Annotated in this window: 53 protein-coding genes and 4 tRNA genes; 26 read left to right on the top strand and 31 right to left on the bottom strand. The window is 60.0% G+C overall.

What is annotated here, in order from left to right; all coding sequences use genetic code 11:
* Positions 1-24 precede the first annotated feature (24 nt).
* From EQV97_RS19845 to EQV97_RS19830, 4 genes are all read left to right on the top strand, one after another.
* Positions 25-100 (top strand) — tRNA-Asn (locus tag EQV97_RS19845).
* Between the two features lie 9 nt (positions 101-109).
* Positions 110-186, top strand: a tRNA-Pro gene (locus EQV97_RS19840).
* Positions 187-191: 5 nt separating this feature from the next.
* Positions 192-267, top strand: a tRNA-Lys gene (locus EQV97_RS19835).
* Between the two features lie 97 nt (positions 268-364).
* Positions 365-441 (top strand) — tRNA-Pro (locus EQV97_RS19830).
* A gap of 134 nt (positions 442-575) precedes the next feature.
* Here the strand turns inward: EQV97_RS19830 and EQV97_RS19825 are convergent.
* The 4 genes from EQV97_RS19825 to EQV97_RS19810 form a co-directional block, all read right to left on the bottom strand.
* Positions 576-965, bottom strand: coding sequence for an EF-hand domain-containing protein (locus tag EQV97_RS19825; RefSeq protein WP_201148854.1), 390 nt, complete (start codon positions 963-965; stop codon positions 576-578).
* Between the two features lie 325 nt (positions 966-1290).
* A complete protein-coding gene (locus EQV97_RS19820) occupies positions 1291-2589 on the bottom strand; it encodes an NAD(P)/FAD-dependent oxidoreductase (RefSeq protein ID WP_122839018.1) in 1299 nt (432 codons plus the stop codon).
* Between the two features lie 60 nt (positions 2590-2649).
* Entirely contained in the window at positions 2650-2823 is a 174-nt protein-coding gene (locus tag EQV97_RS19815; protein ID WP_045059374.1) for a DUF3094 domain-containing protein, read from the bottom strand.
* 93 nt (positions 2824-2916) lie between these two features.
* Entirely contained in the window at positions 2917-3543 is a 627-nt protein-coding gene (locus EQV97_RS19810; protein WP_045059375.1) for a DUF1780 domain-containing protein, read from the bottom strand.
* A gap of 234 nt (positions 3544-3777) precedes the next feature.
* On the opposite strand from EQV97_RS19810, the gene EQV97_RS19805 reads away from it, so the two are divergent.
* Genes EQV97_RS19805 through EQV97_RS19795 form a run of 3 tightly spaced genes read left to right on the top strand, consistent with a single transcriptional unit; the run spans position 3778 to position 7630 of the window.
* Entirely contained in the window at positions 3778-5142 is a 1365-nt protein-coding gene (locus tag EQV97_RS19805; RefSeq protein ID WP_122839019.1) for an aromatic acid/H+ symport family MFS transporter, read from the top strand.
* On the top strand, positions 5139-6344 hold the full coding sequence (locus EQV97_RS19800) for a benzoate/H(+) symporter BenE family transporter (RefSeq protein ID WP_122839020.1): 1206 nt from the start codon (positions 5139-5141) through the stop codon (positions 6342-6344). The genes EQV97_RS19805 and EQV97_RS19800 overlap by 4 nt, the downstream gene beginning before the upstream one ends.
* Positions 6345-6361: 17 nt before the next feature.
* Complete coding sequence (locus tag EQV97_RS19795; protein WP_122839021.1) at positions 6362-7630, top strand: OprD family porin; 1269 nt, start codon at positions 6362-6364, stop codon at positions 7628-7630.
* 8 nt (positions 7631-7638) lie between these two features.
* On the opposite strand, the gene EQV97_RS19790 is transcribed toward EQV97_RS19795, so the two are convergent.
* A complete protein-coding gene (locus EQV97_RS19790) occupies positions 7639-7875 on the bottom strand; it encodes a DUF2790 domain-containing protein (protein WP_122839022.1) in 237 nt (78 codons plus the stop codon).
* A gap of 187 nt (positions 7876-8062) precedes the next feature.
* On the opposite strand from EQV97_RS19790, the gene EQV97_RS19785 reads away from it, so the two are divergent.
* On the top strand, positions 8063-8752 hold the full coding sequence (locus EQV97_RS19785; RefSeq protein ID WP_122839023.1) for an energy-coupling factor ABC transporter permease: 690 nt from the start codon (positions 8063-8065) through the stop codon (positions 8750-8752).
* Positions 8753-8788: 36 nt separating this feature from the next.
* On the opposite strand, the gene yacG is transcribed toward EQV97_RS19785, so the two are convergent.
* Genes yacG through pilB form a run of 5 tightly spaced genes read right to left on the bottom strand, consistent with a single transcriptional unit; the run spans position 8789 to position 13397 of the window.
* A complete protein-coding gene (gene yacG / locus EQV97_RS19780; protein WP_122839024.1) occupies positions 8789-8989 on the bottom strand; it encodes a DNA gyrase inhibitor YacG in 201 nt (66 codons plus the stop codon).
* Positions 8986-9609: a dephospho-CoA kinase gene (coaE, locus tag EQV97_RS19775; RefSeq protein WP_225569588.1), complete on the bottom strand. Its 624-nt coding sequence runs from the start codon at positions 9607-9609 to the stop codon at positions 8986-8988. Before coaE ends, yacG begins: the two co-directional genes overlap by 4 nt.
* Positions 9606-10478, bottom strand: a complete 873-nt coding sequence (locus EQV97_RS19770) for an A24 family peptidase (RefSeq protein ID WP_045059383.1) — start codon at positions 10476-10478, stop codon at positions 9606-9608. The genes coaE and EQV97_RS19770 overlap by 4 nt, the downstream gene beginning before the upstream one ends.
* Position 10479: 1 nt before the next feature.
* Entirely contained in the window at positions 10480-11697 is a 1218-nt protein-coding gene (locus EQV97_RS19765) for a type II secretion system F family protein (RefSeq protein ID WP_240889594.1), read from the bottom strand.
* Between the two features lie 2 nt (positions 11698-11699).
* A complete protein-coding gene (gene pilB, locus EQV97_RS19760) occupies positions 11700-13397 on the bottom strand; it encodes a type IV-A pilus assembly ATPase PilB (protein WP_122839028.1) in 1698 nt (565 codons plus the stop codon).
* A 224-nt stretch (positions 13398-13621) separates the two neighbouring features.
* Here pilB and EQV97_RS19755 point away from each other — a divergent pair, with 224 nt between their 5' ends.
* The 3 genes from EQV97_RS19755 to EQV97_RS19745 all read left to right on the top strand — a co-directional run bounded on the left by EQV97_RS19755 (position 13622) and on the right by EQV97_RS19745 (position 15154).
* Positions 13622-14035: a pilin gene (locus EQV97_RS19755; RefSeq protein WP_122839029.1), complete on the top strand. Its 414-nt coding sequence runs from the start codon at positions 13622-13624 to the stop codon at positions 14033-14035.
* Between the two features lie 34 nt (positions 14036-14069).
* A complete protein-coding gene (locus tag EQV97_RS19750; protein ID WP_122839030.1) occupies positions 14070-14477 on the top strand; it encodes a pilin in 408 nt (135 codons plus the stop codon).
* A gap of 320 nt (positions 14478-14797) precedes the next feature.
* Positions 14798-15154 carry a BON domain-containing protein gene (locus EQV97_RS19745; RefSeq protein WP_045059387.1) on the top strand — a complete coding sequence of 119 codons (357 nt, stop codon included), beginning with the start codon at positions 14798-14800 and terminating at the stop codon, positions 15152-15154.
* 240 nt (positions 15155-15394) lie between these two features.
* Here EQV97_RS19745 and EQV97_RS19740 read toward each other — a convergent pair whose 3' ends face one another.
* The 16 genes from EQV97_RS19740 to dksA form a co-directional block, all read right to left on the bottom strand.
* Positions 15395-15694: a DUF2845 domain-containing protein gene (locus EQV97_RS19740; protein WP_163019398.1), complete on the bottom strand. Its 300-nt coding sequence runs from the start codon at positions 15692-15694 to the stop codon at positions 15395-15397.
* A complete protein-coding gene (locus tag EQV97_RS19735; protein WP_122839031.1) occupies positions 15691-18642 on the bottom strand; it encodes a DUF748 domain-containing protein in 2952 nt (983 codons plus the stop codon). The genes EQV97_RS19740 and EQV97_RS19735 overlap by 4 nt, the downstream gene beginning before the upstream one ends.
* Positions 18643-18735: 93 nt before the next feature.
* Entirely contained in the window at positions 18736-19752 is a 1017-nt protein-coding gene (locus EQV97_RS19730; RefSeq protein ID WP_122839032.1) for a class I SAM-dependent methyltransferase, read from the bottom strand.
* A 143-nt stretch (positions 19753-19895) separates the two neighbouring features.
* The gene (locus tag EQV97_RS19725) at positions 19896-20768 is read right to left on the bottom strand and encodes an oxygenase MpaB family protein (RefSeq protein ID WP_122839033.1); all 873 of its coding nucleotides are present in this window, start codon (positions 20766-20768) and stop codon (positions 19896-19898) included.
* 99 nt (positions 20769-20867) lie between these two features.
* A complete protein-coding gene (gene acs, locus EQV97_RS19720) occupies positions 20868-22805 on the bottom strand; it encodes an acetate--CoA ligase (protein ID WP_122839034.1) in 1938 nt (645 codons plus the stop codon).
* Between the two features lie 160 nt (positions 22806-22965).
* On the bottom strand, positions 22966-24630 hold the full coding sequence (gene pgi, locus EQV97_RS19715; RefSeq protein ID WP_122839035.1) for a glucose-6-phosphate isomerase: 1665 nt from the start codon (positions 24628-24630) through the stop codon (positions 22966-22968).
* 230 nt (positions 24631-24860) lie between these two features.
* A complete protein-coding gene (gene panD / locus EQV97_RS19710) occupies positions 24861-25241 on the bottom strand; it encodes an aspartate 1-decarboxylase (protein ID WP_003228271.1) in 381 nt (126 codons plus the stop codon).
* A 93-nt stretch (positions 25242-25334) separates the two neighbouring features.
* Positions 25335-26195, bottom strand: a complete 861-nt coding sequence (gene panC, locus EQV97_RS19705) for a pantoate--beta-alanine ligase (protein ID WP_240889591.1) — start codon at positions 26193-26195, stop codon at positions 25335-25337.
* Positions 26192-26992: a 3-methyl-2-oxobutanoate hydroxymethyltransferase gene (gene panB, locus EQV97_RS19700; RefSeq protein WP_045059395.1), complete on the bottom strand. Its 801-nt coding sequence runs from the start codon at positions 26990-26992 to the stop codon at positions 26192-26194. Before panB ends, panC begins: the two co-directional genes overlap by 4 nt.
* A 375-nt stretch (positions 26993-27367) precedes the next feature.
* A complete protein-coding gene (gene folK, locus EQV97_RS19695) occupies positions 27368-27853 on the bottom strand; it encodes a 2-amino-4-hydroxy-6-hydroxymethyldihydropteridine diphosphokinase (protein ID WP_240889589.1) in 486 nt (161 codons plus the stop codon).
* Between the two features lie 3 nt (positions 27854-27856).
* The gene (locus EQV97_RS19690; protein ID WP_045059397.1) at positions 27857-29257 is read right to left on the bottom strand and encodes a polynucleotide adenylyltransferase PcnB; all 1401 of its coding nucleotides are present in this window, start codon (positions 29255-29257) and stop codon (positions 27857-27859) included.
* A gap of 794 nt (positions 29258-30051) precedes the next feature.
* Entirely contained in the window at positions 30052-31491 is a 1440-nt protein-coding gene (locus tag EQV97_RS19685) for a sigma-54 dependent transcriptional regulator (protein WP_122839038.1), read from the bottom strand.
* Positions 31492-31513: 22 nt separating this feature from the next.
* Entirely contained in the window at positions 31514-34468 is a 2955-nt protein-coding gene (locus tag EQV97_RS19680; RefSeq protein ID WP_240889586.1) for a sensor histidine kinase, read from the bottom strand.
* Positions 34452-34628, bottom strand: coding sequence for a hypothetical protein (locus EQV97_RS19675; protein ID WP_003176118.1), 177 nt, complete (start codon positions 34626-34628; stop codon positions 34452-34454). Before EQV97_RS19675 ends, EQV97_RS19680 begins: the two co-directional genes overlap by 17 nt.
* Positions 34629-34705: 77 nt before the next feature.
* Positions 34706-35602 carry a tRNA glutamyl-Q(34) synthetase GluQRS gene (gene gluQRS, locus EQV97_RS19670; RefSeq protein ID WP_122839040.1) on the bottom strand — a complete coding sequence of 299 codons (897 nt, stop codon included), beginning with the start codon at positions 35600-35602 and terminating at the stop codon, positions 34706-34708.
* Positions 35603-35828: 226 nt separating this feature from the next.
* On the bottom strand, positions 35829-36269 hold the full coding sequence (gene dksA, locus EQV97_RS19665; RefSeq protein ID WP_045059401.1) for an RNA polymerase-binding protein DksA: 441 nt from the start codon (positions 36267-36269) through the stop codon (positions 35829-35831).
* 332 nt (positions 36270-36601) lie between these two features.
* Between dksA and EQV97_RS19660 the strand changes: the two genes are divergently transcribed.
* Both EQV97_RS19660 and sfsA read left to right on the top strand, forming a co-directional pair.
* Entirely contained in the window at positions 36602-37774 is a 1173-nt protein-coding gene (locus tag EQV97_RS19660) for a pyridoxal phosphate-dependent aminotransferase (protein WP_122839041.1), read from the top strand.
* Positions 37774-38487: a DNA/RNA nuclease SfsA gene (gene sfsA / locus EQV97_RS19655; RefSeq protein WP_122839042.1), complete on the top strand. Its 714-nt coding sequence runs from the start codon at positions 37774-37776 to the stop codon at positions 38485-38487. The genes EQV97_RS19660 and sfsA overlap by 1 nt, the downstream gene beginning before the upstream one ends.
* Here the strand turns inward: sfsA and EQV97_RS19650 are convergent.
* The gene (locus EQV97_RS19650; RefSeq protein ID WP_045059404.1) at positions 38484-38801 is read right to left on the bottom strand and encodes a Rieske (2Fe-2S) protein; all 318 of its coding nucleotides are present in this window, start codon (positions 38799-38801) and stop codon (positions 38484-38486) included. The two genes, sfsA and EQV97_RS19650, sit on opposite strands and share 4 nt — an antisense overlap.
* A 159-nt stretch (positions 38802-38960) precedes the next feature.
* On the opposite strand from EQV97_RS19650, the gene EQV97_RS19645 reads away from it, so the two are divergent.
* Genes EQV97_RS19645 through EQV97_RS19630 form a run of 4 tightly spaced genes read left to right on the top strand, consistent with a single transcriptional unit; the run spans position 38961 to position 42540 of the window.
* Complete coding sequence (locus EQV97_RS19645; protein WP_240889584.1) at positions 38961-39833, top strand: ABC transporter substrate-binding protein; 873 nt, start codon at positions 38961-38963, stop codon at positions 39831-39833.
* Positions 39834-39883: 50 nt separating this feature from the next.
* Positions 39884-40867 (top strand): iron chelate uptake ABC transporter family permease subunit, encoded by a 984-nt coding sequence (locus tag EQV97_RS19640; protein ID WP_240889730.1) that lies wholly within the window; start codon positions 39884-39886, stop codon positions 40865-40867.
* Positions 40867-41634 carry a heme ABC transporter ATP-binding protein gene (locus EQV97_RS19635; protein WP_122839045.1) on the top strand — a complete coding sequence of 256 codons (768 nt, stop codon included), beginning with the start codon at positions 40867-40869 and terminating at the stop codon, positions 41632-41634. Before EQV97_RS19640 ends, EQV97_RS19635 begins: the two co-directional genes overlap by 1 nt.
* A gap of 21 nt (positions 41635-41655) precedes the next feature.
* The gene (locus EQV97_RS19630) at positions 41656-42540 is read left to right on the top strand and encodes a ChaN family lipoprotein (RefSeq protein WP_201147310.1); all 885 of its coding nucleotides are present in this window, start codon (positions 41656-41658) and stop codon (positions 42538-42540) included.
* 246 nt (positions 42541-42786) lie between these two features.
* Here the strand turns inward: EQV97_RS19630 and EQV97_RS19625 are convergent, their stop codons facing one another.
* The 3 genes from EQV97_RS19625 to EQV97_RS19615 all read right to left on the bottom strand — a co-directional run bounded on the left by EQV97_RS19625 (position 42787) and on the right by EQV97_RS19615 (position 45260).
* Positions 42787-43059: a TfoX/Sxy family protein gene (locus EQV97_RS19625; protein ID WP_007971093.1), complete on the bottom strand. Its 273-nt coding sequence runs from the start codon at positions 43057-43059 to the stop codon at positions 42787-42789.
* Positions 43060-43268: 209 nt separating this feature from the next.
* Complete coding sequence (locus EQV97_RS19620) at positions 43269-43613, bottom strand: pentapeptide repeat-containing protein (protein WP_122839047.1); 345 nt, start codon at positions 43611-43613, stop codon at positions 43269-43271.
* A 90-nt stretch (positions 43614-43703) separates the two neighbouring features.
* The gene (locus EQV97_RS19615; RefSeq protein ID WP_225569575.1) at positions 43704-45260 is read right to left on the bottom strand and encodes a bifunctional aminoglycoside phosphotransferase/ATP-binding protein; all 1557 of its coding nucleotides are present in this window, start codon (positions 45258-45260) and stop codon (positions 43704-43706) included.
* A 117-nt stretch (positions 45261-45377) separates the two neighbouring features.
* Here EQV97_RS19615 and mrcB point away from each other — a divergent pair, with 117 nt between their 5' ends.
* Genes mrcB through EQV97_RS19600 form a run of 3 tightly spaced genes read left to right on the top strand, consistent with a single transcriptional unit; the run spans position 45378 to position 48791 of the window.
* Positions 45378-47702, top strand: coding sequence for a penicillin-binding protein 1B (gene mrcB / locus EQV97_RS19610; RefSeq protein ID WP_122839049.1), 2325 nt, complete (start codon positions 45378-45380; stop codon positions 47700-47702).
* Between the two features lie 16 nt (positions 47703-47718).
* Positions 47719-48456 (top strand): hypothetical protein, encoded by a 738-nt coding sequence (locus EQV97_RS19605; RefSeq protein ID WP_122839050.1) that lies wholly within the window; start codon positions 47719-47721, stop codon positions 48454-48456.
* The gene (locus EQV97_RS19600) at positions 48456-48791 is read left to right on the top strand and encodes a YqcC family protein (protein WP_045059413.1); all 336 of its coding nucleotides are present in this window, start codon (positions 48456-48458) and stop codon (positions 48789-48791) included. Before EQV97_RS19605 ends, EQV97_RS19600 begins: the two co-directional genes overlap by 1 nt.
* A 122-nt stretch (positions 48792-48913) precedes the next feature.
* On the opposite strand, the gene EQV97_RS19595 is transcribed toward EQV97_RS19600, so the two are convergent.
* On the bottom strand, positions 48914-49327 hold the full coding sequence (locus tag EQV97_RS19595; protein ID WP_225569573.1) for a DUF4124 domain-containing protein: 414 nt from the start codon (positions 49325-49327) through the stop codon (positions 48914-48916).
* Between the two features lie 400 nt (positions 49328-49727).
* Between EQV97_RS19595 and EQV97_RS19590 the strand changes: the two genes are divergently transcribed.
* From EQV97_RS19590 to msrQ, 6 genes are all read left to right on the top strand, one after another.
* Complete coding sequence (locus EQV97_RS19590) at positions 49728-51452, top strand: acetolactate synthase 3 large subunit (RefSeq protein WP_045059421.1); 1725 nt, start codon at positions 49728-49730, stop codon at positions 51450-51452.
* Between the two features lie 2 nt (positions 51453-51454).
* The gene (ilvN, locus tag EQV97_RS19585) at positions 51455-51946 is read left to right on the top strand and encodes an acetolactate synthase small subunit (protein ID WP_003176102.1); all 492 of its coding nucleotides are present in this window, start codon (positions 51455-51457) and stop codon (positions 51944-51946) included.
* A 48-nt stretch (positions 51947-51994) separates the two neighbouring features.
* A complete protein-coding gene (gene ilvC / locus EQV97_RS19580) occupies positions 51995-53011 on the top strand; it encodes a ketol-acid reductoisomerase (protein ID WP_007948647.1) in 1017 nt (338 codons plus the stop codon).
* Positions 53012-53156: 145 nt separating this feature from the next.
* Positions 53157-54011: a CDP-diacylglycerol--serine O-phosphatidyltransferase gene (gene pssA / locus EQV97_RS19575; RefSeq protein WP_045059415.1), complete on the top strand. Its 855-nt coding sequence runs from the start codon at positions 53157-53159 to the stop codon at positions 54009-54011.
* Between the two features lie 60 nt (positions 54012-54071).
* Positions 54072-55085 carry a protein-methionine-sulfoxide reductase catalytic subunit MsrP gene (gene msrP / locus EQV97_RS19570; protein WP_122839052.1) on the top strand — a complete coding sequence of 338 codons (1014 nt, stop codon included), beginning with the start codon at positions 54072-54074 and terminating at the stop codon, positions 55083-55085.
* A complete protein-coding gene (gene msrQ / locus EQV97_RS19565; protein WP_122839053.1) occupies positions 55085-55705 on the top strand; it encodes a protein-methionine-sulfoxide reductase heme-binding subunit MsrQ in 621 nt (206 codons plus the stop codon). Before msrP ends, msrQ begins: the two co-directional genes overlap by 1 nt.
* Positions 55706-55913: the final 208 nt, after the last annotated feature.

Raw genomic sequence — 55913 nt, 5'->3', positions numbered from 1 at the left:
AATGTTGTCATTGAAATATGTAGTTCCGTGATAGCTCAGTCGGTAGAGCAAATGACTGTTAATCATTGGGTCCCAGGTTCGAGTCCTGGTCACGGAGCCAATTTCAAACCGGGGTATAGCGCAGTCCGGTAGCGCGCCTGCTTTGGGAGCAGGATGTCAGGAGTTCGAATCCCCTTACCCCGACCATTTTTGGGTCGTTAGCTCAGTTGGTAGAGCAGTTGGCTTTTAACCAATTGGTCGTAGGTTCGAATCCCACACGACCCACCATTTTTGAAACCAGTTAACGCTGGGATCGAATCTTAAGATCAGAGGCCAAAAGCCCTGATCGAAGAAGGCGATCCTTGAAAGGTCGCCTTTTTTTTACCGGGGTATAGCGCAGTCCGGTAGCGCGCCTGCTTTGGGAGCAGGATGTCAGGAGTTCGAATCCCCTTACCCCGACCATATTAAAAATCCTCGTATCGAAAGATACGGGGATTTTTTTTGTCTGCTGATAATTGCCGGTCAAAAAGCGCCTGCAAAAAAGGCCCCGCTTTTGCGCTGGGGAGAAGCGGGGCGCAGGTTCGATGCTTCAGGACTCAGCTGTTGTCCTTGAGATGTTCGAACAATCCCTTGGGCATTTTCTTGCCATTGGCTTCGTAGTTGGCCTTTACGTTATCAAAGGCTTCCTGCTCGTCGATCTGGCCGTCATGGTTGGTGTCGATCTTGTCGAAATCAGCCTTGGGAGCCACTTTCAGGAATTCCGCACGGGACACTTTGCCGTCCCCATCGGTATCAGTCTGGGCCATGGACTCATCACCGCATTTGCCTTCGCCACATTTGCCTTCCGGGGTTTTCACCACCTGGTCAGCCGAGGCCAGCAAATAGCCCTGGGCCAGGGGCTGGGAGGCAAACACGGAGCCAGACAACGCCATGCCACCGGCCAGAACCGCGCCGAGCAAGCCAAAGGTGTTAGCAGTACGGGACATTTCAATTCTCCTGGGTTGCACGACACAACCGCTCGTTAAGGGGTCTGATCACCGGAGCAGGCAGGATGCCTTGCCCGGGTGTGGCCATTTAGCGGGTTGGGTGTATCGCTACTGTGTCGTGCAAGGGGGAGTTTGTATGCGAAGGGGCTGAATCGGGGAGGGGGATACAATGGGACACGGAAGTTTTCGCAGGTTTTACCGAGGCACCTGTATCGCGGGCAAGCCACGCTCCCACAAGTTGAGTGTCGAACCCGGATTCCAGGGGCGACACAATAACCAGTGGGAGCGGGCTTGCTCCCGATCAGGCCCTGACGGGACCGAATACTTAATGCAGTTTCAGGCGTGGCTCGGTGCCGCGGCCGATCTTGCTGCCCAGCATCAGCATCGCAGTACGAAACGCGCCGTACAGCGCCATCTGGTGCATGCGATACAGCGACACATAGAACATCCGCGCCAGCCAGCCTTCCAGCATCACGCTACCGGTCAGGTTGCCCATCAGGTTACCCACAGCCGAAAACCGCGACAGCGAAATCAGTGAGCCATAGTCGGTGTACTTGTACGCCGGCAAGGCCTTGCCTTCGATGCGCAATTTCAGGGATTTTGCCAGCAAGGATGCCTGCTGGTGCGCTGCCTGGGCCCGTGGCGGAACGTTGCGATCAGTGCCCGGTTGCGGGCAGGCGGCGCAGTCACCGAAGGCGAAGATATTTTCGTCGCGGGTGGTCTGCAGCGTAGGCAGTACTTGCAGCTGATTGATGCGGTTGGTTTCCAGGCCGTCGATGTCCTTGAGGAACCCCGGCGCGCGAATCCCGGCGGCCCAGACTTTCAGGCTGGCGTTGATGACTTTGCCGTCGGCAGTAATCAGGCTGTCGGCCGTCACTTCGCTCACCGCAGCATTGGTCATGACGTTGACCCCAAGCTTCTCCAGGGTTTTATGCACAGGCCCGCCAATGCGCTCCGGCAGGGCTGGCAAGACGCGTGGCCCGGCTTCGATCAGGGTGATGTGCATGTTTTCCGGTTTGATCCGGTCCAGGCCGTAAGCCGCCAGTTCATGCGCGGCGTTGTGCAACTCTGCTGCCAGCTCGACCCCGGTGGCCCCGGCGCCGACGATGGCCACGCTGATCTGCTCGACTTTGTCAGTCTGCCCGGCATGGGCTCGCAGGTAGTGATTGAGCAGTTGCTGGTGAAAGCGCTCCGCCTGTTTGCGGGTGTCGAGAAACAGGCAATGTTGCGCCGCACCCTGGGTGCCGAAATCGTTGGTGGTGCTGCCGACCGCGATCACCAGCGAGTCGTAACCCAGTTCCCGTGCGGGCACCAGTTCGATGCCGGCTTCGTCGTAAGTGGCGGCCAGCTGGATTTTCTGCTGGGCGCGGTCGAGCCCGCTCATGCGCCCCAGCTGAAACTCGAAATGGTTCCATTTCGCCTGGGCAACATAGTTGAGTTCGTCTTCGGAGGAGTTCAGGGAGCCGGCTGCCACTTCATGCAGCAAAGGTTTCCAGATGTGGGTCAGGTTCGCGTCGACCAGCATCACACTGGCCGTGCCGCGCTTGCCCAGAGTCTTACCCAGACGGGTAGCCAACTCCAGACCGCCGGCGCCGCCGCCAACGATGACAATACGATGAGTCATGGGGATATCTCGCAAGGCTAAAAGAAATCGGTGCAGTCACCCTCGCGAGCGCAACGCTGCTCATAGCGCCAGGTAACTGATAAATCGGCTCAACAGGCCCAAACCAATGGTCACTGCCAATACCATCACCAGGAGCATCCACGGCCGGAATGGCCGGCGCTCGACTCGGTGCTGGGACAAGTGCAGGTACTCTTCGACATGCTTTTGGTCGTCGGGGTTCAGGCGGCTGGTCATAAAGCCCTCGTCAGATAGACGTTGGTGAATGTATGAAAGCTACAGCTGATTCAATAAAGGTTGCACGCAGCATAGCCGATGGGGGCAGGCGACTCACAGGCTGATGCCGACATCGAAGACGATGCTGCGCCCCAGGTTGCTGCGCAGGAAGTCGGGAGCATCCGGATGGGCGAACAGCACCCTGGCGAAGGTCGGCCCCACCAGTGATAACGAGCGCCAGCCCTGGCGCAAGTATTCGGTGGGGGGTGGAAAATGGCTGTTGAGGTCCAGCACTTCGCGCTTGAGGCTGGCGAAGGCGATGATATCGAGCTCCCCAAGGTCCATGCCCCGCTCTTTGTAGTTGTGCGCTTTCTTGCGCAAGGTCGGTGCGAGCCTGAGCAGGAACTCGTTGGCGGGAATGCGCTTGGGCTTCGCCTCCCGACGCACCAGCGAGCTCAGGGAAAACGCACTGCGCCGACGCTGCAATTCATCGCGCCACTCATCGTTGAGGCGCCGACCTTCGTCCAGCACAAAGAACACCTCGAAACTGGCGTCCCGAAACAGCACATCAGGCGGCTCCCCGGCAGGCGCAAACTCGTCCACTCGGTAGGGAATGTTCAGCCCTTGCAGCAGGCGCTGGCACACCCAACGCTCGCGCTCCCATTTGCGGGCATTGGACAGGAACGCGTTGGCTTGCTCGGCCGCAATGGTCAGCAGGCGTAAGTAATCAGAGTCATCCATAAGCCCAAGCTTAGCGTTCAAATGCGCTGGCAAAGAAGACAATTTGTTGTACGGGGGCAACGGCCATCGGCAAGACAGCCTCTTTTCGCGCCCGCTCCAGGGCCCTGCACAAAACGGATAGTGATCTGCGCGCAGCGGATATTTCCACGCGTCCGCCAGCTTTACCCTCGGCTTTACGGGACGTTAGCCGCTTTTGCGACGCTCTGAAATAACAACAACAAGAGAAAAAACGCCATGCGCAAAATTGACGTACATGAGGTTATCGACAACGCACGCTTCAATCGCTTCCACTGGATGGTGCTGTTCTGGTGTGCCCTGATCATCATCTTCGACGGTTACGATTTGGTGATATACGGCGTGGTGCTGCCGATGCTGATGAAAGAGTGGGGGTTGACGCCCCTGCAGGCTGGAGCGCTGGGCAGTTACGCTTTGTTTGGAATGATGTTCGGCGCGCTGTTTTTCGGACCGCTGTCGGACCGCATCGGCCGCAAGAAAGCCATCACGATCTGCGTGATGCTATTCAGCGGGTTTACCGTACTCAATGGGTTTGCCCGTAATCCCACCGAGTTCGGTGTGTGCCGCTTCATCGCCGGCCTCGGCATCGGCGGGGTCATGCCCAACGTCGTGGCGCTGATGAACGAGTACGCGCCGAAGAAAATCCGCAGCACGCTGGTGGCGATCATGTTCAGCGGTTACTCCGTGGGCGGCATGCTCTCGGCGGGGCTGGGTATTGTGTTGATCCCCAGCTTCGGTTGGCAGTCAGTGTTCTACGTCGCGGTACTGCCGTTACTGCTGTTGCCGCTGATCATGTACTTCCTGCCTGAATCGGTGGGTTTCATGCTGCGCCAGGGACGCAATCAAGAAGCACGCAACATTCTTCAGCGGGTCGATCCGGCCTACGTCGCGCACATCGACGATCAACTCGACATGAGCGAAGTGAAGGGCACCGGCACTCCGGTGTTGCAATTGTTTCGCGAGGGCCGGGCACTGCGCACGCTGATGCTGTGGCTGGCATTCTTCTGTTGCCTGCTGATGGTGTACGCCTTGAGTTCGTGGCTGCCGAAGCTGATGGCCAACGCCGGTTACAGTCTGGGTTCGAGCCTGTCTTTCCTGCTGGTGCTCAACTTCGGGGCGATTTTCGGCGCGGTCGGAGGCGGTGTGCTGGGTGACAAACTGAACCTGCCACGGGTGTTGGCGGTGTTCTTTGCCATGGCGGCCGTGTCAATCACCTTGCTTGGCTTCAACAGCCCGATGCCGTTGTTGTACCTGCTGATCGCCATCGCCGGCGCCACCACCATCGGCTCGCAGATTCTGTTGTACGCCTGCGCGGCGCAATTCTATTCGATGACGATTCGCTCCACCGGTCTGGGCTGGGCCTCGGGTATCGGGCGCAATGGCGCGATCGTGGGCCCACTGCTGGGGGGTGCCTTGCTTGGCATCAACCTGCCACTGCAGCTCAACTTCATGGCGTTTGCCTTGCCCGGTGCGGTGGCGGCGATTGCCATGACCGTGTTTGCCATCAGCAGTCAGCGCAGCGCCAGGCACGCCCAGTCCATGCGCGCCGTTGAGCCTGCCGGGGCCGTCGGCGAAGCGTCATGAAATCATTGCTACGGGACTTCTCCCTGTCGGCCGCCGTCGCCGGTTTTATCGCCACGGTTATTTCCTACGCGGGCCCACTGGTGATTATTTTCCAGGCCGCCGACAGCGCACAGCTTTCGCGAGAAGTGCTGTCGTCGTGGGTCTGGGCAATTTCCATCGGCAGTGCGGTGCTGGGGATTGGCTTGAGCCTGCGTTACCGCGTGCCGGTGATCATTGCGTGGTCGGCGCCGGGTTCGGCGTTGCTGGTGGCGCTGCTGCCGGGTATTTCCATGCCGGAGGCGGTGGGCGCGTATCTGGTCAGCAGCCTGATTATATTTCTGGTCGGGGTGTCGGGGGCGTTTGACCGGATCATCAGCAAACTGCCGGCGGCGATTGCCGCAGCGATGCTGGCGGGGATTTTGTTCAGCTTCGGCACCGGGTTGTTCGTCTCGTTGCAGGGCAAGCCGCTGCTGGTATTGGCGATGTTCGTTACTTATCTGGTCTGCAAGCGTCTGCTGCCGCGGTATGCGGTGTTGATGGTGCTGCTGGTGGGCTGCTCGATAGCCTTTGTCGCTGGCGATCTGCGCAGCGAAGCACTGGTCATTGGCTTGGCGACACCGGTCTGGATCACGCCCGAGTTTACCTTGAGCGCGACCCTGAACATCGCCTTGCCCCTGGTGATGGTGGCACTGACCGGCCAATTTGTGCCCGGCATGGCGGTCTTGCGCGCCAGTGGGTACTCCACGCCTGCCGGGCCGATCATCGCCAGCAGCGCGTTGGGCACGGCGTTGTTGGCACCGTTCGGTTGCCATGGGCTGAACCTGGCGGCGATTACGGCGGCCATCTGCACCGGTCGCGATGCCCATGAAGATCCGCACAAGCGCTACGTGGCCGGAGTGGTCGGCGGCCTGTGTTACCTGGTGCTGGGGATCTTCGGTGCCACCCTGGTTTCGTTGTTCTCGGCGTTTCCCAAGGAGCTGATTGCGGCGCTCGCAGGCCTGGCGTTGTTCGCTGCGATTGCCGGGGCTTTGGCCGGCGCAATGGCCGTGCCGGGTGATCGCGAGGCGGCGTTGGTCACCTTTCTTGCTACGGCTTCGGGCATGTCGCTGTTCGGACTGTCTGCGGCATTCTGGGGCCTGATTTTCGGCATGGCCACCCACCTTCTGTTAAACGCCCGCCGCGAAAACGCAACGGCTGAAGCACTCCCGACTGTCGATCAATAAAAACAAGAGAAAAGACGATGAAACAGATTGTTCCAACAACCGGTTCGGTGTTGTCCATGGCGCTCGTCTCGAGTTTCTCCGTCGGTGCGCTGGCGGCAGAGGCTGGCTTTATCGAAGGCACCACGGCCACCTTGCAAGCGCGCAATTACTACTTCAGCCGGGACTTCTCCGACATCGTCGGCGCAAACCGGCAGTCGAAGGCTGAAGAGTGGGCGCAGGGCTTCATGCTCAACGTCAAATCGGGCTACACCCAGGGGACCGTGGGATTTGGCGTGGACGTGATCGGCCTGCTCGGCCTCAAGCTCGACAGCAGTCCCGACCGGGTCAATACCGGTTTGCTGCCGGTGAAAGATGATGGGCGCGCGGCCAACGATTACAGCCGACTCGAAGCAGCCTTGAAGGTCCGCTACTCGAAAACCGAAATCAAGGTGGGGGAGTTGCAACCTAATGTGCCGGTGCTGGCGTTCAGTGATATCCGCCTCCTGCCGCCGAGCTATCAGGGTGCGAGCATCAGTTCGAGTGAGATCAACGGCCTGACATTGCAGGGCGGTCACTTGAACTCCACCAGTCTGCGCAACGAAGCGGGCGACGAAAAAATGCAGGCCATGCTGGGTCACGTGCCGCAGCGTCAGGTCAGCAGCGACGGTTTCAATTTTGCCGGTGGCGATTACGCCTTCAACGATAAACGCAGTTCCGTCAGCGCCTGGTACGGGCAGTTGGAAGATATCTACAACCAGCGTTTTCTGGGCCTCAAACACAGTCAGCCGACGGGTGACTGGATTCTGGGCGCCAACATTGGTTATTACGATTCACGCGAAGATGGCAAAAAACTGCTGGGTAATATCGACAACCAGGCGTTCTTTTCGCTGTTGTCGGCCAAGCGTGGTGGCCATACGTTCTATGTCGGTTACCAGGGGATGTTCGGTGACAGCGCCTTTCCACGGGTGTTTGCCAACATATCGCCGTTGGGCAACGAGGTGCCAACCTATGAGTTTGCCTACACTGACGAGCGCTCGTGGCAAGCGCGTTACGACTACGACTTCGCCGCTTTAGGCGTGCCGGGTTTGACGAGTACCGTGCGTTACATTTCCGGTAATAACGTCGACACCGGGCAAGGGTTCGAGGGCAAGGACCGCGAGCGTGATCTTGACCTTGGCTATGTCGTGCAAAGTGGTAGCCTCAAAGGCGTTGGGGTTCGTGTGCGCAATGTAATGGCGCGCTCAAACTACCGCAGTGACATTGACGAGAATCGCCTGATCCTCAGCTACACATGGACCTTGCTGTGATGCGTTGATTACAGGTCGCAATTGCCCATGACTTGATAGGTGACTCGCTGAGTCTGGCCCTGATGATCGATGTAGACCATGGTGGCCGGTACGACATCGCAGCCGGTCGGGGTGTCGCTGACGGAGACTACCTTGGCGATGTCCAGCGGGTGTGCCGGGTCGTAGGGAGTGGCAGCGGGTTCGTTGTTGGCGGCCATGGCCGAGGTGGCGACGAAGGCCAAAAGCAGGGCAGTGAGGGTTTTCATCTGGATTCTCCTGGTTGATTCTGTTGGTTGAATTTTAGTCTTTGCCTCCATTGGATAAAGGGGGGCTGGGCCGATTCAGCGTTGCGCAATGCGTAACAATCGATCGTGTCCACTTCGATCGGTGCGGTGCAACCAGCACGGTGTAGACTGAAAATCCTCCCGGTACGGAAAAGGAGCAAGCACAGCCATGATCGGCGCCGAGCTACTGTCAGCCGAAACCCTGACCATCGGATGGGTGATCTACGTTCCGATTCTGCTCTGGGCCATTGCGCGCTCGCCCTGGGTCGAACTGTTCAGCGATCGCCGCCGCCAGCACCTGTTGTTTGGTACCGTGTTCGCCCTGTTCATGCTCTGGCTGGTCAGGCGGGATTTTGATACGGGCGTGTCCTATCACTTTCTCGGCATGACTGCGGTGACCCTATTGCTCGACTGGCCACTGGCAATAGTCGGCGGGTTTGTTGCGCAAGCGGGGTTGGTCATGCTCGGGCGCCAGGACCTGGCGGCGATGGGGGTGAACGGTGCGTTGCTGATCATGCTGCCGGTGTTGATTACCGAGTGCTGCGCCATCCTGGTCGAGCGCGCACAACCGCGTAATCCCTTCGTCTACATCTTCGTATCCGGGTTTTTCGCCGCAGCGCTTTCGGCCCTGCTGTGCCTGCTGCTGGCGCTGTGGTTGCTGTGGTTCGACGAGCGCTTCGTGATGCCTTACTGGCTGGAGGATTTCATCGGTTACCTGTGGCTGATCATTTTCCCCGAGGCGTTTATCAACGGCATGATCGTCAGCGCACTGGTGGTGTTCAGCCCCGAGTGGCTTGAAACCTTCAATCGCACGCGCTACCTGTCCGCGCCATGGAAAGACGACGACCCCAAGGCCTGAACCTCGCCTGGCGGCCGACGTCGTGCAGGCCGCCCATCAATGACGAGGTTCAAAGTCCTCGCTGAACAGGTCATCTTCGGCATCCGGGCTCACCGGAATCTTGTGTTCTTCCGACGCCCAGGCGCCCAGGTCGATCAGTTTGCAGCGGTCCGAACAGAACGGCCGGAAGGTGCTGTCAGCACTCCATTCGACCGGGGCGCCGCAGGTGGGGCAGTTGACGGTTGGGGTTTGGCTCATGACTGGCCTCCACGCAATGTTAGGTAAAAGTGATGCAGGCGCTCGACCTCGCTGTGCAGCCAGGCGAGGTCGCGGTCGTTGACCACCACATCGTCGGCATGGCTCAAGCGGTCCTGGCGACTGGACTGTGCCTTGAGGATCGCCTGGACTTGCTGTTCGCTGGTCTGGTCGCGCTGCAAGGTGCGTTCTATCTGCAGCTGCTCGGGCGCATCGATCACCAGCACCCGCTGGGTCATGGCGTACTGGCCGGACTCGATCAGCAATGGCGAAACCAGAATCGCATAGCGCGATTGTGCCTTGGCCAGGTGATCGCTGATTTCCCTGGCGATCAGCGGATGCAGCAGCGCCTCGAGCCAGCGACGTTCTTCGGGAACTTCGAAGATCAGTTTACGCAACGCCGCGCGGTCGAGTTGGCCGTCGGCTTGCAGCACGCCGGCACCGAAGTGCCCGGCGATCTGCGCCAGCGCCGGGCGACCGGGTTCAACCACCCAGCGCGCGGCATGGTCGGCATCGATCACGTGCACGCCCAGGTCAATGAAGTGCTGGGCGGCCGCGCTTTTGCCGCTGCCGATGCCGCCGGTCAGGCCAAGAATCCAGGGTTTTTCCACAGGGGTACTCATTTCAAACCGACAAACTGCCAATAGAAGTCGGTTATTTGACCACCCCAGAGCAAGGCAATCCAGCCGGCAATTGCCAGATAGGGCCCAAAGGGCATCGGCGTCGAGGTTTTTGCGTTACGCATACGCAGCATGGCCACGCCAATGATGGCGCCGACCAGGGAAGACAGGAGGAGCGTCAGGGGCAGGATTTGCCAGCCGCCCCAGGCGCCGAGCATCGCCAGCAGCTTGAAATCACCGTGGCCCATGCCGTCCTTGCCGGTCACCAGCTTGAACACCCAGAACACCGACCACAGCACCATGTAACCGGCGATCGCGCCCCACAGCGCTTCGTGGAGCGGCACGAACAGGGTAAAACTGTTGGCGATCAAACCCAGCCACATCAGCGGCAATACCAGGACATCCGGGAGCAATTGATGCTCCGCGTCGATCAGGCTCATGGCCAGCAGGCCCCAGGTCAGGAAGAGCACCAGGCAGGCCGGCCAACCGAAGCCAAAATGCCAGGCGATGAACCCTGACAGCAGGCCACAGGCCAGCTCGGTCAACGGGTAGCGCTTGCTGATCGGCGCAGCGCAGCCGGAGCAGCGGCCGCGCAAAAACACGTAACTGAAGACCGGGATGTTCTCCCACGCCCGGATCGAATGGCCACAGTGCGGGCACTGGGAGTGAGGCAGCATCAGGTTGTAAGTCGGCAGTGGCGCAGGAGCGGGATGGCCGAGCATGTCTTGTGCTTGCAGGCGCCATTCACGCTCGAGCATTTTGGGCAGCCGCCAGACCAGCACATTCAGGAAGCTGCCCACCAGCAAGCCAAGCACCAGGGCCAGAGCGACGAAGCCCAGTGGGGAGTGCTGCAGAATTTCATTCAAGGGCATGTCAGATCGCTGCGCCGAGTTGGAAGATAGGCAGGTACATCGCAACCACCAGGCCGCCGACGACAACCCCCAGCACCACCATGATAAACGGCTCCATCAAGCTGGTGAGGTTATCGACCATGTTGTCGACCTCGTCCTCGTAGAAGCTCGCGACTTTGTCGAGCATGTCGTCGAGGGCGCCCGACTCTTCGCCGATGGCTGCCATCTGGATGGCCATGTTGGGGAAAACCCCGGAAGTACGCATGGCGAAGTTCAGCTGCATCCCGGTCGATACGTCCTGCTTGATCCGCAGCACCGCACGCTTGAACACGATGTTGCCGGTGGCGCCGGCCACCGATTCCAGGGCCTCCACCAGCGGCACACCGGCGGCGAAGGTGGTGGAGAGGGTGCGGGCGTATCGGGCCACGGCCGATTTATACAGCAGGGTGCCGACCAGGGGCAGCTTCAACAGCCAGACGTCGGTGCGATCACGGAATGCCTCGGAAGTCTTGAAGGCGCGGCGCACCCCGAAGAACCCCGCAATCAGGACGCCGAGCAACAGCCACCACCATTGCTGGAGGAATTCGGAGAGACCGATGACCATCACGGTGAACGCCGGCAACTCGGCGCCAAAGCCCTTGAACACCGATTCGAACTGCGGCACGACCTTGACCAGCAGAATTCCGGTGACGATGATCGCGACGAACACCACGGCCAGCGGATAGGTCATGGCCTTCTTGATCTTGGCCTTGAGGCTCTCGCTTTTTTCCTTGTAGGTCGCCACCCGTTCCAGCAGGGTGTCCAGGGCGCCGGCCTGTTCGCCCGCGTCCACCAGGTTGCAGTAGAGCTCGTCAAAATATTGCGGCTTTTTGCGCAGGGACGCGGCAAAGCTGTTACCCGCCGCGACCTCCTGTTTGACCTCGTCCACCAGCTTGCGCATGGCCGGGTTCTCGAAGCCCTCGCCGATGATGTCGAACGATTGCAGCAGCGGTACGCCGGCTTTCATCATCGTCGCCATCTGCCGGGTGAACAGGGCGATGTCCTGAGCCTTGATGCGTTTACCCAGGTTGAGAATCGACACCGACTTCTTGCGTACCTTGCCCGGGTTGATGCCTTGCTTGCGCAACTGCGCCTTGACCAGCGCCGGGCTCTGACCGTTCAGTTCGCCGGTCATCTTCGTGCCTTTCCTGTCCGTGCCTTCCCAGGCATAGACGCTGACTTTCGCTGCTTTGACCGCCATGTTCAGTCCTTGGTGACCCGGTTGATTTCTTCAAGGCTGGTAATACCCTGCATGGCCTTGTGCAGCCCGGAAGTACGCAGGTCATCAAAACCGTCCTTGCGCATCTGGATATCGATTTGCAGCGAGTTGCCTTCGGCCATGATCAGGTGTTGCAGCGCCGGGGTGTTTTTGACCACTTCGTAAATCCCCACCCGGCCCTTGTAGCCGCCATTGCACAGATCGCAGCCAACCGGCTCATAGATGGTGAAGGAGCCGATGCGCGCCTCGGGAAACCCTTCCTTGATCAAGGCCTCCCGCGGAATATCAATGGGTTTCTTGCAATGGCTGCACAGTTTGCGTGCCAGGCGTTGGGCGATGATCAGGCTGACCGAGGTCGCAATATTGAAACCCTGTACGCCCATGTTCTGCAGGCGGGTAAGGGTTTCTGCCGCGCTGTTGGTGTGCAGGGTCGACAACACCAGGTGTCCGGTCTGGGCCGCCTTGATGGCAATTTCTGCGGTTTCCAGGTCGCGAATCTCGCCGACCATGATCACGTCCGGGTCCTGGCGCAGGAACGAACGCAAGGCCTGGGCGAAGTCCAGGCCTTGCCGGGGATTGACGTTCACCTGGTTGATACCTTCCATGTTGATCTCCACCGGGTCCTCGGCGGTGGAGATATTGATGTCCACCGTGTTGAGGATGTTCAGCCCGGTGTAGAGCGACACGGTCTTGCCCGAGCCCGTAGGCCCGGTGACCAGGATCATGCCCTGTGGCTGCTTCAGCGCGGCCATGTATAGGTCTTTTTGTACCGGCTCGTAACCCAGAGCGTCGATGCCCATCTGGGCGCTGGAGGGATCGAGGATCCGGATCACCACCTTTTCGCCCCACAGGGTCGGCAGGGTGTTGACCCGGAAGTCGATGGACTTGCTCTTGGACAGGCGCATCTTGATCCGCCCGTCCTGGGGTTTGCGGCGCTCGGAGATGTCGAGACTGGCCATGACCTTCAGGCGTGCGGCGATACGTCCTGACAGTTGAATCGGCGGCTTGGCGACTTCGCGCAGCATGCCGTCGGTGCGCATGCGCACGCGGTAGCTCTTTTCGTAGGGCTCGAAGTGCAGGTCGGAAGAACCGCTCTTGATCGCGTCGAGCAGCATCTTGTGAACGAAGCGCACCACGGGCGCGTCATCGGCATCCTGCCCGCCGACGGAGTCCTGGCTGTCATCGGCAGATTCGATATCCAGGCCGTCGAGGTCGACGTCGGCCATATCTTCCAGCCCGGTGGACTGGGTGTCGAAGAGCTTGTCGATGGCGTCGCTGAGCTTGTCGTCCTCGACCAGGATGGCTTCGGTGGTCAGCCCGGTACTGAACTGGATGTCATTGATGACCTGGTGATTGCTGGGGTCGGACACGCCAATGAACAGCTTGTTGCCGCGCCGCCACAGAGGCAGCACGTGGTGCTGGCGAACCAGTTTCTCGCTGACCAGCCCTTTGGGCACGGCTTCCTTGTCGAGGGCATTGAGGTCGAACAGGGCCATGCCGAAATGCTCGGAAGCGATTTCGGCGACCAGCCGACTCTTTACCAGCTTGTTCTGCACCAGGTGGTTGACCAGCGAGGTGCGGTTTCTTTGGGCTTGCTGATACGCCTGTTGCGCGCTTTTTTCAGTCAGCAGCTCGGCCAGGACCAATTGTTTGGCCAGGCCGCTAAGAGCGATGTCATTCATTGGGATACCGGACGCAGACAGTTCATGACTTATAGCCTAGTCAAGGGACGGAGCCAAACCATGGCTGTAGAAGTGACAAAAAATGTCAGTTAGTGCGGTTTTCCAGGGCTTCGGAAGGGCCTGACAGAAGCCGGCGCCCAAGCCGGCGGGGGATCGGCAATTGGCATGGGCTGTGCTGGAGATAATCCAGATCATGAGATTCCGACTCATGCATGGAGTTTTCTATGAATAACCAAAAAGGTTTTACCCTGATCGAGCTGTTGATCGTGGTGGCAATCATCGGGATTCTGGCGACGTTTGCGATTCCGGCTTACTCGAAGTATCAGGCCCGGGCGAAAGTGACGGCAGGTGCTGCGGAGGTTTCTGCCCTCAAGGTCAATTTTGAGGATGTGGTCAATTCCGGGTCCACGACTCCAACCGCGGCGTTAGTGGTGCCGGCTGGTGATTCGAAAAACTGCAAATTCACTGTGAGTGCAACAGGCATCGTCTGTGAGCTGGTAGGTGCGCCAGCTCCTATCGCTGCGGCGAAAGTGTTCCTGACTCGTGATGCAGCCAAAGGTTGGGCATGCGCGACGACGGTTGCCGCTGACTATGCTCCGGCTGGCTGCACGGCAGGTGCTACGGCGCCTACAAGCTGATAAAAACCCACTAACTCGTGCATGGAACTTGCCTATGAACAGCCAAAAAGGTTTCACCCTTATCGAACTGTTGATCGTTGTCGCGATCATCGGGATTCTGGCAACGTTTGCCATACCGGCTTATTCGAAATATCAAGCCCGAGCAAAGATGACGGCGGCTACTGCTGAAATCTCTGCTTTGAAGGTTGCGTATGAAGATGCGGTCAACTCGGGAACTGCGGCCCCTGATGTAACCGTTTTTGCGCCGAATGCGGCAGCTTCGCAGAACTGCACGGTTACCGCCGTCACCGGCACGACGTCGGGCATCCTCTGCACAGTTAAAAGCCCACCAGCGGCCATTTCCGGGGCGACCGTGACGCTGACACGCGACGCAGCGAAGGGTTGGTCGTGCGCCACTAGCGTTACGGCAGAGTACGCGCCGGCAGGCTGCAAGCCTTCCTGATCGACAGTTATGGCTGGTATCTGCCACGGCCTCCGTCGAAAGACGGGGGCATTTTTTTTGGATTTTCGCCGGTAAACCTGTTCAGGTGGAAAAACTCCCACAATTCATGGCCTTAGGCCCACGTCAAAACCCGCAACTTGCATGTCGATAAATTCCAACTCATGCAAATTGCATGATTTCGAAAATTGACCAAAATACTAAGCCATTGATATATAACGATTTTTTGTTCGTTTCAAAGTTGGCACAGCGTTCGCAATATACCCAGTAACCCTGCTGACAAGACACGCAGCAGACTTTCCAGAAAAACAGGAGTTACTCGTATGAAGAAGTTCGCTATCACTGCCGCTGCTGCTACCGCGCTGACCCTGACCATGGCCGGTTCCGCATTTGCACAAACTACCCAGGCTACCCAGGCACCTATGGTGCTGGCGGCTGGTGAAATGACCGAAGCCAAAGAAGCTACTTCCGATACCTGGATCACCACCAAAGTCAAAGCTGACCTGGTTACCGAAAAAGGCATTCCTGGTACCGACATCAAAGTCGAGACCAACAAAGGCGTAGTATCCCTGTCGTCCACCGTTGCTGTGACTGACGCTCAGAAAGATATGGCCGTAGCTATCGCCAAGAAAATCAAAGGCGTCAAAGCGGTCTCCGCTGACGGCCTGAAAGCCGAGTAAGGCAAAGCTTCTCGCCTGGACCGGGAGAAGGCGCGACAGGCGGGCTGAGCTATACGTCTGTTGCTGCTTTGGAGTTCATGCGAAAGGTCATAAGGATGTGACCATTACAGGCCCCCGGCATTCGTGTCGGGGCCTGTTTTATTGTGTCGGCAGGAAAGGATTTCTGTTCTGTCTGGAGGAAAAGATCGCAGCCTCGTTTCACTCGACAGCTCCTACACAACTTCCTACGCCCTGAGCCCTCTACAGGCCGCGTTTGCTGGTGATCTGTACCAGGCGATTACCTTCAAATCGCAAGAACTGATACATCCCGCCGTTTGGCCCGTAGGTCCATTCCTCTACCTGGTACTCCTCGCGCCGGTTCACGCTGCGCTTGTAGCCCAGCGAATCCCGGGCGACCGGCTCGCCGCATTTTTGCAGAACCTCTGCAGTGCGGTCGCCGACGCTGATCAGTTGGCTGCCGCAGCGCAGGGTGTCGGCTGCCCAGGCCTGCCCGGCGAATATCAGCAGAGCCAGGCCAAGTGCGTGTATTCGGATCATCATTCGGCATCCAGGTGCAGGGGCGTAATGACTCGGCCGTCGCTCTGCGGTTCGCCGAGCGTGGCGTCGATGAAGTACACACGGTCGTCGGCCAGTTGACCCTTGTCGACCAGGTAATCCTTGATGCTGCTGGCGCGATCCTGACCCAGCTGACGCAACAGCACGTCGTTGGAACTCCAGAACCTGATCACGGCCTCGCGCATCTTCGCAGTGCGCTCTTCCTTGCCCAGGTCTTTCCATTCGGCAGGCGGCTGGGTCTTCAGGCGAGTGCGGTAGATGCCTTCCAGCAACGGACCTTTCTCGCTGTCCGGTACCTGCAGCAATGCGGCGTTGGCCGGTACTTTGTCGCCGCGACGCTGGAGCATCTTGTAGTAGTTGTACTGGTATTCCCGCTCAAGCCGTTGCTCGGCGATCAGTGGGCCGTCGCTGCGGGCGGCCGCAGTGCCTTCAATTTCCAGGCGTAGCGCCGGGCGTTCCTTGAGGGCTTGCGAGAGCTTGACCAAAGCGGCCTCGGCGTCCTTGCTCAGCTCACTGGAACCTGGGGCAAAGGAGACGGTGCCCAGGTCCTGGGAGCCGCCACCGCTGACCAGGCCGCCGATCAGCTTGAATGGCGCGGCAGCGGCTTTCACGATCAGGTTGCGCAGGGTTTGCCAGACAATCGGCATTACGCTGAACTGCGGATTGTTCAAATCGCCGGTCACCGGCAGCTCGATGGAAATCTTGCCGTCGACATCCTTGAGCAGGGCGATCGCCAGTTTCAGGGGCAGACTGACGGCGTCGGGGCTGTCGACTTTTTCGCCCAGTTGCAGTTGCTCGACCACCACCTTGTTTTCGGCCTTCAGCTGGCCTTTGGTGATCATGTAGTGCAGGTCGAGGTTGAGCCGGCCCTTGCGAATGCGATACCCGGCGAATTTGCCGGAGTAGGGCGTCAGCGTGGTCAGCTCCACCCGCTTGAAACTGGTGGCGATGTCGAGACTGGCCATCGGGTCGAATGGGTTGACTGCACCCTTGATGGTCACCGGCGCGTAGCGATCGACCTTGCCCTTGACGTCAACGCTGGCGGGTTTCGCCTGGCGGCTGTCGATGGTGCCGATGGCGCCGTTGAGCTGCTGGACGGCCGTGGCGAAATTCGGGGTCAGGCTGAAGTCGGCAAAGTTGGCCGAACCATCATTGATGGCGATGCCGCCCACATGGATGCCCAGCGGCTTGTCCTTGCTGGCCGGTTTGGCGGCTGCACCCTTGGTGCTGGCATCGGCCGGTTGCGGGATCAGCAGGTCATCGACGTTGGTGGTGCGGTCATCATTGATCATGAAACGCACGTACGGCTGGAACAGGTTGACCTTGTCGATCGACAGGCTGTCGCCATGCTGGTAGTTCAGGCCTTCGACCACCACCTGTTGCCACTTGAGGAAGTCGCGGGTCTTGAGGGTGTCGAGGGTATGCAGCTGATCGACCTGGGCGCGGCCGGTGACGCTGAAGGCGAGCGGCTCGGTGCTTTTCAGGTCGACCGCCAGATCACTGCCCAGCATGCCGCTGCGCAGTTCCAGGCGAATGAACGGGTTGATGTAAGACTGGGCGACCCGCAGGTCGATGTCCTTGGTCTGCACCTTCAAATTGGCAGTGACCGGGGCCAGGTTGACCACGCCGTCTGCGGTGAGCTTGCCTTGCTTGCCGACGCCGGTGTCGAGCTTGAGGTTGAAAGGCGAGCCATTGAGGCTGTCGAAATTCTGCAGGTCGACGTTCAGCGGGCTCAGGTCCAGCTCTACGGCGGGCTGTGCCTTGCGGTCCGCCAGATGCACCTGGTAATTGCGCAGTTGCACGTCCTTGAGCAGCACTTGCCAGGGTTTGCCCGGCGCTGCCGGCTCGGGTTTCGGCGAGTCCGCGGCCGCCGGGGTGCTGGCGGGTTCGGCCTTGGCTTTGGCGGCCGCTTTGGACGGTTGGCTGGCGAACAGTTTTTGCCAGTCGAGTTGCCCATCGGACTCCAGCGCGGCCCATGTTTCCAGTTTGTTGCTGCGGATCTTGCCGACGACAACCTGTTGTTTGGCCAGATCGATGGTGGTTTCAGTGACGTCCAGTCGTTCCAGCTTTGCCAATTGCCGCCCGTCCGGGGCCTTGATGGCGAAGGGGGAGACACTGAGCGCGAGGTTACTCAGCAGCAGCTCGGTTTGCTTGGACAGGTTGAGCTTGTAGTCGGTGCTCAGGCTGTAGACGCCGTCTTCGAGCACCAAGGGCGCCGAATCGCGCACATAAGGCCAGAACGCCTTCATCCTGCCGTCGGTAATCTTCAGTTTGCCTTCGGAGGCGATCGGGATGAGGCTGAAGTTGCCTGTCCAGTCGATCTGCCCGCCGTTGGGACCGGCGGCCACCAGCGTCATGTCGGCACTGTCTTCGGGCAGGGTGCTGAGGTTCTTCAGTTCGAAGTCGAGTTTGTCGTAGAGAAACTCGATAGGTTCGCTGGGCCGGGCATCTTTGAAATGCACCACGCCATCAGCCAGTTTGATCCGTTCAATTCGCAGCGGAAACGGCTTTGCATCCGGATCCGGCGGGACCGGTTCGCTGGCGGGGATTTTGAAGAGACCGAGCAGATTGAGTTTGCCTTCCTTGTCGAACAGGATTTCGCTCTTGGGTTTGTTCAGCTCAATGTCGGACAGGTGCAGCGCCTTGGTCCACAGGCTGTCGATCTGCAGGTTGGCGTAGAGCCGTTCGAAACCGACCTGCTCCTTGCCCGGTTCGCCAACGATCAGTCCCCACAGCGTTAATTCCAGGCTGAACGGATTGAGTTCGATGCGCTGGATGTGCGCAGGCACCGTTGCGTAATTGGCCAATTGTTGATTGGCGACCCGCAACGCGATGCCCGGCAAAATCAGAAACCCCAGCAGGCTGTAGAGAGCCAGAGCAGTCAACAAGGCGCCAATGGCGCGGATCAATCCTTTGGGCATGTGCGGCTTCATCTGTCTGAATCGGAGTGCCTTGGAGTATGGCACGCGATTCTGGTTCCGAAGTGGTCGCGCTTTGCAGGTTTGATATGAAAAAGTCGAAGAGTTTCAGAGTTGCAGGATCAAGGTCTTCAGCGGCGGCTGCTGATCCATCGACGGAAAGTCCACGCCGGGGGTCATTACGGTCCATTCGCGAACCGGTCGGCCGGCCTTCTGCGCGCAGCGCAAAACCTGTTCGCGCCAGTCCTCCATGCTGACTTTCGCCAGGTTGTTGCAGCAGATCAGCACACCGTTATCAGCCGTGCTCAGCAGCGCCGGCTTGAGCAGGCTCTGGTAGTCGCGCAGCAGGTCGACGGTGCCGAAAGCGCTCTTGGCCCAGGCGGGTGGGTCGAGCAGCACCAGGTCATATTGACGCTGCTCCAGGCGCAGGTAAGCGGGAAGCTTGTGGCCGCGACGCTGGCTGATGGGCAGGCCCGCGAGTTGGCGGATCGCCGGGAAATAATCGGACTGGATGAATTCCATGGTCGGCAGTTGCGGGTTAAGCAGACCATTCTCGCGCCCGACCGCCAGGTTACCCTCCGCGAAGTCCAGGTTGCACACCTCCCGCGCGCCGCCGGCTGCGGCGCTGAGGCCGACGCCACAGGTGTAGGCGAACAGGTTGAGTACGCTTTTGCCTTGGCTGTGCGCCTTGACCCAGCCGCGGGTGTTACGCAGGTCGAGGAACAGCAGCGGATCCTGTCCGGCATGACGGCCGCGAACTCGATAGTTGAGGCCCCACTCGTGGCCGATCAGGTCCTGCAGCGCTGCTTCGTCGGCCCGGTAGACGGTGTCTTCGCGATCAATGCGCGAATTGCCCCGGGAGCGGTCGTTGTAGACCAGCAGAGTCTCCAGGCCCAGGTGCTGGTTGATGGTCGCGTGCAGGCCAATCAGGGCTTCGCGTTCCAGCGCCTGGTGGAAGCTTTGCACCAGCAGTTGCGGGCCATAGCGGTCGATGGTCAGGCCGCCGGCGCCTTCCTGGCTACCGTGGAACAGGCGGTAGCAATCGGTGCCTTGTTGATGCAGCTCGGCGAGCAGGTCCTGGCGATGATCGAGGGCGGCGCGCAGCGCCTGATTCAAGGAAGACATGCTGTGCGCCTTGCAGAGGGAATTTGGCGCGGGAGTTTAACAGCTTGGCTGTTAACCGAGGTGCTGCCATTGCGAGCAGGCTCACTCCCACGTTGGATTTTTGACTATTTTTCCCTGTGGGAGCGAGCCTGCTCGCGATGCTTTTAGCTGAGCAATCCCATCCGCCGCTTTGCCCGCTGCACCGAACCATTACGCACGGCCCAGCGTAGCATCGGCGCACTTCGATTGATGCTGGCGCGGATCAGCTTGCGTTGCAGCGGGCTTTGACTGACGCCTAGCATGTTACTGGCCCAATCGGGCAGCAGGTCAATTCCGGCCTGCATCATCAGGCCGCCAAAGGGCTTGGCCAGGCGGCTCGGAGCTGGGGCGTTGAGCAGCAACTGCAACACTTCGCGACTGCGCTCATCGCACAATAGTTGCGGGCGAATACTCTCCAGGTAGTGGGATATTTCCAGCCGGGAGCGGGGCACATCCCGGGCACCCAGGCGTTCGGCGATCAGCGCGATCTCGGCGTAGTAACGGTCCTGATCGGCCAGCGACAACTGTGGGTTGCGGTAACGCAAATGCGCCGCAAGAAAGTTGCTGACTTCCGCCACATGCACCCATGTCAGCAAAGACGGATCGCTGGCGGCGTAAGGCCGTCCATCGAGTGCCGTGCCTGTGACCTGCAAATGGATGGTGCGAACCTTCTCGATCAGCCAGTCGGCATCCTTTCGCGAGCCGAAAGTAGTGCCAGAGATGAATTGGCCCGTGCGGCGCAATCGACCCAGCATGTCTTCGCGAAAATTTGAGTGGTCCCATACTCCGGCCAGCGCCAGGGGATGCAGGGCTTGCAACATGAGTGCACTGATACCGCCGATCAACATGCTGCTGAAGTCGCCATGCACCTGCCAGCTCACCGAGTCGGGGCCAAACAAGCCAGGATCGCCCTTGGGGTTCTCCAGGTCGAGCGTGCCAAGTGACAGGCCCGTGAGGCTCATGATCTGCGTTTCGATGCGGGTGCGGATGAATTCCATGGTGACTCTGAGGCAAAAAATGGGTGTGCGCGCGCGTACTGTAGGAGCAAGCTCGCTCCTACAGGGCGGATCCCACCACACGCGGTAACAGGCAATACGTTATTGGTTCAGGCGTTTATCCACCAGATCCTCAACCACGCTCGGGTCGGCCAGGGTCGAAGTGTCGCCCAGGCTGTCGAGCTCATTGCAGGCGATCTTGCGCAGGATACGCCGCATGATCTTGCCTGAACGGGTTTTCGGCAAGGCCGGAGCCCACTGGATCAGGTCCGGTTTGGCGAAGCTGCCGATTTCCTTGCTGACATGCTCCAGCAGTTCCTTCTTCAGTTGATCATTGGCTTCGGTGCCATTCATCGGCGTGACGAAGGCGTAGATGCCCTGGCCCTTGAGGTCGTGCGGGTAACCGACCACCGCCGCTTCGGCAATGCTGTCGTGGAGCACCAGGGCGCTCTCGACTTCTGCGGTGCCAATACGATGGCCCGACACGTTGATCACGTCGTCGATGCGCCCGGTGATCCAGTAATCGCCATCCTCGTCCCGCCGCGCGCCATCGCCGGTGAAATAGTAGCCGGGGTAGGGCTTGAAATAGGTGTCGACCATGCGCTGCGGATCGCCGTAAACGCTGCGGATCTGCGCCGGCCAGCTGGACTTGATCGCCAGCACCCCGCTGCCGGCGCCTTTGATTTCCTTGCCGGTGTCATCGAGCAATACCGGTTGCACGCCAAACATCGGTTGAGTGGCGCAGCCGGGCTTGATCCGCTGGGCGCTGACCAGGGGGCTGAGCATGATGCCGCCGGTCTCGGTCTGCCACCAGGTATCAACGATCGGGCAGCGCTGTTCGCCCACGGTATTGAAATACCAGTCCCACGCCTCAGGGTTGATCGGCTCACCGACGCTGCCGAGTAATCTGAGGCTCGCGCGGGAGGTTTCCTTCAAAGGTTCGGGGCCTTCACGCATCAGCGAGCGCAGGGCGGTGGGTGCGGTGTAGAAGATATTGACCTGGTGTTTATCGATCACCTGCCAGAAGCGCGAACTGCTGGGATAACTCGGCACACCTTCGAAAATCAGCGTGGTCGCGCCATTGGCCAGCGGCCCGTAGACGATATAACTGTGGCCGGTGACCCAGCCGACATCAGCGGTGCACCAGAAGACTTCTTCGTCGCGATAATCGAGCACGTACTTGAACGTCATCGCCGCTTGCAGCAGATAGCCCCCGGTGGTGTGCAGGACGCCTTTGGGTTTGCCGGTGCTGCCGGAGGTATAGAGGATGAACAGCGGGTCTTCGGCGTCCATCGGCTCGGGCGGGCAATCGTCGCTGACCTCGCGCACGGCCTGGTGGTACCACAGGTCGCGCCCTTCAACCCATTCAACATCGCCCTGGGTGCGCTCGACGACGATGACCGTGCTGACGTCAGGACAACTTTGCAGCGCCTTGTCGACTTTCGCTTTCAGCGGCACGACCTTGCCGCCGCGCACCCCTTCATCGGCGGTGATCACCGTGCGGCAATCAGCGTCGAGGATGCGATCGCGTACGGAGTCGGGAGAGAATCCGCCAAATACCACCGAGTGCACCGCGCCGATTCGCGTGCAGGCGAGCATGGCGTAGGCGGCTTCCGGAATCATTGGCATGTAGATGCACACCCGATCGCCTTTCTTCACACCACGGCTCTTGAGCACATTGGCCAGGCGGCAGACGTGGTGGTGGAGCTTGCGGTAGGTGATCTGGAGGGAGTCGACCGGGTCGTCGCCTTCCCAGATGATGGCGACCTGATCGCCGCGTTGTGCCAGATGACGATCAATGCAGTTGTAGCTGACGTTCAACCGGCCCCCGGCAAACCAGCTGGCTTCGCCGGTTTTCAGGTTGTAGCGCTGCACGGTCTCCCATGGCGCGCTCCAGTCGAGGAAGCGTGTCGCTTGTTCTGCCCAGAAGGTGCTGGGGTGTTCGATGGATTGGCGGTACAGGCGCTGATAGTCGTCTTGACTGAGATTCGCAGCCCGGCGGACGGCATCGGCTTTGGGGAACGTGCTGATATCGAACATGACGGTTCCTTATTCTTGTTTGCACGACAAGAGGGGAGCAGCGCGACCCTCGTAGGAGCTGCCGAAGGCTGCGATCTTTTGATCGTCAGAAGCACAATCAAAAGATCGCAGCCTTCGGCAGCTCCTACAAGGTTAGTACCCCCGCAGGAACGGCGTCAGGTTAACCGCGGTGACGACCGCGGAAGTAGTTGATCAAACCCTGGGTAGAGGCATCGTCAGCCGGCGTTTCTTCGCTGCCAACCAGGCGGTTGTAGACGCCTTTGCCCAGCTCCTTGCCCAGCTCCACACCCCATTGGTCAAAGGCATTGATGCCCCAGATCACGCTCTGCACGAAGACTTTATGCTCGTACATCGCCACCAGCGCGCCGAGACGACGCGGGCTGATGCGCTCTACCACGAGGGTGTTGCTCGGACGATTGCCCGGGATCACCTTGTGCGGCGCGATCTTGTGTACGTCTTCTTCGCTCACGCCTTTGTCACGCAGCTCGGCTTCGGCTTCGGCGAGTGTCTTGCCGAGCATCAGTGCCTGGCTCTGGGACAGGCAGTTGGCGTACAGCCACTGGTGATGGTCGGATACCGGGTTGAAGCTGACGATCGGCACGATGAAGTCCGCCGGGATCAGTTGAGTGCCCTGGTGCAGCAGCTGGTGATAGGCGTGCTGGCCGTTGCAACCAACGCCGCCCCAGATGACCGGCCCGGTGTCAGTGTTAACCGGCGTGCCATCCTGGCGGACGCTCTTGCCATTGGATTCCATGTCCAGCTGCTGCAAGTGCTTGGTGATGTTACGCAGGTAGTGGTCGTACGGCAGGATCGCGTGGCTCTGCGCGCCCCAGAAGTTGCCGTACCAGACGCCGAGCAATGCCAGCAGCACCGGCATGTTCTGTTCGAAAGGTGCGCTCTGGAAATGCTGATCCATGGTGTAGGCACCAGACAGCAGTTCCTTGAAGTTCGACATGCCAATGGCGAGGGCAATCGGCAGGCCGATGGCCGACCACAGCGAGTAACGCCCGCCAACCCAGTCCCACATCGGGAAGATGTTTTCTTCGCGAATGCCAAAGGCCACGGCAGCGGCGTTGTTGCTCGAGACCGCGATGAAGTGGCGATACAGCTCGGCTTCCGAACCACCTTGGGCGAGGTACCAGGCGCGTGCAGCCTGGGCGTTCTTCAGGGTCTCGAGGGTATTGAAGGATTTGGACGAGACGATGAACAGCGTGGTCTCGGCCCGCAGCTTCATGGTCAGTTCGTGAAACTCGCTGCCGTCGATGTTCGCCAGGTAATGGCAGCGCACGCCTTTCTGGGCGTAGGACAACAGTGCTTCGGACACTAGCTCCGGGCCGAGGAACGAGCCACCGATGCCGATGTTCACCACGTCAGTGATTGGCTTCTCGGTGTAACCGCGCCACAGACCGTCGTGGATGCGGCCCACGAGATCGGTGATCTGGTTCAACACCTTGTGTACTTCCGGCATCACATTGACGCCGTTGACCGACAACTTGTCGCCCACGGGGCGACGCAGGGCGGTGTGCAGCGCAGGGCGCCCTTCGGACGAGTTGACGATTTCGCCTTCGAACAGCGACTTGATCGCGCCCTTGAGGTCGACCTCATTGGCCAGGCCCACCAGCAGGTTGCGGGTCTCGGCGTTGATCAGATTCTTCGAATAGTCGAGAAACAGGCCGCAGCTGCTGAGGGTGAATTGCGTGAAGCGCTGCGGATCGGCATTAAACGCTTCGCGCATGCTGAAATCCTGCATGGCTTGGCGGTGATCATTCAACGCTTGCCAGGCGGGCAGAGCGGTCACGTCGTGAGGAGTGCGGTAGTACGCCATCGCTGCGGGTTTCCTTTTTACTTGAACGGCTTTTGAACACTAAAAATACCGGATTGCTGCGGGTGGGCGTCCGGTCAACTGCGTCGTCACGTTTTCGTGGCGCAGGGCGAATACAGTAACCCTCGCGCTGCGATCTGTCTTGACTTTGTCTGACCCGTCCCCGGTACTTTTTTATACATGAAGACTGGGGACGAGCCGACAAACGGAAGGAAAAGGTGTTTCTGGTTCGATCAGGCGACCTGAACCGGGATGGCGTTGCTGGTGTGGCTCAGTTCGTTACCAGGTGCCATGTAAAGCATGCGCGGCTTGAAGTTGAGCAACTCGGCTTCGCTGTAATGGGCGTAGGCGCAGATGATCACGCGATCGCCAACCTTGGCCTTGTGCGCTGCGGCACCATTGACCGAAATCATGCGCGAGCCTTCTTCCCCGCGGATCGCGTAGGTGGTGAAGCGCTCGCCGTTGTCGACGTTGTAGATCTGGATCTGTTCGTACTCACGGATGCCGGACAGGTCCAGCCATTCGCCGTCGATCGCGCAAGAGCCTTCGTAATCGAGAACAGCGTGCGTGACTTCGGCGCGATGCAGCTTGGCCTTGAGCATGATGGCGTGCATTTTTTTGTTATCCCGGGTCGAAATTGGGTAGTGAAAGCTGAGGCAGATCCCCTGTGGGAGCGAGCAAACCCGCTCCCAGGGGAGGCGCGGTGCTCAGGCGGGCGCGTCCAGGTTCAGGTGCAGGTTGTCGATCAACCGGGTTGTGCCCAGGAACGCTGCGACCAGAATCACCACATCCCGATCCTCGGAAGTCGCGGGACGCAAGTTTTGCCCCTGGCGAATTTCCAGGTAATCAGGGCGCAGCCCGGCCGCTTGCAGTTGCTGCAACTTGGCGTGGATCAGCCCCGGATAGTCGCGATCCCCTTGCTTGATCGCCTCGGCGATCTCGCTCAGCGTGCGATACACAACCGGCGCGACGGCCCGCTGTTCTTCATTGAGGAACCCGTTACGCGACGACAGTGCCAGACCGTCGGCCGCACGCACGGTCGGCTCGCCGATGATCTGGATCGGCATATTCAGGTCATGAACCAGTGACTTGATCACCGCCAGTTGCTGAAAGTCTTTCTGGCCGAAGATCGCCAGGTCCGGCTGAACCATGTTGAACAGCTTGCTGACGACCGTTGCCACGCCTTCGAAATGCCCAGGGCGGCTGGCGCCACACAAGCCTTCGGACAGTTGCGGCACACTGACCCGCGTCTGCCCGGCCATGCCATCGGGGTACATTTCCTCGACGCTAGGCGCGAACAGCAGGTGGCAGCCGGCCTGGAGCAGTTTCTCCTGGTCGGCGGCGAGGGTGCGCGGGTATTTGTCGAGGTCTTCGCCGGCGCCGAATTGCAGCGGATTGACGAAAATGCTCGCGACCACAAAATCCACCCGCTGGGTGGCCTTGGTAACCAGTGCGACATGGCCGCTGTGCAGGTTGCCCATGGTGGGCACAAAGCCGATACGTTTGCCTTCACTGCGGGCCCGCGCCACGGCGGCCCGGAGTTCGCGTACGGTTTTTACGGTGTTCATGCAGAGAATCCGTGTTCGATGCCTGGGAAAGTCGCCGCTTTGACTTCAGCTACGTAGGCGCTCAAGGCCGCCTGGATGCTGGGTTGTCCGGTCATGAAGTTCTTCACGAACTTGGGCACGCGCCCGGTGATGGACAGGCCCAGCATGTCGTGCAGCACCAATACCTGGCCGTCGGTCGCGTGACCTGCGCCGATGCCGATCACCGGGATTTTCACGGCGTGGGTGATTTCCTCGGCCAGCTCGCTCGGCACGCATTCCAGCAGCAGCATGGCCGCGCCGGCCTGTTCCAGGGAGATGGCGTCGGCACGCATCTGCCGCGCCTGATTTTCGCTCCGGCCCTGGACCTTGTAACCGCCGAGCATGTTCACCGACTGCGGCGTCAACCCCATGTGCGCGCACACCGGAATACCGCGTTCAGCCAGCAGGCGAATCGAATCCGCGAGCCACAATGCGCCTTCGACTTTGACCATATGCGCACCGGCCTGCATCAACAGGGCGCTGTTGGTCATGGCTTGTTCAGTGGTGGCGTAGGCCATGAACGGCAGGTCGGCGAGGATCAATGCGTCCGAATTGCCGCGTTTGACGCAGGCCACGTGGTAAGCCATTTCTGCGGTGCTGACCGGCAGGGTGCTGTCGTGCCCTTGCAGGACCATGCCGAGGGAATCGCCCACCAGCAGCACTTCAACCCCGGCCTCATTGCAGGCGTGGGCGAATGTCGCGTCATAGCAGGTCAGCATGGTGATTTTTTCACCTTTTTGCTTGAGACCTTGCAGGGTGGTCAGGGTAATGGCTGGCATCAAAAGGTTCCTCATTCAGGCGCTGTGGAAACTACTGCGAGTAACGCGCGTGATTCTTCGTTGAATACAGGCGCACGGTCTGTTGTCGTGCTTTTATGGCCTGAATTGCGCCCTGTAACGCCGTGTTGACGGCGGCGGGACGCCTATAGTCGTGAGGAGAACCCGGGAAGTCAATTGCATGTGTTACCGGGTTGTTACGGCAGGGGTGTTACCGGGATAACTGATGCGATTCAGCAAGTTTTTATGCTGCAGATCAGTGAAGCGACATAAACCATTGTGAGAGCGGGCTTGCCCGCGATAGCGACTTCGAATTCAACATCAATGTTGACTGACGGTCCGCCATCGCGGGCCAGCCCGCTCCCGCAGAGATCTTTATCAATTTGGGGGGAGACGTTCCAGGCCGACGAACGGGCAGGCGAGAAGCAAGTCCTTGAGGCAGCGACCATCGGCCAGACGCAAATCCGCCGGTGCCAGTTCGGCCAGCGGATAGAGAACGAAGGCCCGTTCCTGCATCTGGTAGTGCGGCACTTTGAGGCGAGGTTGGTCGATCAGGCGGTCGCCAAACAGCAGGATGTCGAGATCCAGCGTGCGCGGGCCCCAGCGTTCCAGGCGCTTGCGGCCTTGTCCGTTCTCGATGGCTTGCAGGGCATCGAGCAGTTGCAGCGGCTCGAGAGTGCAGTCGAGGGCTGCGACCGCATTGGTATAACGCGGTTGCCCGGGTAACAGCGAATCGCTTTGATAGAACGCGGAAACCCCGGCCAGCGTGCTGTGCGGCAACTGCGCCAGCGCCTCGACGGCGCTGCGCAGTTGTTCGGCGGGGTCGGCCAGGTTGCTGCCCATGCCGATGTAGATGCGTTCCATCAATTACTCGCCGGTAGCGCTCGGGGCATCGGCCGCGCGTTTGCGCTTGGCGCCACCGCTGCGACGACGTTTGCGTGGGGCGCCTGTGCCTTCATCCTTGCCGCTGAGGTCGCGGATCATGTCGCGACGCTCGCTGTCGTTGGCATCCTGGTAGTCCGTCCACCATTCACCCAGGCCATCGGTCTGCTCACCCGCGCTTTCGCGCAACAGCAGGAAGTCGTAGCCGGCGCGGAACCGCGGGTTGTCGAGCAACAGGTCGGCACGTTTGCCGCTGCGGCGTGGCAGGCGTTCCTGCATGTCCCAGATCTCGCGGATCGGCATGGTGAAACGCTTCGGAATAGCGATCCGCTGGCACTGCTCGGCGATCAGCTCGTGGGCAGCTTCCTGCATCGCCGGAATCGGTGGCATGCCGCGCTCTTGCAGGCGCAGTACGCGGGCGGGGAGGGCCGGCCACAGCAGCGCGGCAAACAGGAACGCCGGCGTCACCGGCTTGTTCTGCTTGATGCGCAGATCAGTATTGACCAACGCCTCGCTGATCAGCGTGTGGGTGTAGGTCGGGTTGTATTCCAGCGCCTCGGCACTGGCCGGGAACAACGGATCGAACAGCTGCAGGTCCACCAGCATCTCGAAGGTGTCTGCGGCGTGCCCGGAGAGGAACAGCTTGAGGACTTCCTCGAACAAGCGTGCCGACGGGATTTCCCGCAGCATCGGCGCCAGCTCGCGAATCGGCGCGGCGCTGTGCTTTTCGATGCCGAAATTGAGTTTGGCGGCGAAACGCACGGCTCTGAGCATCCGCACCGGATCTTCCTGATAGCGTTGCTTGGGGTCGCCAATCAAGCGAATCAGGTGATTGCGAATGTCGTGGACGCCGTTGGCGTAATCGAGGATGCGCTCACTGACCGGGTCGTAATACAGGGCATTGATGGTGAAGTCGCGACGTTGCGCGTCTTCTTCCAGGGTGCCGTAGACGTTGTCGCGCAGGATTCGCCCGGACTCGTTGCGGGAGGATTGATTGCTGTCTTCTTCCTCGTCGTTTTGCGGGTGATTGGCACGGAAGGTCGCGACTTCAATGATTTCGCGGCCAAAGTGGATATGCACCAGCTTGAAACGGCGGCCAATGATCCGCGCATTGCGGAACTCGGCGCGGACCTGTTCTGGCGTGGCGCTGGTGGCGACGTCGAAATCCTTGGGCGTGATGCCGAGCATCATGTCCCGCACACAACCCCCTACCAGGTAGGCCTGGTAGCCGGCGTTTTGCAGGCGCTCGACGATATTCACCGCGTAACGGCTGAACTGACCCTTTTGCAGCGAGTGTTGGCCGCTGTTGAGCACTTCAGGCGTACTGCGAATGTGTTGCGTATGACGCTTGGGAGAACGGAATGACTGGAACAGCTTCTTCAGCATGGGATGCACTGTTTGAAGGAATGTTCGGCCATAACGAAGAATGACCGCATGATGGGCCGGGATTCTAGCATTTAGTCGAGGGATGGTGTAGGACGCAGGCGATATGACCTGTAGGAGCGATCTTGCTCGCGAAAAATGTGATCGGTAACGCGGTGAGCCAAGGGCCCCATCTGTGCCTGAAGGTTCATCGCGAGCAAGCTCGCTCCTACAGGTCAGGCAAATCGCAGAAACCACAAGGGGAGCCGAAGCTCCCCAAGAAGTAGTTGCATGCTCTATTTTTATTATTGGTTTCGGGCTTTTTGTTTTTATTAAGTGCCCTCGCCATGAAGTTTTTCCTTCATGACCCTCCCAATCGGGAGCCAAGAGCAAACGGATTGCTTTGGTCGCTGTGCTGCAGTGATCTATCGATCCAACCAGTTCAGGCTCTGTCTTAGGACAGTTTTTGTTGTTCTCGGCCTGGTCGTGGGGCAAGCCCCAAATACAACGCCTCTCCAAAAGAATCAGTTAGCTGCGCCTCTCGCCGTCTTGTTTTTATTGTGCGTGAGTCGATTCGTCTTATTTTTATTGTCTTGTGCATTGCTTGTTATTGTTCTTGTACCAGACATATAGCAGGGTGCGTGCCAACTTTTGTGAAGCCCAGCAAAACAAGGGGTTAGGCTGGCTATCGGGCTTTTCGAGGGCCCAAAAAAACCGGGGCTTCGTTACCGTAAGCCCCGGCTTCTGTTACGCGGTAAACCTCAGGTAACAGTTTTTTCACCTATCCGCCTGTTACCCGCACACTCGACAGCTGTCATTCAGCTCTCGCTGGCTACCCCGGTCTTGCGCCGCGGAATGCCCAGGCGTTGCCGGCGTTCCCACAGGCATTTACGGCTAACGCCGAGTTTGCGAGCCAGTTCGGTCTCGGTCATGTGGTCCTGGTGCTCGAGCACGAAGTGCTGGAAGTAGTCTTCCAGTGACAGGTCCTCGGTCGGCTCATGGCTGGTGTTACCCGCGCTATTGCCCTGCTGCGGCGCCAGGCCGATGAATTCATCGTCGTCGAGGTCGTTCAACTCGATGTCAATGCCCAGCAGCTCGGCGGAAATTTCCGGGCTCTCGCACAGAATCACTGCGCGCTCCACCGCGTTTTCCAGTTCACGAACGTTACCGGGCCAGGAGTAGTGTCGAATGGCCTGTTCGGCATCCGGGGCGAACTTGAGATCGGTGCGATTGACCCGCGCACTCTGGCGAGCCAGGAAGGCGGTGGCGATCTCGTTGACATCGGCACCCCGTTCGCGCAGCGCCGGCAGTTTCAAGGCGATAACGTGCAGGCGGTAGTACAGGTCCTCACGGAACTGGCCAATTTTAGCCAGGCTCTTGAGGTCCCGGTGGGTCGCGGCGATCAGGCGTACATCGACCTTTTGCGACTGAACGGAACCGACCCGGCGGATTTCGCCTTCCTGCAACACTCGTAACAGGCGCGCCTGGGCTTCCAGCGGCAGTTCGCCGATTTCATCGAGGAACAGGGTGCCGCCATCGGCGGCTTCGACCAGACCGGCACGACCGGCACTGGCGCCGGTGAATGCGCCTTTCTCGTGACCAAACAGCTCGGACTCGATCAAGCTTTCCGGAATCGCAGCGCAGTTCACCGAAATCATCGGTGCCTTGGCACGTCGGGACAGGTTGTGCAGGGCCCGCGCCACCAGTTCTTTACCGGTACCGGACTCACCCTGGATCAGGACATTGGAGTCGGTTGGCGCCACTTTGCGGATTTTGCTGTAGAGATCCTGCATGGGCGGGCACGAACCGATGATGCCGATCTCGCCATTGCTGTTGTCGGCTCCGTTTTTCGCCGCGCCAGGCGTCGCCTTGCCGGTCACCGGCTCAGCGCCACTGCTCTGCGGCGATTGGCGGTCGCGCAGGATACGCGCGACAGCCTGGAGCATTTCGTCGTGATCGAAAGGCTTGGCGATGTAGTCCACCGCGCCCATCTTCATCGAGTCGACTGCCGAGCGCAGGCTTGCGTAACTCGTCATGATCAGCACGGGAGTGCCCTGGCCGAGCTTGATCAGCTCGGTGCCCGGTGCGCCCGGTAAACGCAGATCACTGACGATCAGGTCGAATGTGGGGATAGTGAATCGTTCTTGTGCTTCCTGCACAGAACCGGCTTCGCTGACCTGATACTGGTTACGTTCCAGCAGGCGGCGCAAGGCGGAGCGGATAATTGTTTCGTCTTCGACGATCAAAATGTGCGGCATTGATTCGATACTCTCGACGGTCTCAGTTCACAGCGGACGTCGCTTCGACATGACGCGGCAAGGTCACCCGGATACGGGTGCCGCGCTGGCTTTGAACATCAGCCGGGCTGTCGATGGTGATTTGTCCATAATGCTCTTCAACGATGGAATAGACCAGTGCAAGGCCCAGACCGGTGCCTTCGCCAGGGTCCTTGGTGGTGAAGAAGGGTTCGAACAATCGGTCCATGATGTTCTTCGGAATGCCGCTGCCTTCGTCCTCGACGATCAGGTCGACCGTGTGTTCGCCGGCTTCGCTTTTGACCCGCACGGCACTGCCGGCAGGTGAGGCGTCGCGGGCGTTGGAGAGCAGGTTGATCAACACTTGAGCAAGGCGCTGGGGATCACCTTCGACCCAGTGATCGGGGTCGCACAGGTTATAGAACTGCACCTCGAAATTGCGCCGGTTCAGGGCCAGCAGGCCGATTGCATCCTGGGCCACTTCGGCCAGACAGACGCGCTCGTCGCTATGCTGATGGCTGCCGGCGTGGGCGAAGCTCATCAGTGACTGGACGATGCGCGATACACGCTTGGTCTGTTCGAGAATCTGCCCGCTGATTTCCTTCAGCTCGCCATCGTTCTCGCGCTCCTCGCGCAGGTTCTGCGCCAGGCAGGCGATGCCGGTGATCGGGTTACCGATCTCATGGGCGACGCCGGCTGCCAGGCGACCAATGCTGGCCAGGCGCTCGGAATGCACCAGTTTGTCTTCGAGCATCTGGGTTTCGGTCAAGTCTTCCACCAGCAACACCAGGCCGCTGTTGCCCGGTGCCAGCGGCTCGTCGATGGCCGCCTTGTGCAGGTTCAGCCAGCGGGTCTGGCCATCCAGGGCCAGGTGCTGCTTGTGCAGGTGCTCGTCCGGAAGGTTGATGAAGCCTTGCAGCAGTTCTTTCCAGGGATCGGCGATGGTGCTCAGCCGCGATCCGACGACGCGCTGCGCGGCAATCCCGGTCAACTCCTCCATGGCTTTGTTCCACATGAGGATTTCCTGGTCCTTGGCCAGGGAGCAGACGCCCATGGGCAATTCCTGCAGGGTCTGGCGGTGGTAGCGGCGCAGGGCATCGAGTTCCGCAGCAAGGCCGGTGAGGCGCGAGTGGTAGTCCTCGAGGCGGCTTTCGATGAAATGGATGTCTTCGGTGACGTAGTTTTCGCCGCCCGCCTTATAGGGCAGGAACGTCTCGACCATGTCCTGGGCGACGCTTGGTCCCATCAGGCCGGAAAGATTCGCCTCGATGCGGTCTCGCAGTCGACGCAGCGCATAGGGGCGGCGCTCGTCGAATGGCAGGTACAGATCGCGCAGGGCCTGCTCGACTTCCTTTTGCGCAGCCTTGGCACCCAGCGGCTTGGCCAGTTGCGTGGCGAACTCCTGGGGCGAGGCGGCGTGCAGTTCGCGCCGCTGCGGCCGGCGCACGTTATCCACGGCACAGGCTTCGGCGGCGCTGGCTTCTTCCGGGCTGGCATTGGTGAACAATGAAATCAGGGTGAACATCAGCACGTTGGCCGCCAGCGACGCGATGGCCGCCATGTGCCAGCTGGTGTCATCCAGCACATAGATCATGTTCAGCAGCGGAATGTAGAAGCCCTGGAGATTGCCGACCAGCGGTAACAGCATGGTCACCAGCCACACCAGGATGCCCGCGAGCAGGCCGGCGATGAAGCCGCGGCGGTTGGCGGTTGGCCAATACAGGACTGACAGCACCCCCGGCAGGAATTGCAGGGTGGCGACAAAAGCGACGATGCCGAGATTGGCCAGGTCCTGTTCCGCGCCCAATAAGAGGTAGAAGCCGTAGCCGGCCATGATGATCGCGACAATCAACGCCCGGCGCGTCCATTTCAGCCAGCGGTAGATATTGCCCTCGGCCGGCGGCTGGTAGAGCGGCAGCACCAGGTGGTTCAGGGCCATTCCGGACAAGGCCAGGGTCGTGACGATGATCAGGCCGCTGGCCGCAGACAGGCCGCCGATATAGGCCAATAGCGCCAGTGCCTTGCTGTTGGCAGCAATGCCGATGCCCAGCGTGAAGTATTCAGGGTTAGTGGTGGCGCCGAGTTTCAGTCCGGCCCAGAGAATCAGCGGAACCGCCAGGCTCATCAGCAGCAGGAACAGCGGCAGGCCCCAGCTGGCACTGACCAGCGAGCGCGGGTTGAGATTTTCGGTAAAGGTCATGTGATACATGTGCGGCATCACGATCGCCGAGGCAAAGAACACCAGCAGCAGCGTGCGCCACGGACCTTCCTGCAGCGGCGTGTGCAGGGCGGCGAGGGCGGTCTGGTTTTGCAGCAACCACAGTTCGAGTTGCTGCGGGCCGTCGAACACGCCATACAGCGCATACAGGCCAACGCCGCCAATCGCGATCAGCTTGATCACCGACTCGAAGGCGATGGCGAACACCAGCCCTTCATGTTTTTCTCGGGTGGCAATGTGGCGCGAGCCGAAGAAGATCGTAAACAGAGTAATCAGCGCGCAGAAGCTCAAGGCTACGCGATGCTGCACCGGCTCGCGGGTGAGGATGCCGATGGAGTCGGCCACCGCCTGGATCTGCAATGCCAGCAACGGCAGTACGCCGATCAGCATGAAGATGGTGGTGAGCGCGCCGGCCCAGGTGCTGCGAAAGCGAAACGCGAACAGGTCAGCCAGCGACGACAGTTGATAGGTACGAGTGATTTTCAGGATCGGATAGAGCAGCACCGGCGCCAGCAGGAACGCCCCGGACACCCCGAGGTAGCTGGAAAGAAACCCGTAGCCGTACTGATAGGCCAGGCCCACCGTGCCGTAAAACGCCCAGGCGCTGGCGTAGACCCCCAGCGACAGGGTGTAGGTCAACGGGTGGCGAATGATCGCCCGGGGGATCATGCCCCGTTCGCTGATCCAGGCTACGCCGAACAGCACCGCCAGGTAGGCGGCGCTGATCAGGATCATCTGGGTCAGGCTAAAGCTCATCGGCATCTTTTTGGCTCTGCAGGATGAAGGTCACGACGATCAGAATCAGCCAGAGCAGATAAGGGCGATACCAGGCGCCAGTGGCGTCGATCCACCAGTCCATGATGGCCGGGGAGAACAGGTAGATCCCCACTACAAGAAGCAGGACCAAGCGATAGATGTACATCCCGGCCTCTCTTTTTTATGCGCGTGCCCGAAAACGTGCGGCGATGGTAACGGATGGCGGCGCGACTGCAAGCCTCATCACTGCAGTTGTGCCTCGGGCAGGTGCAGTGTGCGCGGGATCTTCAGCGCATCCCAGTGGGCGATGCCCCAATCCAGTACCTCTCGCGGGGTGGCGTACGCGAGTTCGCTACCGGGCGTTTGCCCCAGTGCGCGCAGCGCCCGCAGGAGCAAGGGGGTTGCCTGATCTTCTGTCAGTGGCGGGGAGCGATAGGATTTGCCGAGCTTGTGGCCATCGGGCTGGGTGATCAGCGGAATATGCAGGTAGCGCGGTTGCGACAGGCCGAGCAATTCCTGCAGGTAGAGCTGACGCGGCGTGGAGTCGAGGAGGTCGGCTCCGCGCACGATATCGGTGATGCCCTGCCAGGCGTCATCGAGGACCACAGCCAATTGGTAGGCATACAGGCCGTCGCGGCGGCGGATCACAAAATCGCCGACCTCACGGCCCAGGTGCTGCCGATATTCGCCTTGTACGCGGTCGACGAAGTGGTATTCCAGTTCGGGGGCGCGCAAGCGAATCGCTGCATCCTCGGTTCCATGGCCAGCATTGCGGCACAGCCCCGGGTATATGCCGTGATAGGGCTCGAGTTGTTTGCGCGAACAGGTGCAGGCGTAAGCCAGGCCGTGGTTGAACAGGCGACTGATAATCTCGGCATAGGCATCGTGGCGGTCGCTCTGGCGCACCACCGCGCCATCCCATTCAAAACCGTAGCTCTCCAGTGCCTTGAGAATTGCCGCCTGGGCGCCGGGCTCTTCCCGGGGCGGGTCCAGGTCTTCCATGCGCATCAGCCAGCGCCCGCCCACCGAGCGCGCGTCGAGGTAGGACGCCAGCGCGGCGACCAGCGAACCGAAGTGCAGGTGACCACTGGGCGTGGGGGCGAAGCGTCCGGTGTAGGTGGGAGAGGCGATGGCAGTCATGGGGTAACGTTACTTTTTCCTGGCTGGCGCCAAACAACCTGTAGGCGCTCGCTCGCGAAGGTCGTCAACGATAACGCTGCGAGCCTGATACCTCGCGGCGTTCTCAGGTTCATCGCGAGCAAGCTCGCTCCTACAGTGATGGCGATTCTATAGGCGCATCAGGTAACACAAATATCAGAAACAAAAACGGAGCGTTCGCACGCTCCGTTCTTTATCCAGGTCGCAATTACTTGCCGACTTGTTTTTCCTTGATTTCCGCCAGGGTCTTGCAGTCAACGCACATGTCGGCGGTAGGGCGGGCTTCCAGTCGCTTGACGCCAATCTCGACGCCGCAGGACTCGCACCAGCCATATTCTTCGTCTTCGATCAATTGCAGCGTCTTGTCGATCTTCTTGATCAGCTTGCGCTCGCGATCACGGGCGCGCAATTCGAGGCTGAACTCTTCTTCCTGGCTGGCACGGTCTGCCGGGTCAGGGAAGTTGGCCGCTTCGTCTTTCATGTGATCAACCGTACGGTCGACTTCCTGCATCAAGTCCTGTTTCCACTTGTTCAGGATCTTGGTGAAGTGAGCGCGCATGGGCTTGCCCATGTACTCCTCGCCCTTTACTGCCTGGTAGGGTTCGAAGCCGCTGATCGACTGGTTTTGCTGCTTTGCTTGGGTGGGCATGAAATGGACCGCCTCTACTCTTGTAATCCATTGCGCAGGATTGCTCCATCACCGACACCTGCCGGCCCTGCGGCTGCAAGCGGGCGAACTTACCAGATCAAATCGGACCGCGCTACTCCCGGATGTCGAGGTAGTGGCCCAATGGGCTTGCAAATGATTGCAAAGCCTTGTCTGGTGGTGCTGGAGACCTGATCAAATATTGATTTTAGTCAAACCTGGAGCACACGCTTGAGTCGTTTGAGACCAGCGTTATAACGCTCTGACCGCTTTAGGTTCTCGCTCGTTCCTGCGCTTGGGTAGAATCAGTTTTTTCTCCCGTTGAAGGAAGGCCGATGGCTCAGTCCTACAGTGCCCGCAGTCGCGCGATCGAACCGTTCCACGTCATGGCCCTGCTGGCCCGCGCCAATGAGTTACAGGCTGCAGGCCACGACGTGATCCACCTGGAAATCGGTGAGCCGGACTTCACCACGGCCGAGCCGATCATCCAGGCAGGCCAGGCCGCCTTGACCGCCGGCAAGACCCGTTACACCGCCGCGCGGGGGATCCCCGAGCTGCGCGAGGCTATTTCGGGGTTCTATCAGCAACGTTACGGGCTGAATATCGACCCTCGGCGAATTTTGATCACGCCAGGCGGCTCCGGGGCACTGTTGCTGGCCAGCGCCTTGCTGGTGGATCCGGGCAAACACTGGTTGCTGGCGGACCCGGGGTACCCGTGCAACCGGCATTTCCTGCGGCTGGTGGAAGGTGCCGCGCAGTTAGTGCCAGTTGGCCCCGAGGTGCGTTACCAATTGACCCCCGACCTGGTGGCGCGGCATTGGGACCAGGACAGCGTCGGCGCGTTGGTGGCATCGCCCGCCAATCCGACCGGAACCATTCTGACCCGCGACGAGCTGGCGGGCCTGTCCAATGCGATCAAGGCGCGGCACGGCCATCTGGTGGTGGACGAGATCTATCATGGCCTGACCTATGGCACCGACGCGGCCAGTGTGCTGGAAGTGGATGACAGTGCCTTTGTCCTGAATAGTTTTTCAAAGTATTTCGGAATGACCGGCTGGCGTCTCGGTTGGCTGGTAGCGCCCGAAGCCGCCGTCGGCGAGCTGGAAAAACTTGCGCAAAATCTCTACATCAGCGCCCCAAGCATGGCTCAGCACGCTGCCCTGGCGTGCTTCGAACCGGCCACCCTCAGCATTCTCGAAGAACGCCGTGCCGAATTCGGCCGCCGCCGAGATTTCCTCCTGCCCGCTTTGCGGGAATTGGGTTTCGGCATTGCCGTAGAACCGGAGGGCGCCTTCTACTTGTATGCCGATATCAGCAAATTCGGCGGTGATGCCTTCGCGTTCTGTCGGCATTTCCTCGAAACCGAGCATGTGGCAATTACGCCGGGGCTCGATTTTGGGCGTTACCAGGCTGGCCATCACGTGCGCTTTGCCTACACGCAAAACTTGCTGCGCCTGCAGGAAGCCGTCGAGAGAATTGCCCGCGGTCTGCGGAGCTGGCAAGGCTGATGCGCTTTGATCCTCCACTCGAAGAAGGCCGGCTGATCCGTCGCTATAAGCGTTTTCTCGCCGATATCGAGACCGTTAATGGCGAGTTGCTGACCATTCACTGTCCCAATACCGGCTCGATGCTCAACTGCCAGGTCGAGGGCGGGCAGGTCTGGTTCAGTCGCTCCAACGATCCGAAACGCAAGTTGCCTGGTACCTGGGAGATTGGCGAAACGCCCCAGGGGCGCTTGTTCTGCGTGAACACCGGGCGCGCCAACGGCTTGATCGAGGAAGCGTTGCGCGGTGGGGTCATCACCGAGCTGAACGGTTTCACTGAGCTCAAGCGTGAAGTGGCTTACGGTCAGGAAAGCAGTCGCATCGATTTCCGCCTGGATTACCCTGGCGGGCCAGCTTATGTCGAAGTCAAAAGTGTCACGCTGGGTTTCGATGGCTCATCGGTAGCGGCCTTTCCTGATGCAGTCACCCAGCGCGGGGCCAAACATCTTCGGGAATTGGCGCACCTGGCGCGGGACGGGATTCGCGCGGTGCAGCTGTATTGCGTGAACCTGACCGGCATCGAGGCGGTGCGTGTGGCCCACGAAATTGATCCAGTCTACGCCGAGGCGCTGCGTGAAGCGGTGGCCTGCGGGGTGGAAGTACTGGCCTACGGCGTGTGTTTGAGTCATGAGGGGATGCGCGTCGATCGGCGCCTGGCCGTGCTGCTCAACGGCTAAAGGTTGACCCATATTCCCTGAGCGTCTTCTCGGCAGGGGACCGGTGTCAGGGACTGCCCGGCGCACGGGCCGGACACGCATTCGCCGTCCTCGATCAGAAACAGGGCACCGTGGGTAGCGCACTGGATAAGGCTGTTGCTGGGGTCGAGAAACTGGTCGGGCTGCCATTCCAGGCCGACGCCGCGGTGCGGGCAGCGATTGAGGTAGACGTAGACCTGGCCGCTGCGACGCACGGCAAAGAGTTTGCGGCCTTCGATCTCGAAGCCGCGGCTGCTGTCATCGGGCAGTTCGGTGCCTGCGCAAAAAAACTTCATGGCTATCCTCGAGTGCCGAAACCTCTGGCAGATGTGTCCGAGCTTGACGTGCAAATGCAAACAATTATCAAATGCCGGCTTCGCCCGCTGGAGGCCGGATGTCGAGGATACTTGGCCTGCCGCCTCCCTGTCCGGGAAAAACCTTAAAGGAAGCTATTCATGCGCCTGAGTACCCGCGTTGCTGCGCTCTGTATCGGACTTCTCGCCAGTCATCATGCGACGGCGGCCGAGTTGCCCCAGCGGTGGGTCAGCGCAGGTGGTGCGGTATCGGAATGGGTCAGCGTGCTGGGGGGAGAGTCGAAGCTGGTCGGGGTCGACACCACCAGCCAGCACCCGCCAGCGCTCAAGGCGTTACCGAGCATTGGCTATCAGCGCCAGCTGTCGGCGGAGGGCATTCTGAGCCTGCGCCCACAGATTCTTGTGGGGACCGAGGAGATGGGGCCACCACCGGTGTTGTCGCAGGTGCGCACTGCGGGGGTGCAGGTCGAATTGTTCTCGGCCCAGCCTGACCTGGCGGCATTGCAGGGTAATTTGCAGCACCTGGGCAAATTGCTGGGTGCTGAGGAGCAGGCGTCCCGGGCGTTCCAGTCCTATCGCTCGCAACTTGACGAGCAACAGCTTCGGGTGACCCAGGCGCAGCTCAGGCAAAAGGCTCCCGGAGTGCTGTTGCTGGTCGGTCATGCCGGTGGCAAACCGTTGATCGCCGGCCAGGGCACGGCCGCAGACTGGATGCTGAAGAAGGCCGGCGGGCACAACCTGGCAACTCATACCGGCTACAAGCCGTTTTCCGTCGAAGCGTTGGCCAGCCTCAATCCGCAGGTGCTGGTGTTCGCCGATCGCGTACTGACAGGTGAAGAGGCCCGCGCGGCGTTGTTCAGGGAAAACCCGATTCTTTCCTCGACCCTTGCCGCCAAGAACGGGCGGGTCATCCAGCTGGATCCGACCTTGCTGGTAGGCGGGCTGGGGCCGCGCTTGCCCGATGCGTTGAGGTCGCTCGCTGACGGCTTCTACCCGGGTATGTCCGCGCAATGACCGTACTGGTCAAACCCCGAACCCTGTTCATCGGCTTGAGCCTGTTGTGCCTGCTGGCTATCTGGTTGTCGTTGGCACTCGGGCCGGTCAGCCTGCCCTTGGTCGATACCTTGCGCGCCGGCTTGCGCATGGTGGGCGTGCCCATTGCGCCTGAGGGCCTGGAGCAGGCTGAATTGATCCTCGGCCAGATTCGCCTGCCCCGAACCCTGCTGGGCCTGGCGGTAGGCGGGGTGTTGGCGCTGTCTGGCGTGGCGATGCAGGGTTTGTTTCGCAACCCGCTGGCCGATCCAGGGCTGGTGGGGGTCTCCAGTGGCGCTGCCTTGGGGGCGGCCATCGCGATTGTCGGCGGCTCGGCATTTGGCGGGCTACCAGAGTCCTTCGGGCCGTATCTGTTATCGCTGTGTGCCTTCCTCGGTGGGCTGGGGGTGACCGCGCTGGTGTATCGACTGGGCCGGCGCAACGGTCAGACAAATGTCGCGACCATGTTGTTGGCCGGTATCGCCCTGACAGCGTTGGCGGGTTCGGCCGTCGGGCTCTTCACTTATATGGCCGATGACGCCACCCTGCGCACTCTGACTTTCTGGAACCTGGGCAGCCTCAATGGCGCCAGTTACTCGCGACTCTGGCCCTTGTTACTGGTCAGTGTCGGCGTGGCGCTATGGTTGCCACGCCGGGCGAGGGCGCTGAACGCGTTATTGTTGGGCGAGTCCGAAGCCGGCCACCTGGGCATCGACGTCGAAAGGCTCAAGCGCGAGCTGGTGTTTTGCACCGCGCTGGGGGTCGGCGCGGCGGTGGCGGCGGCCGGCATGATCGGCTTTGTCGGGTTGGTCGTGCCGCACCTGGTGCGACTGCTGGCCGGTCCCGACCATCGGGTGCTGTTACCGGCTTCGATACTGGCCGGTGCCAGCCTGCTGTTGTTTGCCGATCTGGTCGCCCGCCTGGCCCTGGCGCCGGCCGAGCTGCCGATCGGAATAGTCACCGCGTTCATCGGCGCCCCGTTCTTTCTATTTCTACTGGTCCGGAGGCGCGTGTGATGCTGCGTACGCAGAATCTGCAAATCCGCAGGGGCACCAAGGCGGTGCTGACGGACATCACGCTTGAGCTCAAGCCTGGAGAGGTGCTCGGCGTGCTGGGCCCCAACGGTGCCGGCAAAAGTACTTTGCTGGGGGCGTTGTGCGGTGAATTGAAGGCTGATCACGGCAGCGTCTGGCTCGATGAGCTGGAGTTGAGCCAGTGCACGGGTGTCCAGCGAGCCCAGCGACTGGCCGTATTGCCGCAAGTCTCGACGCTGGACTTCGCCTTCCGTGTCGAGGAAGTTGTCGGTATGGGCCGTTTGCCTTATCAAACCGGTCGAGTGCGCGATGACGAAATCGTCACTGCCGCCTTGCAGGCCGCTGACGCCGGTCACTTGAGCGGCCGCAGCTACCTGGCACTGTCGGGTGGCGAACGCCAGCGGGTGCATCTGGCCAGGGTGCTGGCGCAGTTGTGGCCGGGGCAGGCAGGACAGACGTTGTTACTCGATGAGCCGACCTCAATGCTCGATCCGCTGCACCAGCACACCACGTTGCAAGCCGTGCGCGAATTTGCCAACCGGGGCGCGGCAGTGCTGGTGATCCTGCATGACCTGAACCTGGCCGCGCGCTATTGTGATCGCCTGTTGCTGCTCGAAGGCGGCCGGCAGGTGGCGCTGGATACGCCCGAGCAGGTATTGCGCCCGGAGCCGCTGAAGGCAGTGTTCGGGCTCGAAGTGCTGGTGCAGCCTCATCCGGAGCGTGGACATCCGCTGATCATTGCTCGTTGAATCTGTCATAGGAGCGTAAACATGCGCGCAGTCTTGATTCTGGTGGTGCTCCTGCTGGGGGCCTGTACGCATGTTTCCGCGCCGCCACCTGCTCCACCTCCGCCGCCTCCTGTGGCCGGGGAGATTCGTGACCTGCGCACTGGCCAGGTGTTGACGGCAGAGCAACTGCTGGCGGCGCTGGCCAGGCCATCGCGGCTGATCGTGGGCGAGCAACACGACAATCGTGATCACCACGCCTTGCAGTTGTGGTTGCTGCAAGCCTTGGGTGAGCAACGAACCCAAGGCAGCCTGCTGCTCGAAATGCTCACCCCGGACCAACAACCGCATGTCGATCAGGTTCGCCAGGCCTCCAAGCCCCCGGCGGATTTGCGCGATGCATTGGCCTGGCAGGAAGGTTGGGACTGGGCGCTGTACGGGCCCATCATTCAGTTTGCCCTGACCCAGCCGTATCCCTTGCTTGCCGCAAATCTGGACCCGCTGGAAGTCCGTGCGGCGTATACCCACCCGGCGATGCCAAGCGGTTCTCGGTCCAGCGCAGAGGCCGTAAAGGATGAACTGCTCAAGCAAGTCCGCGACTCCCATTGCGGCCTGCTGCCCAAGTCGCAACTGCCCGCGATGCTGGCGGTCCAGCAACAACGGGACCGACGCATGGCCGAACGCCTGCTCGCAGCGCCGGAGCCTGCCTTGCTGTTCGCTGGCGCTTTTCATGCGCGCAAGGATGTCGGCGTGCCAATCCATCTGATGGATCTGGGGGCGCAGGAGGGAGCGACGGTGTTGATGCTGGCTCAGCAGGGCAGTGAGGTCACGGTGGGGATGGCGGATTATGTCTGGTATACGCCGAAGGTGAAGGCGCCGGATTATTGTAAGCAGATGCGCAAGCAGCTCGGGAAAACCCGCAAAAAATGAAAGGCCGGGCATGTTTCAGCGGGCAAAAAAAGACCCGGCAAGAGCCGGGTCAAATAACCGTGATTAGCCTGATGAGGAGATATCTGAGAGTCCGAACCAAGGGCTGTTCAAATATCGACCAGTCTCGCGACCAGTTGTGATAATCATAGCGATTCTCATTACCATGTCAACAGCTGATTGATCGTTAATTTGTAATTGCCCTGAAAGCCACGTAGTCAGAGGCTTCCAGGCCGGGCAGCGGGCAATTCAGTTCTTGTGCCGTGAAGAGATGGCCTCCAGTTGCTTGTTCAGTGCTTCCTTTCGCTCCGCAGGAATATCGTTCCAGTGCACGTCCATCAGCGCACCTTCGATCGCATACAACAACACCTTGGACGCTCGAAACCCGCGCGTGCGCACGGCGCGATAGGCATCCACCGCCCCGAGGCGACGCAAGTCCGAGGCGCTGTGAATGCCCACGGCATGCAACCACTGCGCTGACGTCTTGCCAAGATTCTTCAGGTGTTGCAGTTCATCATTCATCAAGCCTCCTTGCGACGGCCGAATGGGAGCGTGGGCAAGCTTCTCAGGAGTGTAGCCATCAGCAGGAAAAGCGTGATTGTTTGGTCGGTTTCAGGGCAAAAGCTTCTAAGCGGTCCTGATGCAGGACCGGGCAGTTGGCCTTTTGCGCGGGCAGGCGTAAGCAGTCCAGCGCAGAGCGGGGGGCGCCGGACGGGCGTTCATGCGCGATTTCAGCGGGTGCGATAGCGCAGGCGCGTACCGAAATTCATCGACATCAGGATTTCATCTGCACTCAGTTCGGGCGGAAAGTAAGCGCCCGAGATCTGGGCGTGAGCCAGGCTCGCACCTTCCATGGAGGATTTGCGAAAGTCGATGCCGCGCAAGTCGGCGGAGCGGAAGTAGGCGTCGGTGAAATCCACGCCATCGGCATTCAGTTCGCGCAGGTCCAGGCCGCGAAAGTCGCCTCCGACCATGTCTATGACGCCCTCGACTGGGCGTTCGCTGTTGAAGCCTGTGATGTCGTCCTTGTGCAGCAAGGCATAGAGCGGAGTGTCGAGGAGTTTGGGCTGGCTCATGTCACATCACCTGTTGGATTTATGACGCCAGTATAGTGCCACTATCGGGCGCCCGTGAGTTCGGCGAAGACCTCACGGACGAAATGCCCCTTACAAGCCTGGCAAGCGCTGGCGAATCTGCGCTACCACGGTATCCAGTGTGCCGCTTTCATTGGTCTGGACGCGTTTGCTGCACAGAATCTCCGCTGGCGTCAGCGGCTCTCGGTTGGCCTGCTGGGCTTCGATAACGGCCAGGGTTGCGTCGGATGGGTCAGTGTTATCCGCCTGGCGCAGGGCCAGCCAGGTCTCGATGACAGCTTGCGGCGCGTTGCAGTCCAGGATGAGGAAGGGCGCACCGGTAGCTTCGGCGATTTGGGCTGCACCGTCGCGTTGCTCGTGCTTGAGGTAAGTGGCGTCGACCACGACCGGGAAGCCGGCACGCAGGATGATCCCGGCAATTTCATGCAGACGGGCGTAGGTCGCGGCACTGGCTTCAGCGCTGTAAATGCCGGCCTGTGGCTCATTTGCAACGGTCTGCTCACCGAACAGGCGTTTGCGCTCTACGTCGGAGCGCAGGCGGATGGCGCCCAGTGCTTCTACCAGGCGCATGGCTACTCGACTTTTACCTACCGCGGAAACTCCATGGGTGATAGCCATGAAGCGAGACGGGATGGTGCTGTAGCTTTCCGCCAGGTTGGCGTAGTTGCGGTATTGGCGCAGGGCGGTCGCACGTTGCACGGGGTCGGCGGCGGCCGGCATGCTGAACAGGGTGACCTTGGCCCGAACCAGGGCGCGGTAGGCCTTGTAGAAGTTCAGCAGCTCCAGGCCCTGGTAGTCACCGGTCAGTTCCAGGTACTGGCTGATGAAACGGCGCGCCAGGCTCTTCAGTCCACGATCTTCCAGGTCCATAGCCAGGAAGCCGGTGTCGGCATAGACGTCGGTGAAGCGGAACGGCTCATTAAATTCAATGCAGTCGAAGATCACGACCTTGCCGTCGATCAGCGTGGCGTTGCCCAGGTGGATATCACCGTGGCACTCGCGAGTGAAGCCGTCGGCCTTGCGCTGGGCCATCAACGGTTTGAGGCGTTCGAAGCTGCTTTCGGCCCAGGCTTGCAGCGCGTCCAGTTGCAGGAGGTCGGTCTTGTCGCTGAGGAACGGGCGGATTTGCTCAAAGTTCTGGCTCACCGGTGCCATCACGGCGTCCGGTGTACCGGCTTCATGTTCGGCCGGGACTTTAGGCGCCGCGAGGTGGAATTGCGCGATCTGCGCGGCCATCTCGTCGATGTGCGCGGTGGTCAATTCACCATTGGCTTGCAAGGTGCTGAGCAGATTACTTTGCGGGAATTGACGCATTTTCAGCGCGAACTCGATCACCTGCCCGTCGCCACCCCATTGCGGCGCTTCGGCGCTGCCGGTAATGGGCAACACTTCAAGATACAAATCATTGGTCAAACGCTGGTTAAGGCGCAGCTCTTCGCCGCAGAAGTGCTCGCGAGCGTCCAGGCTGGTGAAGTCAAGGAAGCCGAAATTCACCGGTTTTTTCACTTTGTAAGCAAAAGGGCCGGTAAGCAGGACCCAGGAAATGTGGGTCTCGATGACCTGGAACCCGTCTACGGGATGCGGGTAGAGGGCCGGGTTTTGCAGGGCAGCGATCAGGGACTGGCTCACAGGCGATCCTTCAGAGTCTGGGAAAATTCACGGTCGCCATTATGGCCGCAAGTCCGCTCGACGCAAACCTCGGAGGCCTCCTGTTGAGTATGAATAAAGTGCGTATAATCCGCCGCCATGACTCGTACTCGATCCCCCCGCACTCCAAAAAAACCACCTTCCAGGGGCCTGCGCCCGTGGCTGGGCTGGGCCCTTAAACTCAGTCTGGTCGGCCTCGTGGTGCTCGCCGGATTTGCGGTTTACCTTGATGCAATTGTCCAGGAGAAGTTCTCCGGCAAGCGCTGGACCATTCCGGCCAAGGTCTACGCGCGCCCGCTCGAGCTGTTCACCGGGCAGAAGCTGAGCAAGGAAGACTTCCTCACCGAGCTCGACGCCCTGGGCTACCGGCGCGAGAGCGTGAGCAATGGTCCTGGCGCTGCGGCGGTCAACGGTAACACCGTCGACTTGAATACCCGAGGCTTCCAGTTCTATGAAGGTATGGAGAAAGCCCAGCCCGTGCGCGTGCGTTTCTCCGGCGATTACGTGGCGGAACTGTCGGCCACCAATGGCTCGAAGCTTTCGGTGGTGCGCCTGGAGCCGCTGCTGATCGGCGGGATTTACCCGAAGAATCTCGAAGACCGCATCCTGATAAAAATCGATCAGGTTCCGCCGTATCTGCTGGAAACCCTGGTCGCCGTGGAAGACCGGGACTTCTATACCCACTGGGGTGTGTCACCCAAGTCGATTGCCCGTGCCGTCTGGGTCAACACGTCCGGCGGCAAAATGACCCAGGGCGGCAGTACGCTGACGCAACAATTGGTCAAGAACTTCTACCTGACCAGCGAACGCAGCCTGACCCGCAAACTCACCGAAGCCATGATGGCGATGTTGCTGGAGTTGCATTACGACAAGCGCGAAATTCTTGAGGCTTACCTCAATGAAGTGTTCGTCGGCCAGGACGGCCAGCGTGCGGTGCACGGTTTTGGACTGGCCAGCCAGTTCTTCTTCGGCCAGCCTCTGTCCGAGCTGAAACTGCATCAGGTGGCCTTGCTGGTGGGCATGGTCAAGGGCCCTTCCTACTACAATCCGCGTCGTAACCCCGAACGCGCCCTGGAGCGCCGCAACCTGGTGCTGGATGTCCTTCAGGAGCAGGGTGTCGCCACTGCAGAGCAGGTCGCCGCCGCGAAGAAATTGCCACTGGGTGTGACTACCCGCGGGAAACTCGCCGACAGCTCGTTCCCCGGCTTCCTCGATCTGGTCAAGCGTCAGCTGCGCCAGGACTATCGCGACGAGGATTTGACCGAAGAAGGCCTGCGGATTTTCACCAGCTTTGATCCGATCCTGCAGATGAAAGCCGAAGCGTCGGTCAATGACACGTTCAAACGTCTGTCCGGGCGCAAGGGCTCCGATGAGGTTGAAGCGGCGATGGTCGTGACCAATCCGGAAACCGGCGAAGTCCAGGCCATGATCGGCAGCCGCCAGGCCAGTTTTGCCGGATTCAACCGCGCGCTGGATGCGGTTCGACCGATCGGCTCGCTGATCAAACCGGCTGTTTATCTGACGGCCCTGGAAAAGCCAAGCCAGTACACCCTCACCAGTTGGCTGTCGGACGACTCCTTCTCGGTGAAGGGCGCGGACGGCCAGGTCTGGAAACCGCAGAACTACGATCGCCGCTCCCATGGCACGGTATTCCTTTATCAAGGCCTGGCGCATTCCTACAACCTGTCGACCGCTCGCCTGGGCTTGGCGGTGGGCGTGCCGAACGTGCTCAAGACGCTTGCACGACTGGGTGTGAGTCGCGAGTTTCCTGCATTCCCGTCGATGTTGCTGGGGGCCGGAGGCTTGACCCCGATCGAAGTGGCAACCATGTACCAGACCCTCGCCAACGGCGGGTTCAATACACCGATGCGCGGCATTCGCAGTGTGCTCACCGCCGAAGGCGAGCCACTCAAGCGTTATCCGTTCCAGATCGAGCAGCGTTTCGACCCGGCTTCCATTTATCTGGTCCAGAGCGCCATGCAGCGGGTCATGCGTGAAGGTACCGGCAGTTCGGTTTATAACGTGTTGCCCAAGACCCTGACCCTGGCCGGCAAGACCGGTACCAGTAACGATTCGCGAGACAGCTGGTTCGCCGGCTTCAGCCAGGACTTGCTGGCCGTGGTGTGGTTGGGGCGCGATGACAACGGCAAGACGCCGTTCACCGGCGCCACCGGCGCGTTGCAGGTCTGGACCAGTTTCATGCGCAAGGCCGACCCGTTGCCGCTGGACATGCCGCAACCAGACAACATTGTTCAGGCCTGGGTTGATTCACGCACGGGTCAGGGTTCTGATGCGGGTTGTCCTGGTGCCGTACAGATGCCGTATATTCGCGGCAGCGAACCGCCTCCCGGCCCCGCTTGCGGTGGCGAAAGCCCTGCTTCGGGCGAAACGGTGATGGATTGGGTCAAGGGCTGGATGAACTAAGCAAAGAGGGTTTCAAGTGAACAAGTGGTTGATTCCAGCGGTTACCGCCGTGGCTTTGCTCAGCGGTTGCTCCACCGTACAACGCGGGTCCATTCCGGTGGTGGATTCCGGCAGCGCCGTTTCGAACAGCGAACGTGTGCAGGCCAATGGCGGTTTCCGGCAGACGACGGTCAAGCGTCCGGTACAGGCGCAGGCCCAGGCGATACCGCAAGGTGATACTGGGGTGGTGGTGATGATCCCAGGCGGTGGTGCGGTGGCTTCAGCGCCTATCAGCACTTCGCCGATCACGCCGGGCCCGATCACGCCAGGTCCAATCGATACGGCGCCCGTGCAGTCGGCGCCGGTCAACCAGGGCAGCTACAGCATGCCGGCGACTCCGAGCGGAATTCCGTCAGCCAGTACCGGCGGTGGCTTGTCGGCCGATGAGCAACTGGACGGTCCAGTGCTGGCGCTGTTGACCACGGCCCAGCAGCAACAGGCGGGCGGTGACCTCAATGGCGCGTCGTCGAGCCTTGAGCGTGCCCAACGGGTGGCGCCGCGTGAGCCGCAGGTGCTTTATCGCCTGGCCCAGGTGCGCATGGCCCAAGGTGATGCAGCACAGGCTGAGCAGTTCGCCCGCCGGGGCCTGACCATGGCCAATGGCCGACCGGACCTGCAGGCCAGCCTGTGGGGGCTGATCGCCCAGGCGCGTGAGAAGCAGGGTGATTCCGCGGGCGCTGCGCTGGCCCGTCAGAAGGCCAAGGTCACGCTGTGATGGACGCACGCTTTCCGAAGATCGCCGAGCAACTGCTGTTGATCGAGCGCGAACTGCGAGTGCAGGGATGGTGGGACGACGTCTCGCCCTCCACTGAGGCGCTTTCCAGCGTTGAGCCTTTCTCGGTCGATACGCTGGATTTCGAACAGTGGCTGCAATGGATTTTCCTGCCGCGGATGAAAATGATCCTCGAACAGGATCTCCCGTTGCCCAATGCGTCGGGAATCCAGGAAATGGCCGAAATGGTGTTCGCCGCGCGCAATGTGCAGGGCAAGGATCGGCAATTGCAGGTGCTGCTCAAGGAGTTTGACCTGCTGATCACGGCTGCCCGCTAGCGCCGGATCCGATGTCGGAGCTGTCGAGTGCAACGAGGCTGCGATCTCTTGATCTTGTTGTTCTGGGGTAAAGGTCAAAAGATCGCAGCCTCTGCTTCGCTCGGCAGCTCCTACGCAGGGTTCTATTGGCAGTTATCCCCAATCTGTTTCTGTGTTTCGCTGATGCGCTCCTGACGCTGTTGCTCGTTCAGGCGGCGCATCTCACCGTCGACTTCCTCCCGTAATCTTGGATTGTTCTGTAGCTGGGCCAGGTTCGTGCGGGCCTGTTGGCAGAACGCCTGCAACTGCGCCTGCTGCTCGGCCACCTGTGCCTTCACCGATTTGTCGATCGCCTGCTGGTCGCCAATCGCATGGCTGCGTGGCGGTGGTACCGGCTTGGCCGGGGCCGGTGCCGGAGTGAGCACCGTCGTCGCCTCCTGACCTTGAGGAGGCTGGGCGTCGAAATGAGTCACGCCTTGGGCGTCGACCCACTTGTAGATTTGCCCCGCCAGACACCAAGGGCTGATCAGTAGACCGACCATCAATAAAGTTCGCATGCCATTTCCTTGCCATGAGTTGCGCAATTGAAGCTAACACAGTTGCGGTTTAGCGGTTTTTTCTTGCTTTCTCATGCGCTTACTTCAATAAAGCACATAGACGGCTTGACTTGGAGGGGACGAAACAGAAGAATCCAAAGTCCGCTGTAGAGGGACTGCCAGAAGCAGACCCACTCGGCAGATCATGAGGCGCATACCCGCGCCGACCTGCTACACCCGCAACGCGTTACCTCGCGCTGGGTGGGAAAGCCCCGCAACACTTGGGACGATCCCAATACTTGCTCAGTCAGTGCTGACGTAGTCGGCGACCACCGTCGCTCATGCTCTGCTGAGAAGTAAACCTATTAAGACCCGTCCTTTTGCATGTGGACGGTATTCTGGCGTTTTAGAGGTGAACAACGTGGAGCTTTTATCTGGCGGTGAGATGCTCGTCCGCTTTTTGCGTGACGAAGGCGTCAAGTACATCTACGGGTACCCGGGTGGTGCTCTTCTTCATGTCTACGATGCCCTGTTCAAAGAACCGGAAGTGACCCACATCCTGGTTCGCCACGAGCAGGCTGCGACCCATATGGCTGACGGCTATGCCCGTGCCACCGGCAAAGCCGGCGTGGTACTGGTCACTTCCGGGCCGGGCGCAACCAACGCCATTACCGGTATTGCCACGGCCTACATGGACTCCATTCCGATGGTGGTCATTTCCGGCCAGGTGCCTAGCACCATGGTAGGCACCGACGCGTTCCAGGAAACCGACATGATCGGTATCTCCCGGCCGATCGTGAAGCACAGCTTCATGATCAAGCACGCGTCGGAAATTCCGGAAGTGATGAAGAAGGCGTTCTACCTGGCGCAATCCGGTCGTCCTGGTCCGGTCGTTGTCGATATCCCCAAAGACATGACCAACCCGGCCGAGAAGTTCGAATACATTTTCCCGAAGAAAGCCAAGCTGCGTTCCTACAGCCCGGCCGTTCGCGGTCACTCCGGGCAAATCCGCAAGGCTGCAGAAATGCTCCTGGCGGCCAAGCGGCCAGTGATGTACGCCGGCGGCGGCGTGATCCTCGGTGGTGGCTCTGCGCCGCTTACCGAGCTGGCGAAAATGCTCAACCTGCCAGTGACCAATACCCTGATGGGCCTGGGTGCCTACCCTGGCACCGATCGCCAGTTCATCGGCATGCTCGGCATGCACGGCAGCTACACCGCCAACCTGGCGATGCACCACGCCGATGTGATCCTGGCAGTCGGTGCACGTTTTGATGACCGTGTGATCAACGGCCCGGCGAAGTTTTGCCCGAACGCCAAGATCATCCACATCGACATCGACCCGGCTTCGATCTCCAAGACCATCAAGGCCGATGTACCCATCGTTGGTCCGGTGGAAAGCGTCCTGACCGAAATGGTCGCGATCCTCAAGGAAATCGGCGAGACCCCGAACAAGGAGTCCGTTGCCAGCTGGTGGAAGCAAGTTGATGAGTGGCGCGGTGATCGTGGCCTGTTCCCTTACGACAAGGGCGACGGCGGCGTCATCAAGCCGCAGACCGTGATCGAAACCCTGTGCGAAGTCACCAAGGGCGATGCCTTTGTTGCCTCGGACGTAGGGCAGCACCAGATGTTCGCCGCTCAGTACTACACGTTCAACAAGCCCAATCGCTGGATCAACTCCGGTGGCCTGGGCACCATGGGCTTCGGTTTCCCGGCGGCCATGGGCATCAAGTTGAGCTTCCCGGATGCCGACGTCGTCTGCGTGACGGGCGAGGGCAGCATCCAGATGAACATCCAGGAGCTGTCGACCTGCCTGCAGTATGGCCTGCCAGTGAAGATCGTGATCCTGAACAACGGTGTTCTGGGTATGGTTCGCCAGTGGCAAGACATGAGCTACGGCAGCCGTCACTCGCATTCCTATATGGAATCGTTGCCTGATTTCGTCAAGTTGGCGGAGGCCTACGGTCACGTCGGCGTGCGCATCACCGAATCGAAAGATTTGAAGACGAAGATGGCAGAAGCGTTCGCCATGAAGGATCGCCTGGTCATCATCGATGTTTCGGTAGACACCAGCGAGCACGTCTACCCGATGCAGATCAAAGACGGCTCCATGCGCGATATGTGGCTGAGCAAGACGGAGCGTACTTAATCATGCGGCATATTATTTCCTTGCTTCTGGAAAACGAACCGGGTGCTCTTTCTCGTGTAGTTGGCCTGTTCTCGCAGCGCAACTACAACATCGAAAGCCTGACTGTGGCACCGACCGAAGACCCGACCCTGTCGCGCCTGACGTTGACCACCGTTGGTCATGACGAAGTGATCGAGCAGATCACCAAGAACCTGAACAAGTTGATCGAAGTGGTCAAACTGGTCGACCTGTCGGAGAGTGCTCACATCGAGCGCGAACTGATGCTGGTCAAGGTCAAGGCCACTGGCGCCCAGCGCGCCGAGATCAAACGCACCACCGATATTTACCGTGGACAGATCGTCGACGTCAGCGCCAGCGTGTATACCGTTCAGTTGACCGGTACCAGCGACAAGCTCGACAGCTTCATTCAGTCCATCGGCACCGCATCGATCCTGGAAACCGTCCGCAGTGGCGTAACCGGCATCGCTCGCGGCGACAAAGTACTCAGCATTTAAACCAAATTAGTGAATGGCCTGAACGGCCTGGATATATAGGGGAATTTCATGAAAGTTTATTACGAAAAAGACTGCGACCTGTCCATCATCCAGGGCAAGAAAGTTGCCATCATCGGTTACGGTTCCCAGGGTCACGCTCAAGCGTGCAACCTCAAAGACTCCGGCGTTGACGTAACTGTTGGCCTGCGTAAAGGCTCGGCCACTGTTGCCAAGGCTGAAGCTCACGGCTTGAAAGTGACTGACGTTGCTTCCGCTGTTGCAGCTGCCGACCTGGTCATGATCCTGACTCCGGACGAGTTCCAGTCCGCCCTGTACAAGAACGAAATCGAGCCGAACATCAAGAAAGGCGCCACCCTGGCCTTCTCCCACGGCTTCGCGATCCACTACAACCAGGTAGTGCCACGCGCTGACCTCGACGTGATCATGATCGCGCCGAAAGCACCGGGCCACACTGTTCGCTCCGAGTTCGTCAAAGGCGGCGGCATCCCTGACCTGATCGCTATCTACCAGGACGCTTCCGGCAACGCCAAGAACGTTGCACTGTCCTACGCTGCAGGCGTTGGCGGTGGTCGTACCGGCATCATCGAAACCACGTTCAAGGACGAGACCGAAACCGACCTGTTCGGCGAGCAAGCCGTACTGTGTGGCGGTACGGTTGAACTGGTTAAAGCCGGTTTCGAAACCCTGGTTGAAGCTGGCTACGCGCCGGAAATGGCCTACTTCGAATGCCTGCACGAACTGAAGCTGATCGTTGACCTCATGTACGAAGGCGGTATCGCCAACATGAACTACTCGATCTCCAACAACGCTGAATACGGCGAGTACGTGACCGGCCCGGAAGTGATCAACGCCGAATCCCGTCAGGCCATGCGCAACGCCCTGAAACGTATTCAGGACGGCGAGTACGCCAAGATGTTCATCAGCGAAGGCGCTACCGGCTATCCTTCGATGACCGCCAAGCGTCGCAACAACGCCGCTCACGGCATCGAAATCATCGGCGAGCAACTGCGCTCCATGATGCCTTGGATCGGTGCCAACAAGATCGTCGACAAAGCCAAGAACTAAGTCGCGCACTTGTACGGAAAACGCGGCCTAGGCCGCGTTTTTTCGTTTGGGCGGCCGGTTCTGGTATAAAGCTGCATCGTTTGCGGGCGAACCCTCGTCCCAGACGCCTGTCGAAATTTCTCCACCCTGTTGCAAGGTAATGTCCATGAGCGAACGTCCCGAAGAGCCAAACCAGGCTTCTGACGCCGAAAGCCTGCTGCCCATCGATGAACACATCGAAGAAGGGCATGACGCTGAAGGTCGTAAAGTCCGGCATCGTGGTATCTATCTTCTGCCGAATCTATTCACCACCGCGAATCTCTTCGCGGGGTTCTATTCCATCATCAACTCGATGAGCGCCCAGGCGGCAGCGAGCGCCGGTGACTCGGTCGGCGCAAGCAAATACTTTGCTTTCGCCGCCATTGCGATCTTTGTCGCCATGGTGCTGGACGGTCTCGACGGCCGCGTGGCCCGCATGACCAATACCCAAAGTGCCTTCGGTGCCGAATACGATTCGCTGTCGGACATGGTCGCCTTCGGCGTTGCCCCGGCGCTGTTGGCGTTCGGCTGGGCCCTGGGTGACATGGGCAAGGTCGGCTGGATGGTTGCCTTCATCTATGTGGCGGGCGCGGCGCTGCGACTGGCGCGCTTCAACACTCAAGTGGGCACCGCAGACAAGCGCTACTTTATCGGGCTTGCCAGTCCGGCAGCGGCGGGTGTGGTTGCCGGTATCGTCTGGGCGTTCAGTGACTACGGCATCCAGGGCTCCAGGATGTCTTTCCTGGTGGCGCTGATGGTTGCCGCCGCGGGTATGCTGATGGTCAGCAACATCAAGTACAACAGCTTCAAGGAGCTGGACCTGAAAGGGCGGGTGCCGTTCGTGGCAATCCTGGCCGTGGTGCTGGTGTTCGCAGTGGTATTCAGTGATCCGCCGCGTATTCTGTTACTGGTGTTCCTTGCTTACGCAGCCTCTGGTCCGGTGCAATATCTATTAAGACTTCGCCGGAACAAAAACGCCTGATATCCCTCATACTCCGCAGTCTAATTTGGTGCATCTGTCCTCCAAAACTGCGGAGTAGCCATGCTGATCAAGATCCCCCAGGCGTCTGACTGCCATGAGTCGGACGTCACGCCTCAATCCCTGTATTTATCTCGACGTAACGTCCTTGGCGCTGCCGTTGCCGGATTGGCCGTTGGCAGCCTGCCGCGTTGGGTCAGCGCCGAAGAGGCGTCCCGCTACGCCGACGTCGAGCCTGGCAAGGCGCCTTCCTGGTTCTCCGAGAAACTTCCCGCTACGCGTTGGGGTGCGGTGACAGTCAAGGATGAGGCGATCACGCCATTCAAGGATGCGACCCACTACAACAACTTTTATGAGTTCGGCACCGAAAAAGGCGACCCCGCGGCGAACGCGGGCGCGCTGAAGACCGAACCCTGGAGTGTGGTTGTAGACGGGGAGGTGGGTAAGCCGGGGCGGTACGCGCTGGAAGACTTCATGAAGCCCTATCAGCTGGAAGAGCGCATTTACCGCCTGCGTTGTGTGGAAGCCTGGTCGATGGTCATTCCCTGGCTTGGCTTTCCCCTCTCGGCATTGCTCAAACAGGTGGAGCCGAGCGCCAGTGCCAGGTACATCCGCTTCGAAACCTTGCAGGACCCCAAGACCATGCCCGGACAGCGTTCCGGTTTCGCCTTGATCGACTGGCCCTATGTCGAAGGTTTGCGCCTGGATGAGGCGATGAATCCGCTGGCGATTCTTGCGGTGGGCATGTACGGGCGCGAGTTGCCCAACCAGAACGGTGCGCCGCTGCGGTTGGTGGTGCCCTGGAAGTATGGCTTCAAGAGCATCAAGTCCATTGTGCGGATCAGCCTGGTCAGCGAGCAGCCCAAGACGACCTGGCAGAGTCTTGCCGCAGATGAATATGGCTTTTACGCGAACGTGAATCCAACGGTCGATCACCCACGCTGGACCCAGGCCCGCGAGCGGCGCCTGCCCAGTGGCCTGTTCAAGCCGAACGTGCGGGACACCCAGATGTTCAACGGCTACTCGGAAGAAGTCGCTTCTCTATATACAGGGCTCGATTTGCGGAAGAACTACTGATGCGTTTCCCGTACTGGCGAATCGGCGTGTTCATCGCCGCCGCCGTCTGGCCGGTCTTGTGGTTGTACCAGGCCTGGGCAGATGTGCTTGGGCCTGATCCCGGTAAGGTGCTGGTTGATCGCCTGGGGCTGGGTACCCTCATACTGCTGCTGGTCACGCTGGCGATGACGCCACTGCAGAGACTCAGCGGTTGGGCGGGGTGGATCGCCGTGCGCCGCCAGCTCGGATTATGGTGTTTTGCCTATGTGGTCCTGCATCTGTGCGGGTATATGGCATTTATCCTTGGGTTTGACTGGTCGCAGCTGGGTGTCGAGTTGCGCAAGCGGCCTTACATCATTGTCGGGGCCCTGGCATTTCTCTGCCTGCTCGCAATGGCCGTGACGTCGAACCGATACAGCCAGCGCCGATTAGGCGCTCGCTGGAAGAAGCTGCATCGATTGGCTTATGTGGTGCTCGGGCTTGGTTTGCTGCATATGTTGTGGATTGTGCGTGCTGATCTTGAAGAGTGGGCCATCTACGCATCTATAGGAGGGCTGCTTTTGGTAATGCGGCTGCCTGTTGTGTCCCGTCGAATACCGCGGTTATGGGCTAAAAAGGCCTCTTCTGCCAGGAAGGCGTAATTAGGCCTTGACGGCAGATTTCAGATGTCTATAATTCGCCCCACTTCCGGCGCAGTCGAAACGGAAAACTCCTTGGTAAACAATGAGTTACGCAGTTTTGACGGTCAGCTGCTTCAGGTCATCGAAGCGCAAAAGAAGTTGAAAAAGAGGTGTTGACAGCAGCGTGTAACGCTGTAGAATTCGCCTCCCGCTAACGAGAGATCGAAAG

Source organism: Pseudomonas sp. TMW22090 (genome assembly GCF_022496665.1).
In the GTDB taxonomy this organism is placed as follows: Bacteria; Pseudomonadota; Gammaproteobacteria; order Pseudomonadales; family Pseudomonadaceae; genus Aquipseudomonas; species Aquipseudomonas gregormendelii.
This window is presented reverse-complemented; position numbering and strand designations above follow the sequence as displayed.

What these genes read in the sequence shown, in the direction of transcription:
- ilvN (WP_003176102.1), top strand. Translation starts at nt 51,455, where the DNA reads ATGCGGCATATTATTTCCTTGCTTCTGGAAAACGAACCGGGTGCTCTT.
- EQV97_RS19825 (WP_201148854.1), bottom strand. Translation starts at nt 965, where the DNA reads ATGTCCCGTACTGCTAACACCTTTGGCTTGCTCGGCGCGGTTCTGGCC.
- EQV97_RS19765 (WP_240889594.1), bottom strand. Translation starts at nt 11,697, where the DNA reads ATGGCGGTCAAAGCAGCGAAAGTCAGCGTCTATGCCTGGGAAGGCACG.
- EQV97_RS19645 (WP_240889584.1), top strand. Translation starts at nt 38,961, where the DNA reads ATGCGCCTGAGTACCCGCGTTGCTGCGCTCTGTATCGGACTTCTCGCC.
- mrcB (WP_122839049.1), top strand. Translation starts at nt 45,378, where the DNA reads ATGACTCGTACTCGATCCCCCCGCACTCCAAAAAAACCACCTTCCAGG.
- EQV97_RS19770 (WP_045059383.1), bottom strand. Translation starts at nt 10,478, where the DNA reads ATGCCCTTGAATGAAATTCTGCAGCACTCCCCACTGGGCTTCGTCGCT.
- EQV97_RS19730 (WP_122839032.1), bottom strand. Translation starts at nt 19,752, where the DNA reads ATGTCTTCCTTGAATCAGGCGCTGCGCGCCGCCCTCGATCATCGCCAG.
- yacG (WP_122839024.1), bottom strand. Translation starts at nt 8,989, where the DNA reads ATGAGCCAAACCCCAACCGTCAACTGCCCCACCTGCGGCGCCCCGGTC.
- EQV97_RS19805 (WP_122839019.1), top strand. Translation starts at nt 3,778, where the DNA reads ATGCGCAAAATTGACGTACATGAGGTTATCGACAACGCACGCTTCAAT.
- EQV97_RS19820 (WP_122839018.1), bottom strand. Translation starts at nt 2,589, where the DNA reads ATGACTCATCGTATTGTCATCGTTGGCGGCGGCGCCGGCGGTCTGGAG.
- acs (WP_122839034.1), bottom strand. Translation starts at nt 22,805, where the DNA reads ATGTTCGATATCAGCACGTTCCCCAAAGCCGATGCCGTCCGCCGGGCT.
- EQV97_RS19750 (WP_122839030.1), top strand. Translation starts at nt 14,070, where the DNA reads ATGAACAGCCAAAAAGGTTTCACCCTTATCGAACTGTTGATCGTTGTC.
- EQV97_RS19680 (WP_240889586.1), bottom strand. Translation starts at nt 34,468, where the DNA reads ATGCCGATGAGCTTTAGCCTGACCCAGATGATCCTGATCAGCGCCGCC.
- EQV97_RS19745 (WP_045059387.1), top strand. Translation starts at nt 14,798, where the DNA reads ATGAAGAAGTTCGCTATCACTGCCGCTGCTGCTACCGCGCTGACCCTG.
- EQV97_RS19650 (WP_045059404.1), bottom strand. Translation starts at nt 38,801, where the DNA reads ATGAAGTTTTTTTGCGCAGGCACCGAACTGCCCGATGACAGCAGCCGC.
- EQV97_RS19660 (WP_122839041.1), top strand. Translation starts at nt 36,602, where the DNA reads ATGGCTCAGTCCTACAGTGCCCGCAGTCGCGCGATCGAACCGTTCCAC.
- coaE (WP_225569588.1), bottom strand. Translation starts at nt 9,609, where the DNA reads ATGAGTACCCCTGTGGAAAAACCCTGGATTCTTGGCCTGACCGGCGGC.
- panD (WP_003228271.1), bottom strand. Translation starts at nt 25,241, where the DNA reads ATGCACGCCATCATGCTCAAGGCCAAGCTGCATCGCGCCGAAGTCACG.
- EQV97_RS19600 (WP_045059413.1), top strand. Translation starts at nt 48,456, where the DNA reads ATGGACGCACGCTTTCCGAAGATCGCCGAGCAACTGCTGTTGATCGAG.
- EQV97_RS19595 (WP_225569573.1), bottom strand. Translation starts at nt 49,327, where the DNA reads ATGCGAACTTTATTGATGGTCGGTCTACTGATCAGCCCTTGGTGTCTG.
- ilvC (WP_007948647.1), top strand. Translation starts at nt 51,995, where the DNA reads ATGAAAGTTTATTACGAAAAAGACTGCGACCTGTCCATCATCCAGGGC.
- EQV97_RS19755 (WP_122839029.1), top strand. Translation starts at nt 13,622, where the DNA reads ATGAATAACCAAAAAGGTTTTACCCTGATCGAGCTGTTGATCGTGGTG.
- EQV97_RS19810 (WP_045059375.1), bottom strand. Translation starts at nt 3,543, where the DNA reads ATGGATGACTCTGATTACTTACGCCTGCTGACCATTGCGGCCGAGCAA.
- pilB (WP_122839028.1), bottom strand. Translation starts at nt 13,397, where the DNA reads ATGAATGACATCGCTCTTAGCGGCCTGGCCAAACAATTGGTCCTGGCC.
- msrQ (WP_122839053.1), top strand. Translation starts at nt 55,085, where the DNA reads ATGCGTTTCCCGTACTGGCGAATCGGCGTGTTCATCGCCGCCGCCGTC.
- EQV97_RS19785 (WP_122839023.1), top strand. Translation starts at nt 8,063, where the DNA reads ATGATCGGCGCCGAGCTACTGTCAGCCGAAACCCTGACCATCGGATGG.
- EQV97_RS19735 (WP_122839031.1), bottom strand. Translation starts at nt 18,642, where the DNA reads ATGAAGCCGCACATGCCCAAAGGATTGATCCGCGCCATTGGCGCCTTG.
- panC (WP_240889591.1), bottom strand. Translation starts at nt 26,195, where the DNA reads ATGAACACCGTAAAAACCGTACGCGAACTCCGGGCCGCCGTGGCGCGG.
- EQV97_RS19635 (WP_122839045.1), top strand. Translation starts at nt 40,867, where the DNA reads ATGCTGCGTACGCAGAATCTGCAAATCCGCAGGGGCACCAAGGCGGTG.
- EQV97_RS19620 (WP_122839047.1), bottom strand. Translation starts at nt 43,613, where the DNA reads ATGAGCCAGCCCAAACTCCTCGACACTCCGCTCTATGCCTTGCTGCAC.
- gluQRS (WP_122839040.1), bottom strand. Translation starts at nt 35,602, where the DNA reads ATGACTGCCATCGCCTCTCCCACCTACACCGGACGCTTCGCCCCCACG.
- pgi (WP_122839035.1), bottom strand. Translation starts at nt 24,630, where the DNA reads ATGGCGTACTACCGCACTCCTCACGACGTGACCGCTCTGCCCGCCTGG.
- EQV97_RS19740 (WP_163019398.1), bottom strand. Translation starts at nt 15,694, where the DNA reads ATGATGATCCGAATACACGCACTTGGCCTGGCTCTGCTGATATTCGCC.
- EQV97_RS19675 (WP_003176118.1), bottom strand. Translation starts at nt 34,628, where the DNA reads ATGTACATCTATCGCTTGGTCCTGCTTCTTGTAGTGGGGATCTACCTG.
- dksA (WP_045059401.1), bottom strand. Translation starts at nt 36,269, where the DNA reads ATGCCCACCCAAGCAAAGCAGCAAAACCAGTCGATCAGCGGCTTCGAA.
- EQV97_RS19815 (WP_045059374.1), bottom strand. Translation starts at nt 2,823, where the DNA reads ATGACCAGCCGCCTGAACCCCGACGACCAAAAGCATGTCGAAGAGTAC.
- sfsA (WP_122839042.1), top strand. Translation starts at nt 37,774, where the DNA reads ATGCGCTTTGATCCTCCACTCGAAGAAGGCCGGCTGATCCGTCGCTAT.
- EQV97_RS19630 (WP_201147310.1), top strand. Translation starts at nt 41,656, where the DNA reads ATGCGCGCAGTCTTGATTCTGGTGGTGCTCCTGCTGGGGGCCTGTACG.
- EQV97_RS19625 (WP_007971093.1), bottom strand. Translation starts at nt 43,059, where the DNA reads ATGAATGATGAACTGCAACACCTGAAGAATCTTGGCAAGACGTCAGCG.
- EQV97_RS19685 (WP_122839038.1), bottom strand. Translation starts at nt 31,491, where the DNA reads ATGCCGCACATTTTGATCGTCGAAGACGAAACAATTATCCGCTCCGCC.
- EQV97_RS19790 (WP_122839022.1), bottom strand. Translation starts at nt 7,875, where the DNA reads ATGAAAACCCTCACTGCCCTGCTTTTGGCCTTCGTCGCCACCTCGGCC.
- folK (WP_240889589.1), bottom strand. Translation starts at nt 27,853, where the DNA reads ATGGAACGCATCTACATCGGCATGGGCAGCAACCTGGCCGACCCCGCC.
- pssA (WP_045059415.1), top strand. Translation starts at nt 53,157, where the DNA reads ATGAGCGAACGTCCCGAAGAGCCAAACCAGGCTTCTGACGCCGAAAGC.
- EQV97_RS19800 (WP_122839020.1), top strand. Translation starts at nt 5,139, where the DNA reads ATGAAATCATTGCTACGGGACTTCTCCCTGTCGGCCGCCGTCGCCGGT.
- EQV97_RS19690 (WP_045059397.1), bottom strand. Translation starts at nt 29,257, where the DNA reads ATGCTGAAGAAGCTGTTCCAGTCATTCCGTTCTCCCAAGCGTCATACG.
- msrP (WP_122839052.1), top strand. Translation starts at nt 54,072, where the DNA reads ATGCTGATCAAGATCCCCCAGGCGTCTGACTGCCATGAGTCGGACGTC.
- panB (WP_045059395.1), bottom strand. Translation starts at nt 26,992, where the DNA reads ATGCCAGCCATTACCCTGACCACCCTGCAAGGTCTCAAGCAAAAAGGT.
- EQV97_RS19725 (WP_122839033.1), bottom strand. Translation starts at nt 20,768, where the DNA reads ATGGAATTCATCCGCACCCGCATCGAAACGCAGATCATGAGCCTCACG.
- EQV97_RS19795 (WP_122839021.1), top strand. Translation starts at nt 6,362, where the DNA reads ATGAAACAGATTGTTCCAACAACCGGTTCGGTGTTGTCCATGGCGCTC.